This is a genomic window from Aeromonas sp. 30P, from assembly GCF_051919805.1.
GTDB classification, from domain to species: Bacteria; Pseudomonadota; Gammaproteobacteria; order Enterobacterales; family Aeromonadaceae; genus Aeromonas; species Aeromonas veronii.
Genome location: NZ_JBQBEA010000001.1, coordinates 922,843 through 980,513, shown reverse-complemented (window position 1 = coordinate 980,513; position 57,671 = coordinate 922,843). Strand labels below are relative to the sequence as shown.

Below are 57,671 nucleotides of genomic sequence, written 5' to 3'. Positions count from 1 at the left end.
GGGGGAAGGTGAGATCGCGCAGGGCACTTTCGGTGAGGGTTCGTGGCATGCCGTAGGTGTAGAGCAAGGGGCGGCTAGCCTTGAGGCGAGCGGCATGGAGCAGTGCCAACGCCCCCCCTAGCGAGTGACCGCAGATAAACAGCTTTTTACCTTTAGCTAAGCGCTCAATAGTCTTGTATACCTCGGCAATATTAGGGTCTGGATGCTTCGTCACCGCGGCAAACTGGTTGTAAAAGCCCTGATGGGCCTTGCCCTGATCGGCAATCTTCATCCCCTGGCACGCAACCGGAGTAAAGTTACCATCGGTGAGGCCATCGGAGAGTGACGCAGTGCCGCGCCAACTGACGATCAGCTCTTCGGGGCGCTGCACATAAAAAAACTGGGTATCGTACGAGCCACCAACCATGTCGCTCGGGGGGGCTTCCCCCTGCTCACCCTGTTCAGTGCAATCGATAAAAATAGGGGTTTCATAGCGTTCCCGATAAGGCACATCTTTAACCAAGGCCGCCTTGCTAAGGGCATTAATCCCATAAGGCAGGCGAGAGAGATCCTGCATCTGCTCAACAAAGAAGTGGGTGATAGAGCGGGCCCGTTCACTGGCTGAAGGGATGTACTTGGGGTTTGTTTTTCGCTTTTCCTTCACACGCTTGGTATTTGCCTCATTGACATCACCCCCGGCATAGGCCAAATGGGCCATCAATGCCAGGTTATGAGCGTTGCCCAGATTGTATTCCGGGCTGTGCTCCAACATCAGCACCCAGGCGCGCAGCGGAGTGATCTCAAGGGTGATCTTGATAGAGCGAGCGCCTGCTTTACTGAAGGCATAGAGTGGCCGCCGAGCTGCGCTCGCCTTGGCAGGATCTCCATGTGGAAAGTGGTAAGGAGGGAGCGGATGGCGCTTATCCTCCTCTTTTTGTTGTTCCTCTTCGAACAACGCTGGCAGCCTGTCCACCAACTGACCAAAACGGGCATAGCGAGGCAGGCGCCCTTGCTGTTCTGCCTCACGCTGGACAGGTGTGCCGTAGTCACTACGAGAAAGACGCAAGTGACGATGGGTCTCTTGCAGCACATCGGCTAATGCATCCGCCTCCAGCATCAGATAGAGAGGGCCGGGAGGCAACTCTTTCTCAACAATCACACCATCCCCGCTGGACTGCTTTCCTTGCCGTATTATCTTTTTGGGCCCATGGCCAACCCAAAGCACATACGGAAGATTGGGGAGCGGCTGACCGAGTTCGTCTACCAACTTTATTTCAGCTTCGTACTTGAGCATTTTACAGTCAACGCACCCCTCAAGGGTGCGAGGTGTGGCTGCAGTCATATCGTGAGGGTTCCTTGTTGAGTTAACCATGCCAGAGCGTCATCAAGCGTCAGGGTCTGGATAACATCGCCGCGTTGGGCGCACGCCGTCAGCCAGGGGCGAATACGCTCAGAGAAGGGGGAATCCTCGGTATCCCATTGAGATGCGTCATCAGCTCGCTCTTCCCATAACTGCAAAGAGAAGTTCATGACAGCTGAATTGATACCGGGTTCACTGCGATGCCAGGCATCTATCAGTGATGGGGGTACGGTCCATGGATAATCATTGTTCAGCGCTACATTACCGCTGTTTTTCAGCCATACCTGCCCCGATGGCAGCCGGAGCACCTCTACAGGAGAGAGCAGACCTGCCCATAAGGCGGGCTCATTGGCTGCCAACCAGATAGACAACAGTCTGGGATCATGAAACCGAAGAGCTTTAAGCTGACCATCAAGCATTCCCCGCAAATAGCGCTGCCAGTGTTCTTTTTGAGCAAGCCACGCCCCACTGCTGGCATAAAGCCAACCCCAGGACGGATCTGGTTGTTGCTCAGCCCAGCTCAACACAGCACTGGCTGTTGCCCACGGCAATTCAACCAGCCATGGGCTGGCATGAAGGATGGAACGCATAGGTGTTTGCACATACAAGGGGATCGCATTCATCACCCAGCCTTCTTGATGCCAATTACTCACGGGACTGGGCTGTGCAAGTGGATTGAGCACAGCATACAGGATCATCGATTCAGCACTGACAATGTGCTCTGCCTGCGCAAAAAGGGCGATAGGTTTGTCTGTCATTCGTCACACTCATTGATATTCATTGCGGTCTCCTGCTGGGCAAGCAGCGGACAAGCTTTCCCCCCTTTAAATGGAAGTGGCGGGGTATAGGCAGGTAACTCAACCCCGCCGGGTAAACCCGGCATTTGCCCCGCCCAACCTGAGCCTGAGCCGGGACTGCCACCAGAGTTCATCTTGATGGTGGGGCCGACCAAGGTGACGCCGCTTGGATCGACCTTCACAAAACTGCCACCGACTTTCAGGGTGATCTCCGACCCGGCTTCCAACACAATTTTTTGGCCCGAGTCGAGATGAATCTCCTGTACAGCATCAACCAGCAACGACTGGCCTAGCTTGATGCAGGGAGGTATCCACCGTCAGCGAATAGTCAGCCTTGATCTGGTCGCGCTTCTCGCCTTCTACCGTCAGGTGGTCATTGGCCTTGATGCGGGTCACCCGCTCGTTGTCGATGTCGGTGTGTTGGTCATGCTTGATATGCCAAGCCGCATCGTTCTCTATCAGCACGTTCAGGTCTTTCTGACCGTGGATATAAATCTCTTCCTGTCCCGCCTGGTCTTCAAAACGCAGCTCGTTGAAACCCTCGCCCTTGTGGGTTTCGGTGCGCAGCACGGTGCGAGTCTTGTTGGCTGGCAGCTCATACGGCGGCCGGTTGGTGGCGTGGTAGGTGCGACCCGTCACGATAGGCTGGTCGGGGTCACCTTCGAGGAATGAGACGATAACCTCATGGCCGATGCGCGGGATGGCCATCATGCCGTACTGGCCACCGGCCCAGCCCTGACTCACCCGCACCCAGCAGGAGCTCTGGTCGTTGGAGCTGCCGTAGCGGTCCCACGGGAACTGCAGCTTCACCCTGCCATGCTCGTCGCAGTAAATCTCCTCCCCCTCGGGGCCGACCACTATCGCGATTTGCGGGCCGTCCACCATCGGCTTGTAAGGTGCCTCGGGGCTGCCGATGCGGGCACGCCAGGTAGTGCTCGCTTTCACTACGCCAAATTCGTTGTGGTAGACAGTCGGGCCGCTGCCACCCTCTTCCTCCAGCGCCTGCGGCTGTTCACCTGTATGGCGGATACGCACAATTTGCCAGTCGGTGTTGAGGACGCTGTTGGGGTGTTCGGTGAGCGAGAAGAACTGTCCCGGCAGCAACGCCGAACTATTGGACTTGCCACTGCCCGCCACCGCGTCGTTGCGCAGCGCATCGAGCCGGTGTTGGGCAAACGCCTTGCCGCTCGGGTCCTGCTTGTAGCGGCCCGGGTAGTCAAAGTGCTGATAGGTATCGCGCTGATGCTCGAGTTCTGCACCCTGCTTTTTATGGGAGAGACCATAGGCCGGCGTCTTGAAGCTGTAGTCTTTCAGCTCCACATCCGAGGGGCGCACCGCCTCGCGGTAGTGGAACTGGCGCACGTAAGGGCCCTGTTCCAGCGAACGGTTGCCGAGGTTGAAGAAGAGCTCGGGGCCCGCGGTCAGGGCTGCCGCATCGTCAGCAAAGACGATGCGGTGCTTGCCTGCTTCAAACTCGTGGAAGTAGAACAGCCCCTCTTCGGCTGCGAGGCGATTGAGGAAGTCGAGGTCGGTCTCGCGGTACTGCACGCAGTATTCGCGCTGGGCGTGCTCATTCTTGAGCGCAAAGGCGTAATCGGTGATGCCATGCTCTTGCAGCAAAATAGAGAGGATTTCATCGGGCTTTTGCGCCTGAAAAATGCGGGAGTTCTGGCGCAATCCCAATCGCCACAAGGCCGGTTTCACCTCCAGACTGTAACGGGTGCGGCGAAAGCCACTGTCCCCTTGAGCAAACTCGCTCACTACGCCGCATACCCGGCGTTGCAGCTCACCGTTGTACCACACCAGCAGCTCACAGGGCTGGTCCAGCACGGCGCCAAAGTCGACATCGGGCTGGCTACTCGCCAACTCCAGCTGCAAGTTGAACAGCCGGTTCAGCCCCTCATCCAGCTGGAAACTGGCCACCACGAAGGTGCTCTCGGGCAACGCCCCCACCTTGACGGTAAATTGCAATCCGGTTTGATTAGCCATGGCTTTCCCCTCTTGTCACGGCCAAGCAGTGCCTGAGCCCTTCCCTACTCTCGCGCCCACTCACGCCCTCACCGCGCAGCCACGCTACCGCCCTCTCCGGTGCCGCAAGGGCCACCAAAGATAAGGGGGTTAACAGGTTACGAGCGGGTCGGGTCTGCATCACAGGACACCCTTTAGTGCTTTGCCATCCCTCCGCACTCACCAGCAGGGCATCAAACCCCGGCAGGGGGATGGCAAAACAGAAAAGCTCCAGCCAACCCGTTGGCCAGGCTGGAGAAAATGCACAGTACAAGAAGCCGGTTGAACAACCGGCTCAAAGACACATTACTACTTACAAGGAATACCAAAGTACCGAAGCAAGGCTTACGCCTCGATGGGCGCGCGCCAGTCGTCCGCACCGGAAGTACCGGCAACGGTGTGCTCCCAGTCAATCTTGCGATAAGCCATGGAGACCTGGATAAGCTGGGTAAAGTCAGACTTCGCCGGGTCCTGGCAGTGGGGCATCTGGCAGTCGATGTCAACGATGGTGGCATCGGTCAGCACGGTAGAGAAGAAGTGCTCCTGCTTGCCTTCAACGGAGGTGCGGTACCACTTCAGGGTCACTTTCGGCAGCATCTCGCCGGACGCCAGTGCGTTATACATCAGCGGTACGGCTTTGTTCAGCGCCACGGTGAACTTGAACGGCTTGTGGACACGCTGACCGGCAGGCTGACCGGATTGCGGGTCGGTCGGGACGGTGACGACGTGCTGGAACTCTTGTACCAGCATCTCGTCTTCGTGGCCTTGTACGAAGATGTTGCCGACGGAATCGGAGGTGAAGGCACCTGCGGTGATATTGCCCTGGGTTTTACCTTCGATGCTGATATAACATGGAGTTGGCATGTGTATGCTCCTAAATAGATTGGTTAAACGAGATAGCACTCGACCAACCTTTAGCAGCGACCATGCCACTTTTTTATTCCTTATTTATCAAACAATTACATTCCGCCAGTTCTCGCTCAACGCACAAGCACGCAATAAGTTGCCGAGAGTAGTGAATTTAATCGTGATTACTTGCCTAATCCGTATAAATCACCAGTTGGCGAGCAAGAAGTTGCTCTAAATAGATCATTTCTTCTTTTCAGGGCAAACTTCCAATCCTTTGCCAGTGCTAACTTTCCACTGGCTAAGCATTCTCGGACAGAACAACCAACTTGCAAGTCATCGCCCGCCTCGAAACTGTTTGTCGGTTGTCACTCTGTTAGACTGCACACTTTTCTGTTGCTCATTCATCTTGCAAAGGAGTGTTGGATGTCCGGATGTTCTTGGTGGGATAGATCCACCGGTTTTGCCTTGCTGACCATTGTGCTGTGGGCCTCACTGGCGGCGCTGACGTCACGGGTCACCAGCGTGTCACCACTGGTGCTGGTCGGGCTGGTGCTGTTTTTCTGCGGGGTCGGGGCCTTGCCGTTTTGGCGCCAATGGCGCGCTCGTCCTATTACCTGGCTGGTGACGGTTACGGCATTGCTGCTCTACCATCTGCTGCTCTTTATGAGCTTTCGCCATGCCCCGGTGCTGGAGGCCAACCTCATCAACTACCTCTGGCCGCTCTGCATCATTCTGTTCACCCCGCTGTTGTTGCCCGGCCATCCACTCCATGCCCGTCACCTGCTGGCTGGCGCCTTTGGTCTGGTGGGTTCCATGCTGGTGATGGTCAATGGCGAGCTGCAACTGCAGCAGGCCTATCTGCCGGGATACCTGCTGGCGCTGGGTGCAGCTGTTGTCTGGGGGGCCTACTCGGTATTATCACGCCGTCTGCCGCCAGCCCCCGCCGTGGTCACTGCGGCAGCCTGTCTGCCCGCGGGTTTGCTGGCGCTGCTGCTTGCCCGTCTGCTGGAGGGGCCCCTGCCGCTCGCGCAGATCCCCACTAGTGACTGGTGGCTGATCATCGGGCTAGCGCTGGGCCCGATGGGGGCGGCCTTTGTGACCTGGTATCTGGCACTGCGAGACGGCGATCCACTCCGGATCGGTGCCCTTGCCTACCTGACACCGCTGCTGAGCACCTTGCTGCTGGTGTGGCTTAGTGGAGAAACGCTGACCTCGCGCCATCTGCTGGCCGGTGCACTTATCATGGGAGGCGCCCTGCTCGGTATGCTTGGCCAACGCAACAGCGCTCAGGTATCCCCAGCCAGTTAAGCCAGCAAGATAGGGCTACCTGACCATACTGTCATAAAAACGCCATCATCCCTGTTTAGGCTCGGGCCACGCTCCCCCATGGTCTGTGCTGACAGGAATTACCCCGTGAAAATCGCCCATTACGCCACCCTATCCTCCCTTGTTTTGTTACTGGTTGCGGGAGGACAGGCGCTGGCCCTCTACCACGGCTGGCAACAGCTTGCCCATACCAATCAGGCCCAGCATCAGCACGAGACGCTGCAACAACTAGTGACAGTGACCCTGCAAAACAGCCTGCGTGACTACCTCAACAGCGGCGATCCGCAACAACTGACCGCTGCGGAGAAGATCCGTCAGCAAGCGCTCTCCTCGCTGGCCGCTCAGGATGATGCCGTGGCGGCCCCGCTCAGGCAGCAACTCGAGCAGATGGCGCAGCGCATCGCGCACGACTATCAGGCCGCAGGCAAGCTCTCGGGCAACAGTCAGCTGCTGCTGCAAAATGCGGAGAGTGAGCTGGGCAGCCAGGCCATGGCGCTGACCCGCTATGGGGAGCAAGGCGCCAGCACGGAACAATCTGCCGCAGCACAGCAATATCGCCGCGGTGCAACCGAGATCCTGGCGAGCCTGCCGCGCCTCGCCCATTTGCGCCAAAGCTATATGGAACAGGGCAATGAGCAGCTGCTCGAAGGGATCCGCTTCGAGCTGGAGGCACTGCAAAAACAGGCGCAAGCGCTGCAAGCCTTGCCGCTGCTCGGCCTGTATGAAGAGGCGCCCGCCGATGAATTCACGCTGGGGGAGCCGGTACGCAAGGAGCTGGGAGATCAACCGCGCAGCGAATTACGCTCGCTGCTGGGTCGCTATCCGCAGGAATTGGCCAACAGCCGCACGGCGCTTCAGCAACAACAGGCTGGCCGCCAGACCGTGCAGCAAGACATCATGGCGATGTTGCAAGCGACCAGACAGATGGGGGAACAACTTGCCCACGAACGGCAAGCCGTCAATCAGGAGCTGGCCACCATCCTCGGCACGCTGGCGCTCTGTCTGGTGATAGTCGCCCTGCTGTTTGCGCTGGTGCAACGACGCTGGCTGCTCACCCCCTTGTTGCGACTGCGCGGAGCCTTTATGCAGCTTGATCAGACGGGGCAGGCCGAGCCGTTGCCTGCCGGGCGCGATCGCAACGAGCTGGCCGATATTGTTGCCAGCTACAATCGGCTGATCGGTCGCCTGCAACTGGACCAACAACAAAAAGAGGGGCAGCTGTCAGCGGTATCCCTCAGCCTGCAAGGGATGGTCAGTCAGGTTGACGAGATCCACCACAGCACCCGCACCACCGAACAGGTGGTCGACGAGAGCGGCCAGATGATGGATGAGCTGAACCAGCTGGCCGGAGAGGTCCATCAGGTCGCCGCCGACATCGCCCTGCATGCCCACCATAACGAACAGGCAATGAGCCAGAGCGAAGATCTGGTGGGGAGCATGCTGCATGCCACTCATCAGACAGGACTGGCGATTGACGAGAGCGATGAGGCGCTGCAAGCCCTCACCCGCTCGGTTGCCGATGTGACGGCCATTGTCGATGTGATCGGTCATATCGCTCAGCAGACCAACTTGCTGGCCCTCAACGCCGCCATCGAAGCGGCCCGCGCAGGGGAACAGGGACGGGGCTTTGCGGTGGTCGCCGATGAAGTACGCCACCTCTCGGCCAATACCCAGCAATCCCTCAACCAGATCACCGATATTCTGGGGCGCCTGACCCAATCCGGCGAACAACTTGGCACTGTACTGAACCGAATAACCAGCGAATCAAGCCGCCAGCGGGCACAGGCGGAACAACTGCGCCAGACCACCCAGGCAGTGCGGGAGATCGCCCGCAACACCGCAGTGATCGCCCTGCAGGGGGCCGACAACGCCAAAAGTCAGGAACACAAGCTGGCCAGTTTTGCCGATCTGATCGCCCGTATCCATCAGCATGCCCGTCAGGTGAGTCAGCTCTCGGTGCAGGTCTCCTCCCATATCCACCATCAGGCGCAGCAGATCCCCCGCATCCTCGGCCAGCAAGGCTGACCCCTATTCGCCCCACATCTTTGCCAGATCACTTTCCCTCGACCAGAGGGAAAGTTTTTTTGTAGCACAAAATTATCTGTTATCGGCAGGTTAACTGACACCTCTTCCCCCGTACCGGATGAAAACCTGCACTGGCGCTGGCTGCGGCGCCAAGAAAACGCTCTCATCACCGTGATACCTGCCATGAGGCTGTTTACGACCTTGCCCATGATTATTTGCACTCGGTCATACTTTTGAAACGTTGAGGGAACTTTTCATTGATATTTCGCACCGCGAACGTACTCTTGGGGTTGTCCGATAGCCAAGAATCGGAACATAAAAAAACAACATGTGATGATCAGGACTGCCAACTAAAGATGTGCCAAGACATCCGGGTTTGCAGGTAGCCAAGACAAGATTTTTTGCCCTTCGGGGTTTTGATTGCAATGCCAATACCGAGCGGTAGGCCCGATGCCAACTGCCGGAAAAAAAGCTAAGTCCATAAAATCAGGAGCAATAAAAATGGAAAAAGTGATCTTCAAGCGCGCCGCTTTGAGTGCCGCTGTGGTAGCCGCTCTGGTCGCCCCCGGTATGGCGTTGGCAGCTCAGGATATGATGAGCCCGGAATACGGCCAGTCCTATGAAACCTTCGTTAAAGACTCCAAACTGACCGGCGGTCTGTTCTACTTCCAGCGTGATCGCGACCGCAAAGATACTGGCGGCACAGGTGAGTACGCATCCAATCTGAGTCACGCAACGACTCAAGCCGCACTGAACTTTAACTCCGGTTACGCTTGGAATGTCGTTGGATTGGACTTGGGTGGCTATGGTGCCTATGACCTCACCGATGATCGCTCTCCTGCCAACCAAGAGAATGAATTTTCTTTCGCCGGTAGAAACTGGGATAACAACTTTAAAGATGGAAATGCCGGCAACGGTTTTAGCGTCACTAACGCAGCTCTGAAGTTCAAATTTGGTGACAGTATTACAGCCAAAGGCGGCTATACCCAGCTCTATGTTCCAGGCGTTATCGGTGTTAACTGGTCTTATCAGCCGGGTACCTATCGTGGTGGTCAAGTCGAAGGCAACTTTGGCGGTCTCTACCTGACCTACGCCATCGCAGATGAATACAAAGCACCATGGTTCAAAGAAACCCAAATTTTCTCACGAGCTAAATCCAAGCCGTGGGTTTCTGGCTACAGCCCGCAAGAAGAGCAATACAAGATCGATTACATCCATGGTATCGCTGCGCGCTATACCTTCGAAAATGGCACTGCTGTAACCGGTTCTTTCGGTCAATCCAAAGACTATATGGATAGCTACCACTTCAAACTGGCTCATAAGTTTGATGTGATCGGCGGTCTCTCCACCAGCTACCAATTCTACGGTTCCGAAACATCTGACTTTGATGCAAGTGCCGTTGCTGGCGGCGATTCAGGCAAGACCTACGATGGGCTGGCATGGCAACAAGCGCTGACCGCAGCTTGGAACTACGCCCAATACGGCTTCCGCCTGGAAGGTCTGTGGACCAAGGCTGAGGGTGATGAAGGCAACTACCTGCCCCGTCTGACCCGTGGCTACGCCAACTCTCAGGGTGCCAACGAAATTTGGTGGGACTCCCGCTCTGACTGGAACGCCAACAACGAGAAAGCGCTGTTCTTCGGCGTGACCCGTTCTCTGGATGATCTGGTTGGTGCTCCTGGCTGGTCCGTCGGTGTATCCGGTGCTTATGGCTGGGATATTGAGGATGGCTATGGCAAGAAGCATGCTTCCGGTGAAGATACTGAATGGGCAGCCAACTTCGATGTCAGCTATACCGTGCAGGATGGCAAGCTGAAAGGCACCCTGTTCAAGCTGCACTACACCGACTACAACAACGATCTGCCTAGCTGGGCATACCCGAACGTATTTGCGTCAGAGAAAGACGTCAAGTTCCACATCATCATGCCGCTTACCTTCATGTAATCAGGCAATACGATGTCAGCAAACCGGGCCACTTGGCCCGGTTTTCTTTTTGCCGGTTGGCAAGCTAACATGCGAGCCGGATAAGAATTTTACCCGCTCACCTACCCACACGCTTTTGTCAGCAGTCACAAGGACGCCATCATGCCCCGTTTTGTTCTGATCACCGGTTGTTCCAGCGGTATTGGCCTCGCCGCCGCACAGGCGCTGGGGCAGCACGGTTTTACCGTGATCGCCTCGGCACGCAAGGCGGAAGATGTGGCCCGTTTGCAGCAACAGGGATTGCTGGCGGTACAGCTGGATCTGGCGGACCCTGCTTCCATCGAGCTGGGTGCCAGTGCGGCGCTCCATCTGGCGGGCGGGCGCCTCTATGGCCTGTTCAACAATGGCGCTTATGGCCAACCCGGGGCGCTGGAAGATCTGCCCACCGAGGCGCTCAGGGAACAATTCAATACCAACCTGTTTGGCTGGCACCATCTGATCCGTCAGGTGCTGCCGCCGATGCTGGAGGCCAAAGAGGGGAGGATAGTGCAGAACAGCTCGGTTCTGGGGCTGGTTGCCATGAAGTATCGCGGCGCCTACAACGCCAGCAAGTTTGCGCTGGAAGGTTATAGCGACACTCTGCGCCTTGAACTGGCGGGTAGCGGGGTACATATCAGCCTGATTGAACCGGGCCCCATCGATACCCGTTTTCGTGCCAATGCCCGCAGCGCCTTCTTGCGGCACATCGATCCGGCCCAGAGCCGTCATCAGTCGGCCTACCGCCAGACCCTGACGCGGCTGGAAAAAGAGGGGGCCACCAGCGGCTTTACCCTCCCGAGCGAAGCCTGCCTACCGCCGCTGCTCCATGCGCTGACCCACGCCCATCCCAAGGCACGCTATCCGGTGACCACTCCAACCCGGCTGTTTGCCTTCCTGCGACGGGTATTGCCCACTCGCTGGCTCGATAAACTGCTGGCCAAATCGGCCTGACCCCTTGATTGGCGCTAAGCATCCGGCCACCCGGGTGGAGTAGCCGGGTAACGACGTCACCCGACCCGCCAACCTTGTTTATCCCCCTCTTCAATAGTGCTCACCATTGCTGTAGTAGGCACTCTTGACCAAGGGAATCACCTGCACCACCACATAGGTCTGCTCCCCCAGCACCTGCTTCAAATGGCGCGTGATAAGGCGCGCGGCAGCGTCCTGCATCTCCTGCGGCCGTTCGAACCAGTGCAACTCGACAAACGGAAATCCCGCCTCTGGCTCGCCGTTGCGGATCCAGCGGCTCTCCACCCGCTCCATGGTGACAAACTCCGGCTTGCCGCCGGTCAGCTCGCAAAGCTCGGCCAGCAGCGGACCGCTCACCTGTTGCAGGGTCTCGAGCGCCACGGCGCGAAAACGAAGATGGGGCATGGCAAACCTCTTGGTTATCTGAAATGAGGACTTATCATAGGGGTTATTGTCAGCAAGAGAAGTCACCCGGCGCATATTAAGGATCCCCATGAGATTTCATCGCCCCCTCTTTACCTTCCTGCTCTGCCTGCTGCTACCGCTGCACGCCTTTGCCGATCCCGCCTTCTATCGGGTGAGCAAGGGCAACCAGCAACACTGGCTGCTGGGCTCCATCCATGCGGGCAAGCCTTCCCTCTATCCTCTGCCCGAGCCGGTGGAGCGTGCCTGGCTGCAGAGTCGCGCACTGGTGATGGAGGTGGACATGAACAGCATCACGCCGGATCAGTGGCAACAAACCGGCTCCCTCACCCGACTGGTGGATGGCAAGCCGCTCAAGGATCATCTGCCTGCCGAGCTCTATCAACGCACCCTGATGGCAGGTGCCCGCTATGGCATCGACGAGGCTACCCTCGCCACCCTGCGCCCCTGGTTTGCCGCCATTACCCTGACCCAGGCCGCCATGGCCCGCTCCGACTTCAAAAGTGAACTCGGGATAGACCAGCACTTTGCCACCCGGGCCGCCAAAGAGGGCAAACCGGTAGTGGGTTTTGAAACCCTGCTGGAGCAGCTCGGTTATCTGGCCAGCGTGGGTGACAACCAGACCCTGATGCTCGCCAGCACCCTGGATGAGCTACCGATGCTGGAGAGTGGTTTCGCCGCCGTGATGAAGGCGTGGCAGCAGGGAGATGAGGCGACGCTTATCAATCTGCTCAAGGAGGAGATGGCTCCCCCCCCGCTGCAAAGCTGGATGGAGCAGACCCTGCTGGCCGAGCGCAATCACAACTGGCTGAAGAAATGGTCCACCCTGCCCAATGAGAGCTTTATCGTGGTAGGCGCCCTGCATCTTTATGGCGAGCAGGGGTTGCTGGCGTTGCTGGAGCAGCAAGGGTGGCGCATTACCCCGCTCACCACACCGGGCCCTGTGCAGGCTCGGTAGCAAGGAGTCCAGTGAGAACGATCACAGATTGCACTGGTTATTAAACAACCTGCAAGGGAGTTGATCGGGATCATCCCGGACAGGGCAAAGAGGTATTTATCATGCCTGTCATTAACCGGGTGACAGGAGCAATAAAATGGACTTTTGGCTGGACCTGATGTTTGGCAACAGCGTGGGATTGATGTCGATGCTGGTGATTATCGGCACCTTCTTGCTCATCAGCTCTTACGCGGCCTACTTCATCTACAAGGTGATGCACTCGCAACCGCCTCATTCACAGCAACCCCATTCTCAACAGCCCAAAGAGGGAAAATAATCCTCTGACCACAGGCGGCAGTTCACACTGACCGCCTGTGCTGTTTTATGGTTCGCGACTGTGCTTCCCGGGCCAGGCAGCACCAGTGTCCATGCCGGGCGCCCCTTATCCCCTCCCCCTTTCCCCGTTTTCTGTGCCGGTTGCGGCCGTTATAATGGCCCCCACTTTTTTTTATGGGGAGCCTGCCGTGTCTCATAACGACGAACTCTCGCTATTCATGAATGAAGTGGCCGACGTGCGGCCCATTCGCAGCGACAATATCCATCCCCATGCGGCCAAATCCGCCCCGACCGAGGCGCAGCTCGCTCGCCGTCAGGCTGCCACCGCCGAGCAACTCGCCCTCGACCACCTCACCATGGAGGCCATCGAGATGCGCGATCCGCACGAAATCGTCGGCTTCAAGCGTGATGGGGTGCAGGAGGGGGTCTACAAGAAGCTGCGGCTCGGCAAATACGAGCTGCAGGCCAGCCTGGACTTGCACCAGAAAACCCTCAATGAGGCACGTCAGACGCTGGTGCAGTTCATTGCGGATTGTGAAGTCCGGGATATCCGCTGCCTGCTGATCCTGCACGGCAAGGGGGAGCGCAGCACCCCGCGTGCCCTGCTGAAAAGCTATGTGAGCGCCTGGTTGCCGCAACTGCCCGCCGTCATGGCGATCCACAGCGCCGAGCGTCGCCACGGCGGCAGCGGTGCCCTCTATGTGCTGCTGCGCAAAAGCGAACGCAAAAAAGCGGAAAACCGCGAGCGGCACCAGAAGCGGCTCGGCTAACCCGCCTCTCGCCACTACGCCTTTGGCCCACCTGCATGATGGTGGTCAACGATGCGGTGGCGGTGTTAGCATCGAACGGCCCCGATCATGCCAGGTACGGGGCGGCATACCATCAGGGACGATAACAAGGACAATCCCATGTCATATCAAAAGCTTGAACAACATCAGCAACAGATCCACCGCTTTAGCCACCTCACCGCCATCTGTGGCTGGGATCAGGCGGCCATGATGCCGGAAGGGGGCAACGATGCCCGCGCCGAAGCGATGGCCGAACTCGGTCTGCTGATCCACCAAAAGCGCACCGCTCCCGAGCTGGGCGACTGGATTGCCAAGGCCGAGAGCGAACCGCTCGATGAAGTGCAACGTGCCAACCTCGGCGAGATCAAGCGCCAATGGCAAGATGCCAGCCTGCTGCCCGGTGAGCTGGTCGAAGCGCTGTCGCTCGCTGGCAGCAAGTGCGAGCACGCCTGGCGCAGCCAGCGCAAGAACAACGACTGGGCCGGCTTTGCCCCCAATCTCGAGGAGGTGGTGAAACTCTCCCGTGAAGTAGCGCAACTGCGGGCCGATGCGCTTGGCGTGCGCCCCTACGACGCCATGCTGGCCCTCTATGAGCCGGGCATGACCAGCGCACGGCTCGATCAGATCTTCGGCGATCTCGCCAGCTGGCTGCCGGCTCTTATCCAGACCGTGAGTGAACAGCAGAAGGGCGATGCCCTGTTGCTGCCGCAAGGCCCCTTCCCCATACCGACCCAGCAGGCGCTCGGTCAGGAGGTGATGGGACTGCTCGGCTTTGATTTCGCCCATGGCCGGCTCGATGTGAGCAGCCACCCCTTCTGCGGCGGCGTGCCGACCGACGTGCGGATCACCACCCGCTATAACGAGCAGGAGTTTGTCTCCAGCCTGATGGGCATAGTGCACGAAACCGGTCACGCCCGTTACGAGCAGGGGCTGCCGCGTCATCTACAGGGTCAGCCGGTGGCCGAGGCCCGCTCCATGGCGATCCACGAGAGCCAGAGCCTGTTTTGCGAGATGCAGCTGGGGCATCATCCGGCCTTCCTCGCGCTGCTGGCGCCACGCATTCGTCACCACTTCGGCGAGCAGGCGGCGTTTGCGCCGGACAATCTGGCCAGGCTCTACAGCCGGGTCGAGCCGGGCTTTATCCGGGTCGATGCGGACGAGGTGACCTATCCGGCCCACGTTATCCTGCGCTACGAGCTGGAGCGCGATCTGGTGGAAGGGAAGATCGAGGTGGCCGACATCCCCGAGCTGTGGGACGCCAAGATGCAGCAGTGGCTGGGGCTCTCCACCAAGGGCAACTACCGCAATGGCTGCATGCAGGATATTCACTGGACCGACGGCTCGTTCGGCTACTTCCCGAGCTACACCCTGGGCGCCATGTATGCCGCCCAGCTGCGCTTTGCCCTCGAGAAAGAGCTGGGCAGCATGGGTGAGGTGATCGCGGCGGGCCGCCTGCCGGAGATCTTCGGCTGGCTCGGACGCAACATCTGGTCACAGGGGAGTCTGCACAGTACCGACGAGCTGGTGCGCCGCGCCACCGGTGAAGCGCTCAACCCACACTGGCTGCGCCAGCATCTGGAACAGCGCTACCTGAAGTAATGAGCGCAGTAAGCTAACAGCAGAACGGGACCCTTTTTAGTTGACCACTACAGGGCCCCGTTTTTATGGCGGTTCATTTTTATGGCGATGCATGGCACAGCACGCCGTCACGGCAATGCTGTAAAAAGAGAGGGTTCAGAGGGGGTCCGGGGAACCCAGCAACTCGCGCAGTTGCAGGATATTGCCCTCCGGGTCGAAGGCGTTGCGCACCACAAAGCCGGGCCCTGTCCACTGCTGTGGCAGCAAACCGCCGCCGAGATCCGCCGCCTTCGCTTCCGCCCAGGCGAGGCTGGATACGGTGAAGAACAGCTTGATGGCCCCCTCTTCCCGCAGTGCTGGCGGCCGCTTGATAACGACTTGCCCGGCATAAGGCTCAGGAATGGCATGGATCAGCAGCTGGATATCGCTGTTTTCCAGCACCACCAACTGCTCATCCTGACTGCAGACCACCATCTGCAGCAAGGTACGGTAAAAGTGGGTCAGCAGGCCCGGATCCTTGGCATAGATCAGGGCACCGGCGCGAGCGGGGCCTGGCATGGAGCACTCCTCAACAGTGAACGGCTGGGTGGACAGATCTCCACCTTCTCACAGTTGCGTGCCCCATTCGATCCTTTTTAGCGGCTCACCAGCCTCACTGAACAAAGTGCCACTGCCGCAGTGCCAGTGTCGGAGGTAGCCCCTGATCATTCCCCAAATCTGCCATGCCCAGCGCCTCGTCATAGTGCACCCCGCCCGCACCGCTCTCGGTCAAGTGTTTTGCACGCACCGCCCCGTACAAACCGCCACTTCCGCTGATCTTCATCTCGGTCAGCGGGGCATAGAGGGCGGCATAGAGCGGGGTATTGCCCGACAGCTTGATCCCATCCTTGCCGCTATACGCGGAATAGATGGAGATAGCGGGCGTACCGCCAGCGGTCAGCCCCTGTTTGGCTGCCGTCACCTCGGCACCGGCCCCGAGATCGACCTTGCCGCTGACGATCAGGGTCAGGCTGCTCCCCTCGCTCACCGTCAACTTGTTGCTGCCAGTCATGGTGAAATCCTTGTCGATCAGCAGCACCACATCCCCCTTGATGGTGAGACTGGCATCGGCCCCCATATTGAGGCTGTCGAGCTGATAAATGGTCTGCTCCTTGCCAAACAACTCCCCCTTGCCGGGTAGCGGTAGCCCGGGCTTGTGCTGGTTGCTGCTGGTGACCGAGCCGGTGGCGGGATCTGTGGTCAGCACCATCTGCTGGGTGGCGCCCAGCGTCAGGGGGCCATTGATGGGCAGCGTTGCAGGGGGGAACGATTTGGGCAACGCGGCCACATTGAGCGGGTCACACACCTGCCCGGCCACAGGTGGCAGCTTGGGATCATTGCGATACTCGGGATCCAGATACTTCTGGTTCGCCTGATCTTTAAAAAAGCCAGCACCACCATAACTGAGTTTGCCGCTGTCGATACTGGTACCCCAGTCCATGGAGACATTGCCATTGACCGCCACCTGACCACCGATGCGCCCCCCTTTCAGGGTCAAACTGCCGCCCCCTTTCACATTGCCGGAGACCCGGACAATCTTGTCCGAAGAGGGGGAGATAATGACGTCGCTCCCGGCATTCACGTTGCCGGAGATGGGAGAAGATCCGTTCAGGGTCACGGAGCCGGTCGCCCGTACATCGCCCCAAATTGGCGAATTGCCGTCGAGCACCACATTGGCCTTGTCACTGACGGTCGCCACCTTGGCATTCTGGTTAATGTTGGTGCCGCCATATTTGCCCTTGCGCGAGTCATAGCTGTCGATAAAACCGCTACCGGAGAGGCTCAGCCCTTCACACGCCACCACCGAATCCTGAAAGATGAGATTGCCGGGCTCACGCTTGAGGGCAAACAGCGCGTTGAGGCTGGCATTTCCCTCCAGATAGCGGCCATGGCTCTGCAACGCCAGCTTGCTGCCGGTGGCGGCATCCAACTGCTCGATGCTGAAGCGGCTGCCCGCCATGGCCCCTTCGCCCTTGCTTGGCACCTTCTGCACCAGTTGAGCCCACTCTATCCGTGGTTCAACGCCAAGCGCCTGATGCAGGGCGCGATAACTCTTTCATCCCCTGCTCGGCACTGAGCTGCGCATTGATCTTCTTGTGAAAATTGCCGCTCAGGCGAGTCTGCAACTGGTTCTCCTGAATGCTGCTAAACACCAGCAGACTCGACAGCAGGCTCACCACCAGCACCACCAGCAGTACGGCTCCCCGCTGCCCCTGCAATCCCTTGTTCATCCCGCTCCTCCTGCTGTAGCGTTGGCACCGGATGTGGCCAGTGCTGCTGCCCAGACCGCCTTGCGGCGGGCCACCTGCACCTCTACTCCCGGTGCCAGATAGCTCGGCAGCCCTTCGGGCAAGATGCGGATATTGACCAGTGCACCCTGCTGGCCGAATTCAAGACCCTGAAGATGGGCCAGCAACAGGCGCGGACCATCTCCGTCATCGCAACTGAGCACCGGCGGTGTGAAGCGGTACTGCTCGGTAAAATCGGCGGTTTTCTGGTTGCCAAGGCAGGAGAGCACCTGACTGCCCCCCTCTACCTTGAAGGCCAGCGTCAGGCGATCAGGGGTCACGGCTATCAGCTGATCCGCCTGCTTGATGCTGTTGGTAAAGGTGAGAGTGGCAAAGCGCAATACTTCGTTCGCCTGCTCCAGCGCCTTGCTCTGCTCGACCGTGCTCTTGATCGGGGCGTAACCGGCAAAAATCGCCAGCATCAGCATCAGACCGAGCACCATGGAGATCATCAGCTCGACAAGACTGACACCTCGTTGCCGGGAGGGGACGCTCAGCATAAAGGCGGAAATCCTGCGTTCAGCTCCACCCGCTTGGCGCCGGAGACCCGCTCATCCTGCCACTCGATAGCGACCACAAAGTTGTCGCTATAACGGTTCGGTAGCACCAGCCGATGACCCTCGTGCAGGGTGAAGCGGGCAAGAAAATCGGCTTGGGTGAACCGCTCGGGCTTGCGCTGCACTTCACACAGCGAGCTCCAGATCTGCTCCACGCTGTTGCTCGCCTCGATCGTGGCCAGCGTGCTCTGCAAACTGTAATGCGCCTGCTGCAACGAGACCACCTGCCCCTTGGCGAGACTGAGAAACACCATCACCGCCAACACCATGGAAACCATGATCTCCACCAGATTGAAACCCTGCTGGCGGGCAAGTGCGGCGTATCTCATGAGCAGCTCCCTTGCAGCAGCTGGCCGCTCGGGGCCACGCAGAGCACCCGCTGCTCACCGAGGCGATTGGCCAGAATGATCTCGGCGTGGCTGCTGCTGCCAGTTGGCGCGATCTGGATGGGGTCAAACGGCTTGATCACCACGCCGCCACCGGGAGCTGATGCCTGACGCAACCGCTGGCTGTCGGCCATCACCTCCCAGCCACCGTTCTCGGTGCCCTGCAGCACCACCGGCAGGGTCAGCTTGACCGCTTCACTGCGGGCAAAACGGTAGGCAGACGCGAGTTCGGTCGCGCTGCGATCGAGCCGTTCGGCCGCGAGGCGCTGACTCATGGAGGGCAACCCGACCAATAGCAAGATGGCGGCTATACCGACCGTGATCATCAACTCAATCAGAGTAAATCCGCGCACATTCATCTTATGATCCCCAGCAGTCATGGCGATTGGCCGCGCGATAACCGGTCTGATCGAGGGTCAGAGTGCCGCACTCATCCTGTTGTCGCGTCGTTGGAATGGCTTTAAGCAGGTAGTCGCCAGCATCTTGCTGGCTGTAGCTGAACTGGTAGAAATCCGTGTTGGAAGGGGTAGCAAACGTGTCTGGATAACGGCCCTGTTGGGTATAGATACGTTCGAGGGCGAGCGCCTGCTCCAGCAATTGCTGCTGCGCTTCGTAACGACGTCCCTGTTGCAGATAACCCTGATACGCTGGCAACGCGATGGCCGCGAGAATGCTGACAACCGTCATGGCGATCAACAACTCGATCAGACTAAACCCCCGGCAATGGGGCCATGCCTTACAGTCGTTCACTTATCATCCTTGGCAAGTGTTGTTGTTATTGGTCGGCCCTGGGCCGCAAATGCGATGACTTAATAATCATCAAAAATTAACTGACTCGATTGAACAACACAAAATCGCCACACTCAATGTAAAAAAGATAGTTATGTGATCTGTTATTAATTTTTAAGCAGTTTTCGCCGCCACTAATCTCGCTAAGCAAATAAAGCTAAGCCAATCGTGCCTACGAACCGTCCGTTATGATCCCTTCTGTCGAGCCGAGACATATGAATAACAGCGTGACGAAGAGTGAAACCCGGCCGTGCAACGAAAGAGCAAAAAACCTTTCGCCAACTTTTGTTATTCCTGTCCGTTTCTGGCTAGTCACGGCCTCCGAACCCCCTTACTCTCTTGCCATCTATTCCAGCAAAGCCGCCCACACCATGAATGCAAAGCCCAGCCCAGAGTCGTCACAAAATGAGGTGATCAACACCCTCAGCCGTGAGCAGTGTCACGCCGCACGGCTCGCTCGCGACGCTCGCTTTGATGGCCGCTTCTTTACCGGCGTACTCTCGACCGGTATCTACTGCCGGCCTGTCTGCCCGGCACGGCCACCCCACGAGCACAACGTGCGCTACTTCCAAAGCGCCGCTGCCGCCGAGCAGTATGGGCTGCGACCCTGCCTGCGCTGCCGCCCTGAGCTGGCCCCCGCCGCCCGTGGCGATCTGCCGGTTGAACTGGCTCGCCTGCTGGCGCGTATCGATCGCGGCGAGCTGGCTGAGGGCACGCTCGCCAAACTGGCCACTGAGGCAGGGATCAGCGAACGCACCCTGCGCCGCCAGTTCGAGCAATATCTCGGCGCCTCACCAAAACAGGTGGAGCAGACGCGCCGCCTGCTGCTCGCGAAACGGCTGCTGACTGAAACCGGGCTGCCCATTACCGACATCGCGTTTGCCGCCGGTTTTGCCAGTATCCGCCGCTTCAATGACGCCTGGCTCAACGCCTACGGACTGGCCCCACGCTCCCTGCGCCAGCAGGAGCAGCACGCTGACGCGCCAGAGCACATGAGCGCGCAGCCCCGCGGCGCAACCCTGACACAGCAACTGCCCTACCGCCCCCCATATGACGTGGCAGCCATGCTGGCGTTCTACCGGCTGCGGGCGATCCCCGGGCTGGAGCGGGTGGATGGTGAGGTGTATGAGCGGCGCTACCGGGTCGGCGATCAGGTCGCGCTGGTACGCATCGCGCAGGGCAAGGGACATAGCCTGCAGCTCACCGTCCATGATCTGCCGCTCGCAGCGCTACCCGATTTGCTCTATCGGGTGCGCAGGATGTGGGATCTCGATGCAGATATGCAGCGGATCGGTGATCTGCTCGGTCAGGATCCGCTGCTCGCCCGCTTGCAGGCGCGCTGGCCCGGCGTGCGACTGCCGGGTGGCTGGGACGAATACGAGGTGATGCTGCGCGCCATCGTCGGCCAGCAGGTGTCGGTCAAGGGAGCCATCACCATACTCGGGCGACTGGTAGCCCGTACCGAGGCGCAATTCGGGGTGGCGCAACTACCGACCCCCGCCCAGTTGTGCGAACTCGATCTCGACGGTATCGGCATGCCCGGCAGCCGTATTCGCACCCTGCGCGGAGTGGCGCAGGCGCTGGCCAGTGGCGAGCTGACCCTCACGACAGCCAGTGACGAGCAGTTGCTGGCGCTGCCGGGTATAGGCCCCTGGACGGTCTCTTACTGGCGGCTGCGTTGCGGGCTGGATACCGATGCCTTCCCCGCCTCCGATCTGGTGCTGCAAAAGGCACTCGGCGGCGGCACCAAGCTGCCGGTAAAAGAGGTGTTGGCGCAAAGCGCAGCATGGCAGCCGTGGCGCAGCTATGCGGCCAGCTGGCTGTGGCATGCCATGAGTGCAGCGCCCGATTTTCTGATCCATGCCACTAGCAACGAAAACCAGCCGGATAACCAACAACAGGAGATAACCCCATGATCCGCTACGATATCCTGCCGACCCGCTGCGGCGAGCTGCTGGTCGCCATCAATGAATCTGGTCTGGTGCACGTAGACTTTGTGGCGGGCCTGCGGGCACTGCCCGATATGAGTGGCTGGCAGCAAGATCACGGAGCACTGGCCCCCTTCCTCGCCGAATTTGACGCCTATTTTGCCGGTCGCTTGCAGCGCTTCTCCCTGCCCCTTGCCGCCCGTGGCACCGCCTTTCAGCAGGCGGTGTGGCAAGCGCTGTGCGACATCCCCTACGGCGAGACCCGCAGCTACAGCGATATTGCCCGCGCCATCGGCAAACCCGATGCGGTACGGGCAGTGGGCGCGGCGAATGGCCGCAATCCGCTCTCGATAATCGTTCCCTGCCATCGGGTGATCGGCCAAAACGGCAGCCTGACCGGCTATGCGGGGGGATTGGAGATTAAAAAAGCACTGCTGGCGCTGGAGAGGGGCAATTAAAGGAGTCTGAGTAGAGCGCCTGCGATAAAAAATTGCCCCTTTCCGGACTGAGAAAGGGGCTCATTGATCAGCGTTTCAGGCTGCCCATAACATGCATTTCGCAGCGATTGCAGTCAAAACGCAGGCGGAAGGTGTCTTTACCCATCTTGAGCTCCAGCGGCTCTGCCTTGAGACCTGGCACCTCGTTCGGGCAGAGGTTCTGGCTATAGCGGATGCAATGCTTGGTGATCATCAGCACCACTTCCCGCTCCTCCTTGTTCGCCTCATAGGCGGGAGCAATCCGCTCCACCCCATGTTCGCGGAAGAACTGCTCGGCGGCGCTGTTAAGCACATTGCCAAGGTAGGAGAGACGGTGCTGGGGATAGCTGATATCCCGCAGGGCGATGCGTCGCTCGGGGCGCTGGTAGCTGGCCACCCGCGCGGCCTCCAGCGCAGCGATACCATCCCGGCGCAAACCGTTGAGCTGTGATGCGGCGATAAATAGCGGGTGAGTGAATGCCAACTCAATCTTGCGCGCCACAAACAGGGTATTGCCGAGTTTGCCAAGCTGATCCCGCGCCTGTTGCAGCGCCCGCTCCGGGTTGTCGGCAGGCTGTTTGTCGCAAGGCAGGGTCACCGCGGCACTGATGCCCTGCTCGTCGGTGAGCGTGAGAATCACGCCCTCATCGCACTCAGCCAGCACCATATCGACCCGGATGCGGCGATCCGCGCTCGCCTTCTCCAGCATCTTGCTGAACGCCTGATCGTGGTTGCGGTAGATTTCAGTCCCCACCTTTAGCCCAGGCATGCGTTCTGACAGGAGTAACTGCTTACCTTCGACCTTGTTGAGGCGCATCCCCACCAGCTCGTTGTTCGGCTTGAAGAAGCCCAGACCGTCGCCGTTGTTGAGGGTGACCTGTCTGCCATCAATCTCGATACCGTCACGGGTCACCTTGGTGACACGCCCCAGCGGTTCACCCACATATTTCGGGCTTTTGGTGGAATCGATCCCCTGCTGGCGGCCATGGAGGAAGTAGTCTGTGCTGCCGCGGTTGAAGCTCTTCTTGGGGTCAGGCGTGAAGCTGTAGTTGCAACGGCCAGCAGAGGCAGCCACCAAATCGGAGCGACTATCCAGAATGGCGTCCAGCTTCTGCCGATACCAGGCGGTGACGTTCTTGACGTAGTCGAGCCCCTTGAGGCGCCCTTCAATCTTGAAGGAGCGGATCCCCGCCTCGATCAAGGCCTCCAGGTTGTCTGTCTGATCCATATCCTTGAGTGACAGCAGGTGGCTGTCGGCCACCAGCACTTCACCGTCCGGCTTTTGCAGCGAGCAGGGCAAGCGACAGAGCTGGGCACACTCGCCACGGTTGGCACTGCGGCCGGTACGGGCATGGCTGATATTGCACTGGCCGCTGTAGGAGACACAGAGCGCGCCGTGGATAAAGAACTCCAGCTGCACATTGGTCGCCGCGCTGATCTCGCGGATCTGCGCAAGAGACAGTTCGCGCGCCAGCACCACCTGAGAGAAACCCACATCCTGCAGAAACTTCACCTTCTCCGGCGTGCGGTTGTCGGTCTGGGTACTGGCATGGAGCGCGATGGGAGGCAAATCCAGCGCCAGCAGTCCCATATCCTGCACGATGAGCGCATCGGCACCGGCTTCGTAGATCTGGTGGGTCAGGCGCCGGGCCTGCTCCAGCTCATGATCGTGCAGCAGGGTGTTGAAGGCGACAAAGACCTGGGCGCCGAAACGGTGGGCGTGACGTGCCAGCGCTTCGATATCCTCGATGGAGTTGCCCGCAGCGCTGCGGGCGCCAAAGGCAGGGCCGCCCATGTAGACGGCATCGGCGCCATGGTTGATGGCTTCGATGCCGTAGGCGAGGTTCTTGGCCGGAGCCAGCAGCTCCAACCGGTTGTTATGGCTTAACGGGTGCTTGTTCTGGTGCATGGTCTCGGGATCAGGGCGGACAGCAAATGGGCGCTACTCTAGCCCATTCACCACCCGCATGCCTTGATCCCGCTTAAGGTATCCGCAAAATGCAGGATTAGATAACCACCTTGAGTGCCAGTCCCAGCAGCACCAAGCCACTCACTTTATCGATCACAAAGGATTTGGCTTTAAGCCACGCCAGTACAGGCCCGCGCGAGAGTACCAGCGCCACCAGCACGTACCAGACGGCATCGATCCCGCCAGCGGTGAGCATCATGATGCCCCCTTCGCTCCAGCCGGTATCGGCCCGCACAAACTGGCTGAACAGTGCGATGAAGAAAACCGCCAGCTGGGGGTTAAGGAAGGCCACCATAAAACCTTCAAAGGCCCCTTGCCGACCACGCAGTTGATGCACCTCTTCCCTCGCTTCGCCGCTGGCTGGTTTTGCCAGCAGGGCTTTCACCCCGAGCCAGGCAAGAAATGCGGCGCCGCCGTAGCGGATCAGATCAAACAGGATCGGGGTCTGGGTGATCAAAATGGAGAGGCCGAGCGCCGTGACCAGCGCATAGATACCAACCCCGAAGCCGTGGCCGAGCGCAGTGGCGACACCATGCCCCTGTCCGCCCTGCACAGTGTTGCGGATGATCAGTGCCAGACTCGGCCCCGGGCTGATGGCGCCCATCACGCAGATTGCGGCCAGTGCCAACCAACTCGTCAGTTCCATGCTTTTCCTCTTTTGTGCTCGATATGATGACCTGCACTCAGGGTACGGGCTGACTCATTATGCCAGTAGTGAAAGTTATGAATAGATTCCATAGCTAATGGCTATAGTGCCACACAACTGACTGGGCTAACCGCCGAGATCGAGCAGCTTGCGACTCTCGCCGACGGTACGTTGCAGGTGATCCCGCAGGAAGGGGTAGGCCAGTTCGCGAAACCAGCGGTGAGCCGGATCCTGATGGTGGCGCTGATGCCACAGCAGATGATACTGCTGGTCGCGGGTAGCAAATGGCAGATCGACAAAGGTGAGCTCATGGCCACAGGATAGCTGCCAGGCGATATGGGCCGGGGTGGTCATCAGGCAATCGGTGCGCAGCAACACCTCCACTGCCGCCTGAAAGAAGGGGACTCTGGCAAACCAGCGCCGACTCAGTCCCTGCGGCGCCAACACCTGCTCAACCGGACTGTCCTTGTCCCCTCCCCCGCTCACCTGCAGGTGAGGCCAGGCGAGATAGTCATCGAGACTCAGCGCCTTGCCTGCCAGCGGGTGATGACGTCCCATCAACACCGCCAGCCGATCCTCCCCCTGATGCAGACCGCGGATCTGCTCCGGTACCTGCTCGGTGATGGTAGAGACCAGATCCAGTTCGGACTGCCACAACTGCGGCAGCTGACGTTTGTCCCACAGGCTGTACTCCAGCGCCGCCAACGGCGCCTCTTTGGCGAGCGCGGCACAGATATCGGGCAGGATATGCTGGGCCACATAATCGGAGGAGGCGAGCCGAAATACCCGCTCGCAGCGGCTCGGGTCAAATCCGGGCGCCTCGTAGAGCCGCTCCAGCACACCGAGAGAATCCGCCAGCTGGGCGGCCAACAGTTCGGCCCGTGGCGTCAGCAGCCAGCGTTGCCCCTCCCGCACCAGCAACTCGTCGTCAAACTCGCTGCGCAACTGGGCAAGCTGCTTGCTGATGGAGGGCTGGCTCAGGTGCAGCAGCTCGGCGGCGCGGCTGATATTGCGGGTCTCCAGCAGCACCTTGAGGGTCGGCAACAAGTTGAGATTGGCTCTGAGCAAGGAGATACCCTCATCGGTGGTAAAACGCCTATCTTAGGGCAGAGGAGTCCCGCGTTTTAAGCAAAATTTCCAGCCATGCTCAGCACGTTGCAGCCCTTTGCGACCAGATGGCACCGCGGATCCCCCCGCACATAACCATGACCACAAGATGACAGTGGTTGTCTCGTACGGCATAATTGCACGATTTTCCGCCCGCGGGCGATCCACTTTGAGAAGCGGTAACAAGATGAAATACGCCAATATCACCGGCTGGGGCAAATGCCTGCCTCCCTCCGTGCTGACCAACGACGACCTCAGCACCATCATGGATACGTCAGACGAGTGGATCTATCCGCGCACCGGCATCAAGGCCCGCCGGATCTCCCATGTCAGCACCTCGGATCTCGCCACCCTGGCCGGTCGCCGCGCGCTGGCTTGTGCCGGTCTGGAAGCGAGCGACCTCGATGGCATCATCCTGGCGACCGCCACCCCGGACAACCTGCTGCCAAGTGCCGCCTCTGCCGTGCAGAAGAAACTGGGCGCCGTCAATGCCGCCGTGTTCGACCTCAACGCGGCCTGCACCGGTTTCGTCTACTCCCTCTCCGTCGCAACCTCGCTGGTGCAGACTGGCATGATGAAGAAGGTGCTGGTGATCGGCGCCGAGCGCCTCACCTACCTGCTGGACTGGGCACGCCGCGATACCGCCGTGCTGTTTGGCGATGGTGCTGGTGCCGTAGTAATCGAGGCGAGCGAGCAGGAGTGTGGCCTGATCGCCAACAAGCTGGGCTGTGACAGCGAAGCGCGTGAGATCCTGCACGTACCAAACTTCGGTACCGATCGGGTGCGTTTTGCCGATATCGATGGGCTGTTCACCTTCAACTTCGAAGGGCCGGAGATCTTCAAACGCGCCGTTCGCGGCATGGGGGAAGCCACCAGCACTGTGCTGGCGCAGGCCGGTATTGCACCGGAGCAGGTCGACCTGATCGTGCCGCACCAGGCCAATATCCGCATCATCGAGACCCTCGCCAAACGGATGAATGCGCCGATGGAGAAGGTGATGGTCAACATCGAAAACTACGGCAACACCTCCGCAGCCACTGTGCCCATCGCCCTTTGCGAAGCGCTGGAGCAGGGCCGCGTCAAGCCGAACTCCTATCTGCTGACCGCCGCTTTCGGTGCCGGCCTGACTTGGGGTGCCGCCATCATCAAGTGGGGCGATCGCGTCACCCCCATCAAGGCGTGCGATGCCGAACTGCCCCCGTGCGACCAGAGCGCACTGGAACTGATTGCTCACGCCGTGGAAGGTTGCCAGAAGGCTCACGCCAACGAGGCGTGATCCTCATCAGGAGCCTGAATCCTCAGGCTCCTTCTCTCCTTTTCATCCCCACCTAGCTCTGCCCCCCCACCTCGCAAGCCGCTTGATACGGCAATCGCTGATACAAACAACTCCGATTTGCAGCCAATTAATTTTTTTCCGCTAACCTTATTGTGCCAACTATAAATAAAGAAAAGAGCGTCAAGGGGCACCATGACTGTTTCGGTCCTGCGCCTTTACCTCTTACCAAATAATTGCACAGGGATAAGCTACGTATGGCACAACACAAAAGTGGCGTGAACACACCGCTTTGGGAACCGGTTTGCTGGATTTGCTGCATCGGGCTTGCTCTGCTGAGCTGCCTGTTGCTGCAGCTCGCCGATGCGCTGTCACCTCTCTACCTGCTGCTCAATGTGCTGGTTGGTATTGCCGCCGCGCTCTGGACATCGAGTCACTTCCACCAGCACACACTCCGACATCGTGCCGGAGAGGAACAAACCGTCGCTACCGATCCTCTCACCCACTCCATCATCGGGCTCGAACAGGTGTGTGAGAAGGCTCTACCTATCTGGTCCCAGCAAATTGAAAGCTCTCGTCAACAAACCGAAGCCGCGATGATTGACCTGACTCAACGCTTCAGCGGCTTGGCCAACAAGCTGGAAGAAGCTGTCAATGCTTCTCATCTGGCAGCGGGAGAACTGGGTGATGCCAATTCCCGTGGCATGGCTGGAGTCTTGAGCGAGAGCCAGCAGCAGCTCAATGAAGTGGTTGCCATCCTGCACTCCGCCCAGGCCAATCGGGACGCCATGCTGGGTGAGATAAAAAGCCTGACCACCTACACCATAGAGCTCAACACCATGGCCATGGATGTGGCCAAAATCGCCTCCCAGACCAACCTGCTGGCCCTCAACGCCGCCATTGAAGCGGCTCGTGCAGGGGAAGCAGGCCGTGGCTTTGCTGTGGTCGCTGATGAAGTGCGTAACCTCTCCCGCCTCTCCAGCGAAACCGCCCAGAAGATGACCGACAAGGTGGATACCATCAATACTGCTATCGGTCGCGCCTTCCAGATTGCCGAAAATGCTGCCGCACGGGATCACGCCTCGGCGCTCAATTCGGAGCAGACAATCGAACAGGTGCTGGCCCGTTTTCGCCATGCCACTGACAGCCTGGCGGAATCCGCATCCCTGCTGCAAAACGAGAGCACCGATATCCATCGCGAAATCTCCAGCGTCATTGTCTCGCTGCAATTTCAAGACAGGGTCAGCCAGATCCTCAGCCACGTCAGACAAAACATGGAGAGCCTCTCCAGCCATCTGGTTGCTTCGGAGCAGAGCAGCAATCCGACAGGGCCAATCCAGATCGATGCCAATCGCTGGCTAGCAGAGATGGAGCTCTCATACGCCACCGACGAACAGCGCAATATTCACCATGGTCGCACCACCCGTTCTGTCAACGCGCAACCAAGCAGCGCCGACATCACATTTTTCTAGGAGAGAGATATGGGCAAAACGATCCTGATCGTGGATGACTCGGCAACGATTCGCCAAGTCGTGGGCATGACCCTCAAGGGAGCCGGTTATGAGGTCATGGAAGCCTCTGACGGCAAAGATGCGCTCAACAAACTAGATGGCAAGAAGATCAACCTGATCATCAGTGACGTCAACATGCCGAACATGGATGGCATCACCTTCGTCAAAGAGGCCAAAAAGCTGGCCAACTACAAATTTACCCCTGTCATCATGCTGACCACCGAGTCTCAGGACAGCAAGAAGCAGGAGGGACAAGCCGCGGGAGCCAAAGCCTGGGTGGTCAAACCCTTCCAGCCCGAACAGATGCTGGCCGCAGTCGCCAAGCTCATCATGCCGTGATCCGGAGCGCATCATGCAACTACAGAGTGAGCTACTCGACAACAAGGTAGTGGTGACCATGCCGGACGAGATCACCATTTATACAGTCAGCGAGCTGAAAGATGCCCTCTCACCCTTATTGCATCAGGGGAACGAACTGGAGCTGAATCTGGCAGCGGTATCCGAGATAGACAGCGCAGGGCTGCAATTGCTGCTGGCAGCGAAGAAAACCGCTCTGCAGCAGGGCTCCTCCCTCGCGCTGGTCTGGCACAGCCATGTTGTGCTTGAACTGCTGGAGCTCTGCCAACTCTCGGCCTTTTTTGGCGACCCCACCCTCATCACCCATGGCGAACGGCCCTGAGCCACCATGACAAGGAGTCACCGTGAGCATCGATCTTGATCAGGCTTTACAAACCTATATCGCCGAGGCACGCGAGTTGCTTGAAGAGATGGAGTCAGCCCTTCTATCACTGGAATCTGACCCTGACAATAGCGAGCTGATTGGTGCAATCTTCCGTGCAGCTCATACCATCAAGGGGTCGGCTGGCCTGTTTGGTCTGCAACCCATCGTCGGGTTTACCCATATCGTCGAGGATCTGCTAGACCAGATCCGCAATCAGCAGCTCACCGTCACCTCTCCTCTGATCAAGGATCTGCTGGAGAGCTGTGACCACATCCAGACGCTCATCAGTGTCGTTGCAGAACAGGGCAGCACGTTAAGCGATGGCGATGCCAACCAGGATGAACGGCTAAGGCTCGCTCTCACCCGTCATCAGTGCGTCCCCCATGCCACGCTGCCAGATACTGTGCATATGCCGGAACCCAAGATCGAAAAAGAGGGAGGAATTACCAGCTCCGCCTCCCTGTGGCATATCTCCCTGCGTTTTGGCCCCGATGTGCTGCGTAATGGCATGGATCCGGCCGCATTTCTGCGCTATCTCGGCACCCTCGGAACCATATGCTCGGTGGAGACCATCCATCAGGCGTTACCGGATTGGGAACAGTTCGATCCGGAGAATTGCTACCTCGGCTACGAGATAGACTTCGACTCGCAGGCAGATAAGGCTGCCATCAGCGATGTTTTTGAATTTGTCAGAGATGACTGCCAGATCACCATCTTGCCGCCCCACAGCAAGATCGCCGAGTTCATCAACCTGATCGAGTCGCTACCGGAAGATAGCGCCATGCTGGGCCAGTTGCTGGTCAACACTGGCGCCCTGACTGCAGAGGAGTTAGCAAGCGGTCTGCAGGCACAACAAGCGACCCCGGCAGAGCAAGCGCCCAGACTCGGAGAAATCCTGATTGCGCAGGGTGCCGTCAACGAAGCCGTCGTCGATGCCGCCCTGAAAAAACAGAATCAGACCAAAGAGAGCAAGAGCAAAGAGGGCCGTTACGTCAGGGTGCATGCCGACAAGCTGGACGATCTAATCAATCTGGTCGGGGAGCTGGTCGTCGCCAGTTCAGGAGCCAATCTGCTGGCCCAACGCACCCGCGAAAGCCAACTGCAGGAAGCCACCTCAGTCATTGCCATGCTGGTGGAAGAGATCCGCGACAGTGCACTGCGCCTGCGCATGGTGCCTATCGGCGATACCTTCAACCGCTTCCAGCGGGTAGTGCGCGATGTCAGTCAGGAACTGAACAAGGATATCACTCTGGTGATCTCCGGTGCCGAGACTGAACTGGACAAGTCGGTGGTAGAGAAGATCGGCGATCCGCTGATGCATCTGGTCAGAAACTCGATGGATCATGGCATCGAATCGGCAGAGCAACGGCTGCTGGCAGGCAAATCCCCCCGTGGCACCCTGAATCTCAATGCCTATCACGACTCCAACAGTATCGTCATCGAAATTCGGGATGACGGCGCAGGTCTCAACAAAGCTAGGATCCAGCAAAAAGCCATCGAGCGCGGCCTGATCAGCCCAACCACCACGCTGACGGATCAGGAGATATACAACCTGATCTTCGAGCCGGGGTTCTCTACCGCCGAGGCGATAACCAACCTCTCCGGTCGCGGGGTGGGCATGGATGTCGTCAAACGCAACATCACTGCCCTGCGCGGCACGGTCGATCTGGACAGCATCCCGGGAAAAGGAACCCGTGTGCAGATCCGTCTGCCACTTACCCTTGCCATCATCGACGGCTTCCTGGTGCGAGTCTGCGATACCCACTACGTCATTCCCCTCGATATGGTGATCGAGTGCGTTGAATTGACCCAGAGTGCACTGGCCGATACCCAGGGTCGTAATTACATCAATTTGCGTGGCGAGGTGCTGCCCTTTATCCGCCTGCAACACTACTTCGATACCAATGGCAGCAAGGGGCGGCGCGAGAACATTGTCGTGGTCAGCCACGCAGGCAAAAAATCCGGACTGGTGGTGGATGAACTGCTGGGAGAATTCCAGACCGTCATCAAACCGTTGGGAAAATTGTTCCAGCGCCTGCAGGGCATCAGTGGCTCAACCATTCTGGGGGGGGGAGAGGTCGCCCTGATCCTCGACATTCCTTCGCTGATCCAGCACGCAATAACTCAGGAATCCTGTCAGCTCAACAGGTTGACAGTGTCGCGCAACCTGCCTCAATCCAGCATCAACTGAGGGGACCATCATGTTAAAAAATTCCACCATCAAATTGCGTCTTATCGTACTGCTCTGCATGCTCTGCCTGCTGCTGCTGGCCGTTGGCAGCCTCGGGTTATACAACATGCAGAGCAGCAATACCGGGTTGCAGCGCGTTTACAACGACAGGGTGGTTCCCCTCAAGCAGCTGAAGACCATCTCCGACAGCTATGCCGTCTCGATCATCGACAACCTCAACAAGGCCAATGCGGGGCTGATCCCGGCAGAAGGGGCTTTGAAACAGATACAACAGGCACAGCAGACAATCAAAAACGAGTGGCATCACTACCAGTCCACCACTCTCACACCAGATGAACAGCGTTTGTCAGCCGAGGCGACAACCCTGTTCAACGCGGCCGATACCGATATTGGCAAGCTGGAGAAATACCTCGCCACCCAGCACGGCATGATTACTGGCATGCTGAACACTTTTGACGGTGCCCTCTATGGCTCCATCGACCCGATAGGCAACAAAATCACCGAGCTGGTCAACCTGCAGCTCAATGTGGCCAAGTCGGAATATACCGCAGCGCAATCCTGGTATGACGTGATGCTGCTAACCATGGCGGTGGTTATCGCGGTCGGCATTGCACTCGCAGCCTGGTTTGGCACCCTGCTGATCAAAAGCATCATCACCCCCATCGAACAGGCTCTGCGCGTGGCCAATAGTCTGGCCGATGGCAATCTGGATGTATCGATCCAGATAGAGTCCAACGATGAAGCGGGTCAGCTCTTGATGGCGATGGATAACATGGTCAAGAAACTGGGAGCCTTGATCACGGATATCGAAACGCTGGTCACTGCCGCTGTCGAACAGGGCGACTTCAGCCACAAGATTGCGCTGGAGGATCGTCAAGGATATATCAAGCGGGTATCCGAGCTGCTGAATCGCCTCTCCCATGTGACAGATACCAGCCTGGAAGATGTGATGCGCATCGCCACCGCGCTCTCCAAGGGGGATCTGACCCAACGGATCGATGAGCCCTACCCAGGTATTTTCGGCCAGACCAAAGACGGCCTCAACCGGACCATCACTGCGCTGACCAATATCATCGAAGAGGTACGCAACGCTGCCGACAACCTGACCAATGCCTCCAATCAGGTGAGCAACACGGCGCAGGCATTGAGCCAAGCCACCAGCGAGCAAGCGGCCAGCGTTGAAGAGACCAGCGCCTCTATCGAGCAGATGAGCGCCAGCATCAATCAGAACACCGAGAACGCCAAGATCACCGACAGCATGGCCAGCAACTCGGTACTGGAGGCCACCGAAGGGGGCCAATCCGTTCAACAGACGGTGACCGCCATGCAGCAAATCGCTAAGAAAGTCAGCATCATCGACGACATTGCCTACCAGACCAACCTGCTTGCCCTCAACGCCGCCATCGAGGCGGCTCGCGCCGGAGAGCATGGCAAAGGCTTCGCAGTGGTTGCTGCCGAGGTGAGAAAACTGGCAGAGCGCAGCCAGATCGCTGCGCAGGAGATTGGTGAGCTCTCCTCCGACAGCGTCAGCAAGGCAGAGCGGGCTGGCAACCTGCTGGAGAGGATCGTCCCCTCCATTCGCAAGACCTCTGACCTGGTACAAGAGATCAATGCCGCCTCAGGCGAACAGGCCAGTGCAGCCAACCAGATCAGTCTGGCCATGAACCAGCTTAATCAGGTGACACAGCAGAATGCAGCCAGCAGCGAGGAGCTGGCTGCCACGGCCGAAGAGATGAGTTCACAAGCCAGCGAACTGCAGCAAACCATGGCCTTTTTTGCTCTGGAGAAAAGTGCGCAGCTCAACACCAGGCCCCATGAAACCGGCCACAAGGGCATGCCTCCCAGAGGCAGTTTCATCGCCCCTCCACAACGGGCCAGCCAGCCCAATCAACCATCATCCCATTCCATTGATGACGCGGATTTTGTCCGCTTTTAACCGGAGGCGACCATGCATACATCCACCGACATCACGGTGCCATCAGCGGCCGCTGACGAGAGCAGTGGCGATGCCCAGTACCTGACATTTCTGATCAACAACGAGATGTTCGCCATCAATATTCTGGGGGTCAAAGAGATCATCGAATACGGCAATATCACTCCGGTTCCGATGATGCCGGGTTTTATTCGCGGCGTAATCAACCTCAGAGGAGCGGTAGTGTCGGTCGTAGACTTGAATGCCCGCTTTGGCAATGCACCTTCGGTCATCACTCGCCGCAGTTGCATCGTCATTATTGAGGGGGTGGCCCCACAGGGCGATGAACCTGTAGGTCAGGATATTGGCGTTGTGGTGGATTCCGTATCGGAAGTACTGGGTATCCCACAAGCAGATATCGAACCCCCACCCAGTTTTGGTGCCCGCATCCGGGCCGATTTCATCAGCGGCATGGGCAAGGTCAACGGCAAATTCGTCATCCTCATCGATACCGGGAAAGTGTTGTCACTCGATGAGATGGCTCAACTCAACGAACTGGCCCAGCCACAGGCAAGGTTGCCACAAGGCAGCCTGCAACCCTCCTGAACAGGCCTCCATACTCCACGACATGCAGCATAAGGAAACGCTCATGACCCAATCACTCTTAGGAAAACTCTTCGGAGACAATGCCACCGAAGTGAGGCAGCGGACCCAGTTACTCGACGCAATTGGCCAGCTGCAACACGCAGTCCTGGCAGAGCAGGTTCCAGCACCACTCGATCTTTCCGGTATGGACAGTCCCTTTCGTGAAGTAGGACATGCCATCAACGAGGTGGTCACCTTGCTCAGCGACAAGCTGGAACAGAGCCGCAACGACATTAAAAAGAACCAGGTGCTGCTCCATGAGAACCAGCTGGTTCGCAAAGCACTCGACTGCGCCAGCACCAACGTGATGATTGCCGATACCAACCTCGACATTATCTATATGAACGAGGCAGTGACCGGCATGCTCAATCAGGCTGAGACCGACATCAAGAAAGAGCTCTACAGCTTCAACGCCAATCAGCTGATGGGCGCCAACATCGACAGCTTTCATAAAAATCCCGGCCATCAGCGCGCCATGCTGGCCAAACTCAACAGCACCTACCGCACCCAGATACAGCTGGGGGGGCGCACCTTCTCCCTGATCGCCAATCCGGTCTTCAACGATACCGGAGAACGGTTGGGATCCGTGGTCGAATGGGCCGACAGAACCAAGGAGGTAATGATAGAGAAAGAGATGTCCGACATTGTGCAGGCCGTGATCAATGGCGAGCTGCACCGCAGGATGGAACTTGCTGGCAAGAGCGGCTTCTTTCAGGCGATGGGAGAAGGGATCAACCAGATTGCCGAAGTGATCGACAGCACCCTCAACGACGTCATCCGGGTCGTGCAATGTCTGGCAAAAGGTGACCTGACCCAACAGATTGAGGCGGACTACCCCGGCGTGTTTGGCACCACCAAGGATGCGCTCAACAAGACCATCGCTTCGCTCACCAACATCGTCACCGAAGTGCGCGGCGCCTCTGACAACCTCTCCAGTGCCGCCGAGCAGGTAAGCGCGACCGCCCAGTCGATCAGCCAATCCAGCAGTGAACAGGCCTCCAGCATGGAGGAGACCAGCGCCTCCATCGAACAGATGAGCGCCAGCATCAACCAGAATACCGACAATGCCCAGGTCACCGATGGCATGGCCAGCAAGGCAGCCAAAGAGGCCGTAGAGGGAGGAGAAGCTGTCAAACTGACTGTGGATGCCATGAAGCAGATCGCCAGACGGATTGGCATCATCGATGACATCGCCTACCAGACCAATCTGCTGGCTCTCAACGCGGCTATCGAAGCGGCGCGGGCAGGCGATCACGGCAAAGGCTTTGCCGTAGTGGCCGCGGAGGTGCGCAAACTGGCCGAACGCAGCCAGGTGGCAGCACAGGAGATTGGCGAGCTGGCCTCCAGCAGTGTCGAGATGGCGGAAAAAGCAGGTCGCCTGCTCGATCAAATGGTGCCCTCCATCAACAAGACCTCGGATCTGGTGCAGGAGATCAGTGCCGCTTCGGTTGAGCAATCCACCGGTGTCAGCCAGATCAATCAGGCCATGAACCAGCTGAGTCAGGTTACCCAGCAGAACGCTTCTTGCAGCGAAGAGCTGGCTGCCACAGCAGAAGAGATGAGCAGCCAGGCTGAACAGCTGCAGCTGGCCATGGAGTTCTTTACCCTGGAGGCCCACGCAAAAGAAGGTAAAGCAGCCACCTCGCATCTTCACCCCAATACCCGAGGTCGCTTTATGAACGAGAGCAATGCCAACAGTCGGGAACGAGCCGCCACAGTCCAACGCCCCACGGGCGATGGCGATTTTGTCCGGTTCTAGTCACGGGAGAGGCGTTGCCTCTCCCATCTCCGACACCACAGGTAGAGGGACTGTTTTTTGTATCAAACCCAGCTGCATGATGATGAGTTCTCCCGTTTCCAGCGCTGGCTTCATCAAACGGCGGGGATAGAGCTGTCTCCTGCCAAGAAGGCGCTGGTGGCCAGCCGCCTGGCGAAACGCCTCTGCCACTATGAGCTGGATAGTTATGACGACTATTTCCAGCTCATCATGAACGATCGCAGCAGCGAACTGCAGCTGGCGCTTGATCTCCTTACCACCAACGAAACCTACTTTTTCAGGGAGCCCAAACACTTCGAGTTTCTGACGCGGGAGATAGTCTCAGCGCTCCCGCCCGAGCAACCATTGCGGGTCTGGAGCGCAGCCAGCTCATCCGGCGAGGAGCCCTACAGTCTGGCCATGACCCTCGCGGAAAAACGCAGCACCTTCAACTGGGAGATCCTGGCCTCCGATATCTCGTCCCGGGTGCTGGAACAGGCGATGAGCGGTCGCTACCCCATCGAGCGGGCGCAAAATATTCCACTGCCCTTTTTGATGAAATATTGCCTCAAGGGTGTGGGCCTGCAGGAGGGCATCTTCATCATCGATCGCAAGTTGCGGGACAAGGTGCAGTTCATGCAGATCAACCTCAATCAGGACCTGCCGGACATAGGCATGTTTGACGTCATCTTCATCAGAAACGTGATGATCTACTTCAACAAGGAGACCAAAGGGCAAGTATTGCAGCGGCTGGTACCCAGACTCAAACCCGGTGGCTACCTGCTGGTGAGCCACGCCGAGAGCCTGCATGGCCTGCACCACGGCCTGCAGCTTGTCTCGCCTTCCATCTATCAGAAGAGATAAGTCATGACTCGGGAGGTGATCCTGCAACCGGGAGAGCTTTTTTGGCAAGGAGGATGTGGTGGTCAGAACCGTACTGGGCTCCTGTATTGCCATCACCTTGTGGCATCCGGAGCAGAAACAGGGAGGAATGTGTCACTACATGCTGCCAAGTCGGCGCAATCCCTCAACCAAGCTGGATGGGCGCTATGCCGATGAGGCCCTCGCCTTGCTGCTGCAAGCGGCCAGTCACTATCCCGCCCCCATCCATGAATATGAGGCCAAGTTGTTCGGGGGTGGCAACATGTTTACCGAGCCTCAATACGCACAGAGCGACAACAATGTCGCCGCCAAAAATATTCAGGCAGCCTGGCAGCTGACCCGACACCTTGGCCTTGATATCAAGGCTCATCATCTTGGCCATAGCGGCCACCGAAGCTTGCTCTTTGAGCTCAGCAACGGCAGTGTCTGGCTCCGCCATCATCGTCTGCCACATCAACGGGAGTCGCGAGAATGAAGCAGATCCGGGTCATGCTGGTGGATGATTCCGCCGTGGTCAGACAGGTATTGCAAGCGGTGCTGGAGCAGGAGCCTGATATCCGGGTGATCGCCACAGCATCGGATCCCCTGTTTGCGCAGGAAAAACTGAAGAAAGAGTGGCCTGACGTTATCGTGCTCGATGTGGAGATGCCCCGTATGGATGGCATCACTTTTCTCACCAAGATCATGGCAGAGCATCCCACCCCGGTGGTGATCTGCTCCTCCCTCACCGAAAAGGGGGCCGAGACCACCTTGCAGGCAATGGCTGCCGGCGCGGTGGACATCATCACCAAACCGACCATGGGGATAAAAAGCTTTCTGCAAGAATCTGCCCACGACCTGGCCATGGCGGTACGTGCCGCGGCCCAGGCCAACCTCAAGCGCGTGGGCAAGCCCTCCTCTGTACCAGTCAGCACCAAACTCAACGCGGATGCTATGCTGGCGCCCAACCAGCACGCCATGGCACAAACCACCGAGCGGCTCATCGCCATCGGCACCTCGACCGGCGGCACCCAGGCACTGGAAGCCGTGCTGACTGCCTTGCCCCGGGTCAGCCCCGGCATCGTCATCGTACAGCACATGCCAGAGAAATTTACCGCCATGTTTGCCGAACGCCTGAACGGGGTCTGCCAGATAGAAGTGCGGGAGGCGAGAAACAATGACCGGGTGATCCCGGGGCTGGCGCTGATTGCCCCCGGAGGCAAGCATATGCTGCTCAAGCGCAGCGGTGCCTACTATCACGTCGAGGTGGTCGACGGGCCGCTTATCAACCGCCATCGCCCCTCGGTGGATGTGCTGTTTCGCTCGGTCGCCAAATATGCCGGCAAGAATGCCACCGGCATCATCATGACCGGCATGGGGGATGATGGTGCCCGAGGATTGCGCGAAATGCTGGATGCGGGTGCCAACACCTATGCCCAGGATGAGGCATCCTGCGTAGTCTTCGGCATGCCCAAGGAGGCGATCAAGCTGGGAGCTGCCCGCCATGTGCTCCCCTTGCAAGAGATGCAATACGCCATCCTCGGCAAATAATCCCTTATCGCGCGTTTTGACCATAAAAAAGTCCGGCTCCCCAAGGGGAGCCGGACTTTTTACATCAACCGGAACCAATCCGGTATCAGGCGAGCAGATTACTCTGCAGCAGGCGCTTCTTCAGCGGCCGGAGCGGAGTCAGCAGCAGGTGCAGCCGCTTCGGTCGGGGCGTTCGCTTCCTTGATGGAGAGACGTACGCGGCCCTGACGGTCCACTTCCAGTACCTTCACCTTGACCACGTCACCGATGGTCAGGTGGTCAGCCACGTTCTGCACGCGAGCGTCGGTGATCTGGGAGATGTGTACCAGACCATCTTTGCCCGGCAGAATGTTGACGAATGCACCGAAATCGGCCAGACGAACAACTTTACCTTCATAGATGCGGTTCACTTCGATCTCGGCGGTGATAGCCTCGATGCGACGGATCGCTTCCATGGCGGCTTCGTTGGCCACGGCGGAGATACGTACAGTACCGTCATCATCCAGCTCGATGTTGGTGCCGGTCTCTTCGGTCAGCGCACGGATCACTGAACCACCCTTACCGATCACGTCCTTGATCTTCTCAGGATTGATCTTGATGGTGTGGATACGCGGTGCGAAATCGGAGATCTGGGCACGGGGAGCCTGGATTGCTTCATCCATCACTTTCAGGATGTGCAGACGAGCGCCACGAGCTTGCTTCAGCGCAATCTCCATGATCTCTTTGGTGATGCCTTCGATCTTGATGTCCATCTGCAGCGCGGTCACACCTTCGGTGGTACCGGCTACTTTGAAGTCCATGTCACCCAGGTGATCTTCGTCACCCAGAATGTCGGACAGCACGACGAAACCTTCTTCTTCCTTCACCAGACCCATGGCGATACCGGCAACGGAGGCCTTGATCGGCACACCGGCATCCATCAGCGCCAGAGAGGAACCACAGACAGACGCCATGGAGGAGGAACCGTTGGATTCGGTAATTTCAGAGACCACGCGCACCACGTACGGGAACTCGGCGGCGCTCGGCATCACGGCAGCAACGCCGCGCTTGGCCAGACGGCCGTGACCGATTTCACGACGCTTCGGGCTACCCATCATGCCGGTCTCACCGACACAGTATGGCGGGAAGTTGTAGTGCAGCATGAAGCGATCGGCACGGTTGCCGGTCAGCTCGTCGATGTTCTGGGCATCACGCTCGGTACCCAGAGTGGCGACCACGATGGCCTGAGTTTCACCACGGGTGAACAGGGCTGAGCCGTGAGCACGGGGCAGAATACCGGTACCGACGCTCAGGGCGCGGATCATTTCCGGATCGCGACCATCGATACGCGGCTCACCACGTACTACGCGACCACGAACGATGCGGCTTTCCAGGCTGTGGAACTCTTCGCCGATCTTCTTGGCATCTTCTTCCACACCGGAAGCGATAACTTGCTCAACCACACGACCCTTGATGGCTGCGATGGTTTCGTAACGAACTGCCTTCTCGGTGATGCGGTAGGCTTCACCCAGCTCGGCGCTCGCCAGCTCGGCAACCTTGGCTTTCAGTGCTTCGTTGACGGCAGGCGGAGTCCAGTCCCACGGCTTGGTGCCGACGGCAGCGGCAAACTCGTTGATCGCATTGATCACGGTCTGCATCTGCTCGTGACCGTATACCACGGCGCCCAGCATCACTTCTTCGGAAAGGATGGCCGCTTCGGACTCAACCATCAGCACGGCATTGGCAGTACCGGCAACCACCAGATCCAGATCGCTCTGCGGCAGTTCGGTGGTGGTCGGGTTCAGCACATACTGACTGCTCATGTAACCCACGCGAGCAGCACCGATCGGGCCGCCAAACGGGATACCGGAGATGGCCAGTGCAGCAGAGGCACCGATCATGGCAACGATGTCGGGGGATACGGCCGGATTCACGGACATGACGGTCGCAACGACCTGAACCTCATTGAGGAAGCCTTCCGGGAACAGCGGACGAATAGGACGGTCGATCAGACGGGAGATGAGGGTCTCGCCTTCGCTCGGACGGCCTTCACGACGGAAGAAACCACCCGGGATACGACCAGCAGCATAGGTACGCTCCTGGTAGTTGACGGTCAGCGGGAAGAAATCACGGCCGTGATCGGCCTCTTTCTTGCCGACGACGGTCACAAATACGCAGGTATCGTCCATGCTGACCATAACGGCCGCAGTGGCTTGACGGGCCATCACACCGGTTTCCAGAGTGACGGTGTGTTGACCGTACTGGAATGACTTTACAATAGGATTCACGTGAATTTCCTTTTTACAATTTGGCTCTTTAAATTCGCGCACAAGTATACTTGATTCGATGCAAAAGGTAAGCGGCGACGCAAATTCTGTGAGGCAGGCAACGGCTTGAAGAGCAATAAAAAAGGGGAACCTGACGGTTCCCCTTTTTCGCGAAATCTGATGGTCGATTAACGACGCAGACCCAGCTTGGCGATCAGAGCAGCATAACGCTCGGAATCTTTACGCTTCAGGTAGTCCAGCAGCTTACGACGCTGGGAAACCATGCGCAGCAGACCGCGACGACCGTGGTGGTCCTTGGAGTGCTCTTTGAAGTGACCTTGCAGATGGTTGATCTGGGCAGTCAGCAGGGCAACTTGCACTTCGGGGGAACCGGTGTCGTTGGCGCAACGGGCGTTGTCAGCAACGATTTGAGCTTTGATCTCAGCATTTAGAGACATGGTAATACTCCAGTAGAGTGTTTAAAGGTTCACAGCCAATCTCTAATTCAGCCGTGAAATGAGGGCGGTATCATAATCGTCCCCGCCCCTTTTCGCAACGATAAAGAGGCGAAACGGGAAAGACGCGCTGATACCGCCTGAGGATCACTCCTCGTCGTGATAACGCACCAGTCGCTTGGGAGCGACGCGGCCATCATCATCAATCTCGCCAACCCCGATGAACTCGCGCTCCGGGCCGACCGTCATGCGAACCTGACCGCTTTGCGGCGCACCTGCCACCTGCACGGCCTGGCCCTGATTCACATAGGCAGCCACAACCGCCAGCATGTTCACCTCGGGCAAGCTTGCTACGGCGGTGTCCATCGGCAGCAACAGCGGATCCAGCTGCTCGCGCGGCGGGATGCTCTCGGCCTTGGCCTGCTCGAAGATGCACTCGAGTTGCTCCAGGGTCAGCATCCGCTCGTACGGATAACTGGCCACCTGGGTACGACGCAACTGGGTCACGTGGGCACCACAGCCCAGCACTTCACCCAGATCATCCACCAGAGAGCGGATGTAGGTGCCTTTGCTGCAGTGCACTTCAAGGCGCACTTCATCACCTTCGAAGCTCAGCAGTTTGAGCTCGAATACGGTGATGGGACGGGCTTCTCGCTCGATCTCGATGCCTTCGCGGGCATATTCGTAGAGCGGACGGCCGTTGTGCTTGAGCGCGGAGTACATGGAGGGCACCTGCATGATGGGGCCACGGAACTGGTCCAGCGCCTCGATCAGGGTACCGACAGCCACGTTCACCGGACGAGTAGAGACAACCTCACCATCGGAGTCGCTGGTGTTGGTGCGCTCGCCCAGTTTAGCGGTCACCTCATAGCGTTTGTCCGCTTCCAGCAAATACTGGGAGAACTTGGTGGCCTCGCCGAGGCAGATCGGCAGCATGCCGGTCGCCAGCGGATCCAGTGCGCCGGTGTGACCGGCCTTGGCGGCGTTGTAGATGCGCTTGACCTTCTGCAACACATCGTTGGAGGTCAGGCCGGTCGGCTTGTCCAGCAGCAGAATGCCGTGCACATCACGGCCCTTGAAACGACGTCTTCGGGTCATCTCAGGCTTTATCCTCAGTCGTGTCATCCGGTGCGGATTCAGCTTCTTCGTCACGGCCGGATTCGGCCATGCGACGCTTGTCTTCACGCACAGTGTTGGTCACCAGGTTGGAGAGACGCATCCCCTCGACCAGGGTCTGGTCGTAGTAGAAACGCAGCTCGGGCACCACGCGCAGACGCATGGCACTGCCCAGCAGACTACGGATATATCCGGCTGCTTCGGTCAGACCCTGCAAGCCTTCCTTGATGCGCTCGGCATCATTTTCCAGCTGCAAGAAGGTGACGTAAATCTTGGCATAGTTGAGGTCACGGGACACTTCCACATCGGAAACAGTCACCATGCCGATGCGCGGGTCTTTCACCTCGCGCTGCAGGATCAGCGCAATTTCACGCTGGATCTGCTGTCCGACCCGACGGGTCCGGCTGAATTCTCTGGCCATATTCTATCCTGCGATAAAAGGGGGCCGCGGCCCCCTATTTTGTCTAACTCTCGGCTTACAGAGTCCGTTGGATTTCAACAGTCTCGTAAACTTCGATCTGATCGCCTTCGCGCACGTCGTTGTAGTTCTTGACCGCGATACCACACTCGTAGCCGTTGCGAACTTCGTTGACGTCATCCTTGAAGCGGCGCAGGGATTCCAGCTCGCCTTCATAGATAACCACGTTGTCACGCAGAACGCGGATACGGTTGGAACGCTTGACCACACCTTCGGTAACCATACAGCCGGCAACGGCGCCGAACTTCGGAGACTTGAAGACGCTACGCACTTCAGCCAGACCGATGATCTCCTGACGATACTCAGGGGCCAGCTTGCCGCTCATGGCCTGCTTCACTTCGTCGATCAGGTCATAGATGACGGAGTAGTAACGCAGATCCAGGCTCTCGGATTCGATGACCTTGCGCGCAGATGCGTCGGCACGGACGTTGAAACCAACCAGGATGGCGCTGGAAGCAGCAGCCAGGGTCGCGTCGGTTTCGGTGATACCACCTACGCCGGAACCCACGATCTTCACCTTCACTTCGTCGGTGGAGAGTTTGACCAGCGCATCGCAGATCGCTTCCACAGAACCTTGTACGTCGGCCTTGATCACCACGTTCACTTCGGACACTTCGCCCTCGGTCATGTTGGCGAACATGTTTTCCAGCTTGGCCTTCTGCTGGCGAGCCAGCTTGACTTCGCGGAACTTGCCCTGACGATAGAGCGCCACTTCACGGGCTTTCTTCTCGTCACGGACAACGGTGGCTTCGTCACCGGCAGAGGGAACGCCGGACAGACCCAGAATTTCCACCGGCAGGGACGGACCCGCTTCCTTGATCTCGCGACCCAGTTCGTCACGCATGGCGCGAACACGGCCGTACTCGAGACCACACAGAACGATGTCGCCCTGACGCAGAGTACCTTCTTGTACCAGTACGGTAGCAACCGGACCACGACCTTTATCCAGGAAGGATTCGATCACGACGCCGTTGGCCATGCCATCAACCACCGCTTTCAGCTCCAGTACTTCGGCCTGGATCAGGATGGCTTCCAGCAGGTCGTCGATGCCTTCGCCAGACTTGGCGGACACGTGCACGAACTGGCAGTCTCCACCCCAATCTTCGGACATGACGTTGTAACGGGCCAGTTCGGTCTTGACGCGATCCGGATCCGCTTCCGGCTTGTCGATCTTGTTGACCGCAACAACCAGCGGCACACCGGCCGCCTTGGCGTGCTGGATAGCTTCGATGGTTTGCGGCATCACGCCGTCGTCAGCTGCAACAACCAGAACAACGATATCGGTCGCCTTGGCACCACGAGCACGCATGGAGGTAAACGCCGCGTGACCCGGAGTATCCAGGAAGGTGATCATGCCACTGTCAGTCTGGACGTGGTAAGCACCGATATGCTGGGTAATACCACCGGCTTCGCCAGCAGCAACCTTGGCTTTACGAATGTAGTCGAGCAGCGAGGTCTTACCATGGTCAACGTGACCCATGATGGTAACGACCGGTGCGCGCGGCTTGGCTTCGGAGGTCTCGTCACGATCGGACAGTACCGCCTCTTCCAGCTCGTTCTCACGACGCAACACAACCTTGTGACCCATCTCCTCGGCGACCAGCTGAGCGGTCTCCTGGTCGATCACCTGGTTGATGGTGGCCATGGCACCCATCTTCATCATCACCTTGATGACTTCAACGCCCTTGACGGCCATCTTGTTGGCCAGCTCGGCCACAGTGATGGTCTCGCCGATGACGACGTCGCGGTTCACCACGGCAGCCGGCTTGTTGAAGCCGTGCTTCATGGCGTTCGGCATGGCAACCTTGCCGCGCTTGCCTTTACGGGCACGCGGGTTGCGAGAATCGCGATCATCTTCACGACGACCGGCTTTCTTCGGTGCCTTGGCAGCTGCGGCAGTGCGGCGGCTGGTCTCTTCTTTCCGATCCAACTCGTCTTCTGCGGCTTGCGCATGCTTGTTGGTGGTCAGATGGTAGTCGCTGCTCTCTTTGGCGCGAGCGGCCTCTTCTTCAGCCCAGCGGGCTGCGTTCTGTTCCGCCATGAGACGAGCCTCTTCGGCTTTCTTCGCGGCGAGTTCTTCAGCTTTTTTCAAAGCTGTTTGTTCCTGTTGGCGCTTCAGTTCTTCTGCTTCGCGCTTGGCCATCTTTTCTGCCTCTTGCTGAGCTGTGCTACTGGCTGCTTTGGCGGGCTGTGAAGCCTGTCGAGCCTTTGATTGTGCCTCGATCCGCGCCTTTTCCTCAGCTTCACGACGAGCTTGCTCAGCCTCACGGCGAGCCTTCTCTTCAGCTTCGAGGCGAGCCTTCTCTTCGGCCTCGCGACGAGCTTTTTCTTCTGCTTCCAAACGCGCTGTTTCCTCGGCTTCCGCCTGACGCTGTTCATCTTCCAGCGCCGAGCGTCTTACATAGGTGCGAGACTTGCGCACTTCTACCTGCACTTCCTTATTCTTGCCGCCAGTCCCCTGAACACTGATGGTGCTCTTGGTCTTGCGCTGCAAGGTCATGCGGGCAGGAGCGGCGACCTCGTCACCTCCATGCTGTTTCTTCAGGTGTGCCAGCAGAGCCTGTTTCTCAGACTCGCTGACCATGTCGTCGGCCTTGCTCTTGCTGATACCGGCATCGACAAACTGCTGGAGAAGACGATCAACCGGTGTGTCGATGTCAGTGGCAAGTTGTTTGACTGATACTTCTGCCATTCATTTTCCTCCGTTTGATCTTACTCGGACTGCTCTTCTCCGAACCAACAGATATTGCGAGCAGCCATAATGAGCTCACCTGCCTTCTCGGCAGTCAGCCCTTCAATATCAGCAAGGTCATCGATACCTTGCTCAGCCAAATCTTCCAGGGTGCCCACGCCACGGCCCGCCAGAGCGTAAGCCAGTTCGCGGCTCAGACCGTTCAGATTGAGCAGCTCTTCGGACGGCTCAACGCCATCGAAAGACTCTTCTTTTGCCAGTGCCTTGGTAGTCAGGGCATCTTTGGCGCGCTTGCGCAGCTCTTCGACCATGTCTTCATCCAGACCGTCGATAGCCAGCAGCTCGTTAACCGGTACAAAGGCGATCTCTTCCAGGGTAGAGAAGCCCTCTTCCATCAGCAGACCGGCGAAATCGTCGTCGATATCCAGAGTGCTGGTGAACAGGTTCATGATGCGGTCGTTTTCGGCCTGGTGCTTGGCACGCATGTCCTCAACGGTCATCACGTTCAGCTCCCAACCGGTCAGCTGGGAGGCCAGACGCACGTTCTGACCATTGCGACCGATGGCCTGAGCCAGGTTGGCAGCTTCCACGGCGATATCCATGGTGTGGTTGTCTTCATCAACGATGATGGAGGCCACATCGGCAGGTGCCATGGCATTGATCACGTACTGGGCCGGGTTGTCATCGTACAGCACGATGTCGGCACGCTCACCGCTCAGCTCGGCGGAGACAGCTTGCACACGGGCGCCACGCATACCGATACAGGCACCGATCGGGTCGATACGACGATCGTTGGTCTTCACCGCGATCTTGGCGCGGGAACCCGGATCACGGGCTGCGCCCATGATTTCGATCATCTCTTCACCGATCTCCGGTACTTCGATACGGAACAGCTCTTTCAGGAAGTCCGGGCTGGAACGGCTGACAAACAGCTGGGAACCACGGGCTTCCGGGCGTACTGCATAGAGCAGGCCACGGACACGGTCGCCCGGGCGGAAGGTTTCACGCGGCAGCATGTCATCACGGAAGATCACGGCTTCAGCATTGCTGCCCAGATCCAGGATGACGTTGTCGCGGTTGCTCTTCTTGACCACACCACTGATGATGGTGCCTTCTTTATCTTTAAATTGATCAACTACTTGTGAACGCTCGGCTTCGCGCACTTTTTGCACGATAACCTGCTTGGCGGTCTGAGTAGTGATACGGTCGAAGGTTACAGAGTCGATCTGGTCTTCAACATACTCACCGATCTGGATTTCCGGCTGATCAATTTGTGCCGCTTCCAGGGTGATTTCAGCATAGGGGTTCTCCATCGCGGCTTGATCCGCAATGACTACCCAGCGGCGATAAGTGTCGTAGTCACCGGTCTTGCGATCGATTTCGACCCGAACTTCAATCTCGCCTTCATATTTTTTCTTGGTCGCAGTCGCCAGCGCGGTTTCCAGAGCCTGGAAGATCTTCTCGCGGGGTACCGCTTTCTCGTTGGATACTGCGTCAACGACCAGCAAAATCTCTTTATTCATATCCGATAGCCTCGTTAACCAAAGTTCGGCACTATGTTCGCTTTTTGGATATTGGTGAAAGCCAACACGTCGTCCTTACCATCTACTGTCAGGGTGATCATGTCGCCTTGCACAGCTTTGATTACGCCTTTGAACTTGCGGCGGTTGTTTGTTGCCATCCGAAGCGTTACCGCCGCCTCTTGGCCAACGTATTTTTCGAAATGGGCAACCTTGAACAGGGGACGATCCAGGCCTGGGGAGGACACCTCGAGGTAGTACTCCTCGGTGATGGGATCTTCGACGTCCATGATGGCGCCAACCTGATGGCTGACCTCAGCACAGTTCTCGACAGTCACACCCTGCTCGCCGTCGATATAGACACGCAAGGTGGAGTGTTTACCCGCACGGATAAACTCAATACCCCAAAGTTCAAAACCCAAGGCAACGACCGGAGCCTCGAGCAGATCGGTCAAACGTTGTTCCAACGTAGCCAAAGTCACCCTCCGAAAAACAAAAAAAGGGCATAAAGCCCAGATAGATATCGATTCAGAGTAAATTGCACATAACAAAAAGCCCCGATGTCAAATCGGGGCTTGGCGCTTTACCCTGATTGTCGCCTCGCAGCGACCGCCTTCCTGAGCGTAGGAAATGCGTGAAATTTGGTTGCGGGGGCCGGATTTGAACCGACGACCTTCGGGTTATGAGCCCGACGAGCTACCATGCTGCTCCACCCCGCGTCCGAAATCGTGCGAGATTATAGCCACTTCACTCTCTCGATACAAGACTGAATGGCTATAATACACTCGGTTTCCCGAGCTCACTGCTTAATTGGTGCCGTGGGCGGGACTCGAACCCGCACACCCTAGAGCACTACCCCCTCAAGATAGCGTGTCTACCAATTCCACCACCACGGCAAAACTCTTACTCGGGAACGTCAGTATCTTTCTTCACTGGCGCTTTAGTCTGCTCAACCTGTTGGGTTTGTTGCAGATTTTCCCATTCACTACCCTGCTTTACCTTGTTGCTGGACATAGATCCGAGCACCAGGCTGATAACGAAAAACAGAGTAGCCAAAATTGCTGTTGTTCGGGTCAGGAAACTGCCTGAACCACCGGAGCCGAATACTGTGTTCGATGCCCCTGCGCCGAAGGAGGCGCCCATATCAGCCCCTTTACCTTGCTGAATCATCACCAGACCAATCAGAGCCAGTGAAACCAGCAGATAAACGACTAAAAGAATCTCGTACATTTAACTTGCACCCTTTGCCGCTTCAACAATCCCTAAAAACGCATCGCTATCGAGGCTTGCTCCGCCAATCAGTCCGCCATCAATGTCGGGCTGTGCAAACAAATCTCTCGCGTTGCTCGGCGTTACGCTCCCACCATAGATGATTCTAACTTTCTCACCTATTACCGGAGTATCCTCCGCCAAGCGACCACGTATAAAGGAATGAACCTCTTGTGCCTGCTCGGGTGTGGCGCATTTACCTGTACCTACAGCCCAAATCGGCTCGTAGGCGATGATAGCATTATCGAAAGCCATCGCGCCATTTTTCTCTATGACGATATCCAGCTCTTCAGCGATCACCTCGAAGGCTCTTCTCGCCTGCCTCGCCGCACCTGATTCACCTAAACAGAGGATGGGAATCAAGCCTGCCGCTCTGGCTGCCGCAAACTTCTCTGCGACGATAAAACTGGTCTCACCAAAGAGACGCCTGCGCTCGGAGTGCCCTACCAATACGTAACGACACCCTGCCTCAACCAGCATCTGACACGAGATTTCTCCAGTGTAAGCGCCAGTAGCGTGCTGACTCACATTCTGAGCCCCCAACTTTATTACCTTCTGCTCATTGAGCAGTAAAGCGCTAAAATCGAGATGCACATGGGAAGGACATAGAACCACATCTACTTTTCCGTCAACGCCATTTAGGCACTGACTCGTAAACTGCTCTAACTGCGACCTACTACCGTGCAACTTCCAGTTGGCTGCTACAAACGGCTTGCGATGTCCCATCGGCAACTCCCTTGCGAAAGCGGGGCTGATAATATCCAGAGGATGCTCAGCTGACAAGTGCTATTTTTAAATTTTTGAATCGTTTGAACAAGATACAACCAGGGCGGCTAAAAAGCCGCCCTGGTTGTTCATTAAAACGCCGATTCGACCTGCTTGGCTATGCGCTGAGCCATGTCACGCACCTGCTGTTCATGCTCCCCTTCGACCATGACCCGGATCAGCGGTTCGGTACCTGATTTACGCAACAGTACGCGACCACGACCAGCCAGCTCCTGTTCCACCTTGGCAACCTCAGCCATGACCGCATCAGCGGCCAGCGGATCCTTGCCTTCGGCAAAACGAACATTCACCAGCACCTGCGGGAACTTGCTCATGCCGGAGCGCAGCTTGGCCAGCGGCATCTCGGCGCTGCGCATGGCGGTAAGCACCTGCAAGGCGGCTACGATGCCATCACCCGTAGTGGTCTGATCCAGGCAGATTATGTGGCCGGAGTTCTCGCCACCGATACGCCAGCCCTTCTCTTCCATCATCTCCAGCACATAGCGGTCACCCACCTTGGCACGGGCAAACGGAATGCCCAGGGTTTGCAGCGCCAGCTCCAGACCCATGTTGGCCATCAGGGTGCCGACGACACCGCCTTTGAGGCGACCATTGCGCAGAGCATCGCGCGCGATGATATAGAGCACTTCATCACCGTCGATGAGATAGCCGGTATGGTCAACCATGATCAGACGATCACCATCGCCATCAAAGGCAACCCCCAGATCGGCCTTGCACTCCAGTACCTTGGCCACCAACGCGTCAGGCGCAGTCGAACCGACACCATCGTTGATGTTGAGACCATCCGGGGCACAGCCCATGGTGATCACTTCGGCACCCAGTTCGCGGAAAACCGACGGCGCAATGTGGTAAGTGGCGCCGTGGCCACAGTCGACCACCATTTTCACCCCATCCAGATTCATGTGAGAGGGGAAGGTGCTCTTGCAGAATTCGATATAGCGACCGGCGGCATCATCAATGCGCACCGCTTTGCCAAGTTCGGCCGACTCGACACACTTGAGCTCGTGATCCAGCTCGGCTTCGATAGCCAGCTCGACATCATCGGGCAGCTTGGTGCCATCGGCGGAGAAGAACTTGATGCCGTTGTCGTAGAAGGGGTTGTGGGAAGCGCTGATGACGATGCCAGCTTCGGCACGGAAGGTGCGAGTCAGGTAGGCAACCGCCGGCGTGGGCATGGGCCCCATCAGAATGGCTTTAAGGCCTGCCGCGGAGAGCCCCGCTTCCAGCGCGGATTCCAGCATGTAACCGGAGATGCGGGTATCTTTGCCAATCAGCACCTTTTTGGTGCCCTTCTTGGAGAGCACTTTGCCAGCAGCCCAACCCAATTTCATTACAAAATCAGGGGTAATCGGGTATTCGCCAACCTTGCCACGCACACCATCGGTACCGAAATACTTTCTTGCCATTGTCTGTTCTCTTTATTATCTGGAAATAAAATCTTGTCCCGTCATTGCCAGCCAACCGACGCGCAATGCGTCCATGGTCTCCCGTACATCGTGTACCCTGATGATGCGGGCCCCATGCTGCATACCGATAAGGGCGCATGCCAGACTGCCCGCCAGACGCTCATCCACCGGACGGCCCAGCAAGTTGCCTATCATAGACTTTCGCGACATCCCCACCAATAGCGGCAAGCCATAATCAAGCAGTTCCTTTTGAGCCGCCAACAGCTGATAGTTGTGTGCAAGGGTTTTGCCAAAGCCATATCCCGGATCCAGCAACAGCTCTTCACGACGGATCCCGACCGCCAGACAAGCCGCAATACGCTCATCGAAGAAGGCGCGTACCTCCCCGATCAGGTCGTCATAGTGCGGCTCGACTTGCATGGTTCTCGGCTGCCCCTGCATATGCATCAGACAGACCGGAACCCGAGCTTCGGCCGCGGCTTGCAGTGCTCCAGGTTCTTGCAGTGCCCGCACATCGTTAATCAGATGGGCACCCACCTTGCACCCCTCCCGCATCACAGCCGCTTTGGAAGTATCGAGGGAGATCATCACATCAAGCTCACGGACCATCTGTTCCACGACAGGAATGACCCTGTCCAGCTCCTCCTGCTCGCTCACATCGGGCGCACCAGGGCGGGTTGACTCGCCACCGATGTCGATGAGGGTCGCACCGTCAGAGACCATCTGGCGCGCATGGGCCATTGCCCGTTCAAACTGGTTGAAATTACCGCCATCAGAGAAGGAGTCGGGCGTCACATTGAGGATCCCCATAACATGGGGACGATCGAGGGAGAGGCTGAGCCCCTTGCTGGTTAACTGCATTTTCACGTCCATCTGATAAAGAAAAACCCCGGGCAAGCCCGGGGTTTGGAGAGTCACAATTATTTGGCCGGAGCGTCGTTGGCTTTGTCGATAGTGACATCCGCCACCGGTGCAGCCTCATCGGCAGGCTTGGCCTCGGCAGCCACGGTGGAACCGCCTTGCGGGGTATCACCGTGCTCGTCATGCCAGTTGCTCGGAGCTCGAACCTCGCGACGGGCCATCAGATCATCGATCTGCTTGGCGTCGATGGTCTCGTACTTCATCAGCGCATCTTTCATGCTGTGCAACACGTCCATATTATCCAGCAGGATCTGCTTGGAACGGGCGTAGTTGCGGTCGATGACCTGCTTGACTTCGGCATCGATAACGCGAGCGGTATCGTCGGACATGTGCTTGGCCTTGGCCATGCTGCGACCGAGGAACACCTCGCCATCTTCTTCCGCATAGAGCATTGGGCCGAGACGCTCGGACATACCCCACTGGGTCACCATCTTGCGTGCAATGTCGGTCGCTCGCTCGATGTCGTTGGAAGCGCCAGTAGAAACCTTCTCGGCACCATAGATCAGCTCTTCTGCCAGGCGACCGCCATACAGGCTGGAGATCATTGACTCCAGATGCTGCTTGGAGTGGCTCCAGCGATCCTGCTCCGGCAGATACATGGTCACACCCAGCGCACGACCGCGCGGAATGATAGAGACCTTGTAAACCGGGTCATGGTCAGGCACGAGACGACCAATGATGGCGTGACCGGCTTCATGATACGCAGTCATCTCTTTTTCGGACTCTTTCATCACCATGGAGCGGCGTTCCGCACCCATCATGATCTTGTCCTTGGCCTTCTCGAACTCAGCCATGGAGACCACTCGGCGGCTCTCACGAGCAGAGAAGAGGGCTGCTTCGTTGACCAGGTTGGCCAAGTCCGCACCGGAGAAACCGGGGGTACCACGGGCAATCAGCGCCGGATTCACGTCATCCGCCAGCGGAACTTTGCGCATGTGCACTTTCAGGATCTGCTCGCGACCACGGACATCCGGCAGACCGACCACAACCTGACGGTCGAAACGGCCCGGACGCAGCAGTGCCGGATCCAGTACGTCAGGACGGTTGGTGGCAGCGATGACGATGATGCCTTCATTGCCTTCAAAGCCATCCATCTCGACCAGCATCTGGTTAAGGGTCTGCTCACGTTCATCATGACCACCACCCAGACCGGCGCCACGCTGGCGACCGACCGCATCAATTTCATCGATGAAGATGATGCAGGGGGAGGATTTCTTGGCCTGTTCGAACATGTCACGCACCCGGGAGGCACCGACACCGACGAACATCTCCACGAAATCGGAACCTGAGATGGTGAAGAACGGCACCTTGGCCTCGCCCGCAATGGCCTTGGCCAGCAGGGTCTTACCGGTACCGGGAGGACCAACCAGCAGCACACCGGTCGGGATCTTGCCACCCAGTTTCTGGAATTTGCTCGGGTCGCGTAGATAGTCGACCAGCTCCTTCACCTCTTCCTTGGCTTCATCACAACCTGCAACGTCAGCAAAGGTAGTCTTGATCTGATCTTCGCTCATCAGGCGAGCCTTGCTCTTGCCGAACGACATGGCACCTTTGCCACCGCCGCCCTGCATCTGACGCATGAAGAAGACCCAGACACCGATCAGCAGCAGCATCGGGAACCAGGAGATGAAGATAGAGGTCAACAGAGACGGCTCTTCCGGCTTCTCGCCCATCACTTTGACATTGTGATTGAGCATGTCGTTGAGCAGCTGGGGATCCGGCGCCGGGATGATGGTGGTGAATCGTTCACCAGTACGCTTGACGCCATTAATGACCTTACCGTCCATCCGCACTTCACGGATCTGCTCTTGGGTCACCTCTTTAACGAAGCTGGAATAGTCCAGCTGGCGACTGGTGGTATCGCTGGGGCTGAAGCTATTGAACACCGACATCAAAACGACGGCGATGACCAGCCACAGGATTAAGTTTTTCGCCATGTCACTCAAATCAGTAACCTCGCAGACTGACAGTTAACGATGAAGGTTAGGGTACTACAGTTTAAAACCGGTAGCCACAATGTAGACTTCCCGTGATCTGGCGCGGGATGAGTCTGGTTTACGAATTTTGACAGCGGAGAAAAGTTTACGAATTTCATTGAGATAGGCATCAAAGCCCTCTCCCTGAAACACCTTCACTACGAAACTGCCGTCACTACGCAATACCTGATTGCACATGTCCAGCGCCAGCTCCACCAGATACATGGCGCGAGCCTGATCCACCTGCTGGGTACCGCTCATGTTGGGCGCCATATCAGACATCACGACATCGACCTTGTCGGGACCCACTCGCTCCAGCAAAGCGCCGAGTACAGTTTCCTCCCGAAAGTCCCCTTGCAGGAAATCGACACCAGCAATGGGATCCATCGGCAAAATGTCACATGCGATAACGCGACCCGAATCACCAACCTGTTCAACCGCAAACTGGGACCAACCACCGGGGGCTGCCCCCAAATCCACTACGGTCATGCCATGTTTCAGCAAGCGATCCTTGCCCTGGATCTCGTCAATCTTGAAAACAGCACGAGAACGAAGGCCCATTTTCTGGGCTTTTTTGACGTATTGATCGTCGAAATGTTCTTTTAACCAGCGAGTTGAACTGGGGGAACGTTTTTTCTGGGTCATGATAATCGACTTTAAAAAACCACAAGGGTTATTAGTATTAAGGGCTAAGTGGGGGTAGAATACGCCCCTTTCAACCCTGACTTATGAAGAAATTGCGATGATTCTCAACAATAAACAGAAACAGTACCTCAAGGGCCTTGCCCATAGCCTCAAGCCTGTCGTCCTGCTGGGTCAGCATGGTCTGACCGAAGGTGTACTGGCCGAGATCGATCTGGCACTGAACCATCACGAGCTGATCAAGGTTAAGGTTGCCTCTGAAGATCGCGAAATGAAACAACTGGTTATGGATGCTATCGTCCGTGAAACCGGTTCAATCAAGGTGCAAAGCATGGGTCATGTGCTGACCATTTATCGTCAAGCCAACGAACCCAAAATCCAGCTGCCCCGCAAGTAAAAGGAAAGAGCATCGCTCTTTCCTTATTCCACTTCTTCCCGAGTCGCTTGCCAAAGTAGTCGCAAAGCCCTTAACCTGCGATGAATACTTCCGGACACGCATTATGGCTCACCATCCTATTCTGACCGACGATGAGCTGGCCATGCTGCGGGACTTGGGGAGCAATCAGGACACCCATGTTCTGAGTGGTCACCTCGATGCCCCCATGCTTGGCTTGCTGCAAAAAGCCGAACACCTTGTACTCGAAGCCCGCTTCGCAGGCCATCAGCTGCGTTTTCCCCTGAGCTTTACCCAAGGGGAAGATGGCTTCGTCGAGCCCCGCTTATCTGCACCGGTCATCAGGGAACTGGGATTTGCGCAACCGCGTGCCTGGCGTCTCACCCAAAAAGCCAAGCTTTGCAGCGAATTGGGCCTATTTCAGGTACTCAGCCTCTCCCTCAACGGCCTCATCGTGGAAAATTTGCCAACCGACATGGTGGCCGATACCCCCATCAACGGCGAGCTCTGCATCGAGCAAGAGGCCCCTCTTCCACTGCAGGGACGACTGGTAAGGCGCATCAAAGCCAATGCCGACCATGCCACCTGGGCACTGAGCTTTCAAATGAGCGAGAGCAACATCGAACGGCTGCGCCACTGGTTGTTTCAGCGTCATCAGGACGCCTTTACCGAGGCGTATCTGTCCTGATTTTTTCAATCATCATATAGATAAAGACAAACAGGGGAGCGCCAGCCCCCCTGTTTCATCGTCTATAGCATTCGCTTAGATATAAGCGACTTCCAGTACTTCGTATTCCACATCACCGCCCGGCGTCTTGACGATTGCAACATCGTCCACTTCCTTGCCAATCAGGGCGCGGGCAATGGGGGAGTTGACAGAGATGAGGTTCTGTTTGATATCAGCCTCATCATCACCCACGATGCGGTAAACCACCTCTTCCTCTGTCTCGCTCTTGAGCAGAGTCACAGTCGCGCCAAAAATCACGCGGCCGTTGTTGGTCATCTTGGTGACATCGATCACCTGCGCATTGGAGAGCTTGGCTTCAATCTCCTGAATGCGGCCTTCACAGAACCCCTGCTGCTCGCGAGCGGCATGGTATTCGGCGTTTTCCTTCAGATCGCCGTGCTCACGGGCATCGGCAATCGCTTCGATAATCTGGGGACGAAGCTCGGTCTTGAGATAATCGAGCTCTTCGCGCAGCTTCTCAGCGCCGCGAACAGTCATCGGAGTATGATTCATAGTCGAAACCTGGGTTGCTTGAAAATAGAAACTGCGGCCATCTGCAAGGAGGCCGCAGCAATCGGTTCGGATGAGGCATCTTAATATGAAGCCAACACAAAATCCACGTCAGCCCCCTGATGCAGATCCCACTTGCGTCATCGACATTCCCCTCGCTTACTTTCCTTCCGGTACGGAAATGGGGGCCGAAACAGTCGGTTTGCCCTGCATGATGGCGATCTCCACCCGCCGGTTCATCCGACGATTTTCCGGGGTGGTATTGGGCACCAATGGTTGGGAGTCCGCCATCCCCTGCACCACCAGTCGCCCCTGATCAAAACCGGGGACCTTCAGCATCTGGTGCGCCACCGCCACCGCCCGTTGCGACGACAACTCCCAATTGGACTGGAACAGCTCATCTTCGGTCGCCACGTTGTCGGTGTGACCGGAGATGGTGATTTCACCCGGCACATCCTTGAGCAGGGTCGCTACCTTGCGAATGACCGGCCAGAACTGTGGCTGCAGAAACGCCGAACCGGCCGGGAAAGACGCTTTTTCCCTGATCCGGATGATGATCTGCTGGCCCAGCGCCTCAATTTCGATGGCGCCATCCTGGATCTGATCTTTCATCTGCTCGGCGAGGGCTTTGGCCAGGGTATTGGACTGTTCTTGCGCCTTCTTCGCATCCTGCGCGGTATCGCCCCCCGTCTGTTTGCCATCACTCTTGTCCTGACCACCTGCCTGATCCGCCTCGCCGGGCAGAAACTCCAGTTCGGTCTGGGTCAGATCGATGGTCTGCTGCATCACGGTATCAATTGGCGTGGGCTCAGGGCGACCGGGCCTGAACTCCTGGGCAATCACCGAGGTCCCCTTGGGAATATCTTTCACCTCAAGGATGTTCTGTACCCCGAATGCCTTGTCCATGGAACCGGCTATCTGCTTGAACTTCTGTACATCCATCTCGGCAAAGGAGAGCAACAGCACGAAGAAGCACATCAGCAGCGACATCAGGTCGGCAAAGGTTCCCATGTAACCAGGGAGACCTGGTGGTGGGCACTTGCAATCAGACATAGCGCCCCCCCTATTCGGTGCCAGTATTACGTTTGGACTGGTTCAGATAGTTTTGCAGCATGGACTGGATCACCCGCGGGTTCTGACCATCCTGAATCCCCATAATGGCATCAAGGATCAGGGTACGACTGAGCTTCTCCTCTCCGCTGCGCAGTTCCAGCTTGTCGGCAATCGGGATCGCCAACATATTGGCCTCTATCGCACCGTACAGGGTGGTAAGCAAGGCCACCGCCATCGCCGGCCCGATCGACTTGGGGTCACTCATGTTGGCCAACATGGCCACCAGACCCACCAACGTACCTATCATCCCCATAGCAGGGCCCAGATCCCCAAGGGTACGGAAGACCTTGATGGCAATGACATGGCGCTCGGCTGTCAGGTCGATATCCTTTTCCATCACGGCGCGCACCACTTCGGCATCGTGACCATCCACCAGCATGTCGATCCCTTTTTTCATAAATGCATTGGGGATCTCTGCAGCCTCCAGCGCCAGAAAGCCACCTTTGCGAGCCGCGTCAGCCAGTTCAACGGCTTTGGTAATCAGGTCTTCAAGCTTGTCGCCCTTGTACATAAAGGCTTTGCCCGCCACCTTGAATGCCATCAGGAACTGGCCAAGGTTGAACTTCATCATGGCGATGAAGATTGAGCCCAATACAGTGATGTAGACCGATGGCATATCAACATACATGCTCATGGGGCCACCCAGCAGCATGCCGTACACCACCACCCCGAAACCCAGCACTATCCCTATCAGACTGCCTAGATCCACGTCCCTACTCCTGTCACCGGTTCTTATGCCTAATTATAGTTTGTTGAATTTTCTGCTATTGCGACCCTAGCGGCAAGCATGCATCCACTGAGAATGATGGCTCATTATCGGCCAGTTTAGCGAGAGTTTGAGGGGGCAATGCTTTTCTGCCTCCCCCCTGTGGACGGTCGATGTTAATATAAGCCGTTTTTTTCAATCCCCGAGGATGGACATGGCCAGTAAAAAAATCGACCGTCTGAGTTTTGATGCCACTCTGGAAGAGCTGGAAACCATCGTTCATCAGCTGGAACAAGGTTCCCTACCCCTGGAAGAGGCACTCAAGCAGTTCGAGCAGGGCGTTCATCTGGTTCGGGCCGGTCAGCAGAAGCTGGAACTGGCCGAACAGAAGATCCAGATCCTGCTCAGTCAAGCCGATGGCAGTGACCAGCTCGCCCCCTTCCAGCCAGAACAAGGAGAGGAGTGAGTGGCGCTGGACCATTTTTCCCGTCTGCATCGTCAGCGTATTGACGACTGTCTGTCAGCACAACTTGAATCCTTGCCCGCCATGGCGCCACGCCTGCGCGATGCCATGAGTTATGGCCTGCTGCTTGGCGGCAAGCGGGTTCGCCCGTTTCTGGTCTACGCGGTCGGCGAGATGCTGGGCGTCAAGAGCGAACTGCTGGATGGCCCTGCGGCTGCCGTGGAGTGCATCCACGCCTACTCCCTGCTGCACGATGACCTGCCCGCCATGGATAACGACGACCTGCGTCGTGGTCAGCCAACCGTTCACAAAGCGTTTGACGAAGGAACC

Annotated in this window: 54 protein-coding genes, 2 tRNA genes and 2 pseudogenes (2 of these 58 only partly in view); 25 read left to right on the top strand and 33 right to left on the bottom strand. The window is 57.7% G+C overall.

The features are described from left to right. From ACTG2B_RS04710 to hcp1, 4 genes and pseudogenes are all read right to left on the bottom strand, one after another. Positions 1-1,273 carry the 5' portion of a lipase family protein gene (locus tag ACTG2B_RS04710; RefSeq protein ID WP_181884285.1) on the bottom strand. The gene continues 641 nt to the left of window position 1, outside the view, so the window shows 1,273 of its 1,914 coding nt (coding positions 1-1,273); it begins with the start codon at positions 1,271-1,273; its stop codon lies off the left edge, out of view. A 44-nt stretch (positions 1,274-1,317) separates the two neighbouring features. Continuing rightward, positions 1,318-2,097, bottom strand: coding sequence for a DUF4123 domain-containing protein (locus ACTG2B_RS04705; protein WP_115521413.1), 780 nt, complete (start codon positions 2,095-2,097; stop codon positions 1,318-1,320). Continuing rightward, positions 2,094-4,125 (bottom strand): annotated as a pseudogene (gene tssI, locus ACTG2B_RS04700) (type VI secretion system tip protein TssI/VgrG). The gene ACTG2B_RS04705 and the pseudogene tssI overlap by 4 nt, the downstream one beginning before the upstream one ends. A gap of 363 nt (positions 4,126-4,488) precedes the next feature. After that, positions 4,489-5,007, bottom strand: a complete 519-nt coding sequence (gene hcp1 / locus ACTG2B_RS04695) for a type VI secretion system effector Hcp1 (protein WP_010634242.1) — start codon at positions 5,005-5,007, stop codon at positions 4,489-4,491. Positions 5,008-5,415: 408 nt separating this feature from the next. Here hcp1 and ACTG2B_RS04690 point away from each other — a divergent pair, with 408 nt between their 5' ends. From ACTG2B_RS04690 to ACTG2B_RS04675, 4 genes are all read left to right on the top strand, one after another. Next, complete coding sequence (locus ACTG2B_RS04690; RefSeq protein WP_439995276.1) at positions 5,416-6,300, top strand: DMT family transporter; 885 nt, start codon at positions 5,416-5,418, stop codon at positions 6,298-6,300. 105 nt (positions 6,301-6,405) lie between these two features. Then, the gene (locus ACTG2B_RS04685; RefSeq protein WP_439995275.1) at positions 6,406-8,343 is read left to right on the top strand and encodes a methyl-accepting chemotaxis protein; all 1,938 of its coding nucleotides are present in this window, start codon (positions 6,406-6,408) and stop codon (positions 8,341-8,343) included. A 501-nt stretch (positions 8,344-8,844) separates the two neighbouring features. Continuing rightward, entirely contained in the window at positions 8,845-10,287 is a 1,443-nt protein-coding gene (locus ACTG2B_RS04680) for an OprD family outer membrane porin (RefSeq protein ID WP_042080675.1), read from the top strand. A gap of 141 nt (positions 10,288-10,428) precedes the next feature. Next, entirely contained in the window at positions 10,429-11,256 is an 828-nt protein-coding gene (locus ACTG2B_RS04675) for an SDR family oxidoreductase (protein WP_064338633.1), read from the top strand. Between the two features lie 90 nt (positions 11,257-11,346). Here the strand turns inward: ACTG2B_RS04675 and ACTG2B_RS04670 are convergent, their stop codons facing one another. After that, the gene (locus ACTG2B_RS04670; protein ID WP_439995274.1) at positions 11,347-11,679 is read right to left on the bottom strand and encodes a DUF1904 family protein; all 333 of its coding nucleotides are present in this window, start codon (positions 11,677-11,679) and stop codon (positions 11,347-11,349) included. Positions 11,680-11,767: 88 nt separating this feature from the next. Between ACTG2B_RS04670 and ACTG2B_RS04665 the strand changes: the two genes are divergently transcribed. From ACTG2B_RS04665 to ACTG2B_RS04650, 4 genes are all read left to right on the top strand, one after another. Then, entirely contained in the window at positions 11,768-12,655 is an 888-nt protein-coding gene (locus ACTG2B_RS04665) for a TraB/GumN family protein (protein WP_150390349.1), read from the top strand. Between the two features lie 136 nt (positions 12,656-12,791). After that, positions 12,792-12,971, top strand: a complete 180-nt coding sequence (locus tag ACTG2B_RS04660) for a DUF3149 domain-containing protein (protein WP_005338733.1) — start codon at positions 12,792-12,794, stop codon at positions 12,969-12,971. 187 nt (positions 12,972-13,158) lie between these two features. Next, entirely contained in the window at positions 13,159-13,740 is a 582-nt protein-coding gene (gene smrA, locus ACTG2B_RS04655) for a DNA endonuclease SmrA (RefSeq protein ID WP_005338734.1), read from the top strand. A 138-nt stretch (positions 13,741-13,878) separates the two neighbouring features. Beyond that, on the top strand, positions 13,879-15,357 hold the full coding sequence (locus ACTG2B_RS04650) for a carboxypeptidase M32 (RefSeq protein WP_429202678.1): 1,479 nt from the start codon (positions 13,879-13,881) through the stop codon (positions 15,355-15,357). A gap of 135 nt (positions 15,358-15,492) precedes the next feature. Here the strand turns inward: ACTG2B_RS04650 and ACTG2B_RS04645 are convergent, their stop codons facing one another. From ACTG2B_RS04645 to ACTG2B_RS04615, 7 genes are all read right to left on the bottom strand, one after another. After that, positions 15,493-15,894, bottom strand: coding sequence for a VOC family protein (locus ACTG2B_RS04645; protein ID WP_005338740.1), 402 nt, complete (start codon positions 15,892-15,894; stop codon positions 15,493-15,495). A gap of 94 nt (positions 15,895-15,988) precedes the next feature. Beyond that, complete coding sequence (locus ACTG2B_RS04640) at positions 15,989-17,359, bottom strand: DUF7305 domain-containing protein (protein ID WP_439995273.1); 1,371 nt, start codon at positions 17,357-17,359, stop codon at positions 15,989-15,991. Between the two features lie 34 nt (positions 17,360-17,393). Beyond that, positions 17,394-17,606, bottom strand: coding sequence for a PilX N-terminal domain-containing pilus assembly protein (locus ACTG2B_RS04635; RefSeq protein ID WP_439995272.1), 213 nt, complete (start codon positions 17,604-17,606; stop codon positions 17,394-17,396). Further along, a complete protein-coding gene (locus ACTG2B_RS04630; protein WP_047439330.1) occupies positions 17,603-18,163 on the bottom strand; it encodes a PilW family protein in 561 nt (186 codons plus the stop codon). Before ACTG2B_RS04630 ends, ACTG2B_RS04635 begins: the two co-directional genes overlap by 4 nt. Beyond that, positions 18,157-18,549, bottom strand: coding sequence for a type IV pilus modification PilV family protein (locus ACTG2B_RS04625; RefSeq protein WP_439995271.1), 393 nt, complete (start codon positions 18,547-18,549; stop codon positions 18,157-18,159). The genes ACTG2B_RS04630 and ACTG2B_RS04625 overlap by 7 nt, the downstream gene beginning before the upstream one ends. Further along, a complete protein-coding gene (locus tag ACTG2B_RS04620) occupies positions 18,546-18,965 on the bottom strand; it encodes a GspH/FimT family pseudopilin (RefSeq protein ID WP_005349592.1) in 420 nt (139 codons plus the stop codon). The genes ACTG2B_RS04625 and ACTG2B_RS04620 overlap by 4 nt, the downstream gene beginning before the upstream one ends. Position 18,966: 1 nt before the next feature. Beyond that, positions 18,967-19,356 (bottom strand): type IV pilin protein, encoded by a 390-nt coding sequence (locus ACTG2B_RS04615; RefSeq protein WP_005343572.1) that lies wholly within the window; start codon positions 19,354-19,356, stop codon positions 18,967-18,969. A gap of 410 nt (positions 19,357-19,766) precedes the next feature. Between ACTG2B_RS04615 and ACTG2B_RS04610 the strand changes: the two genes are divergently transcribed. Both ACTG2B_RS04610 and ACTG2B_RS04605 read left to right on the top strand, forming a co-directional pair. Further along, positions 19,767-21,311 carry an AlkA N-terminal domain-containing protein gene (locus ACTG2B_RS04610; RefSeq protein WP_439995270.1) on the top strand — a complete coding sequence of 515 codons (1,545 nt, stop codon included), beginning with the start codon at positions 19,767-19,769 and terminating at the stop codon, positions 21,309-21,311. Then, the gene (locus tag ACTG2B_RS04605) at positions 21,308-21,781 is read left to right on the top strand and encodes a methylated-DNA--[protein]-cysteine S-methyltransferase (RefSeq protein ID WP_021230358.1); all 474 of its coding nucleotides are present in this window, start codon (positions 21,308-21,310) and stop codon (positions 21,779-21,781) included. The genes ACTG2B_RS04610 and ACTG2B_RS04605 overlap by 4 nt, the downstream gene beginning before the upstream one ends. Positions 21,782-21,848: 67 nt before the next feature. On the opposite strand, the gene ACTG2B_RS04600 is transcribed toward ACTG2B_RS04605, so the two are convergent. The 3 genes from ACTG2B_RS04600 to ACTG2B_RS04590 all read right to left on the bottom strand — a co-directional run bounded on the left by ACTG2B_RS04600 (position 21,849) and on the right by ACTG2B_RS04590 (position 25,482). Beyond that, positions 21,849-23,708, bottom strand: a complete 1,860-nt coding sequence (locus tag ACTG2B_RS04600) for a peptidase U32 family protein (protein ID WP_429202689.1) — start codon at positions 23,706-23,708, stop codon at positions 21,849-21,851. A 97-nt stretch (positions 23,709-23,805) separates the two neighbouring features. Continuing rightward, positions 23,806-24,414, bottom strand: coding sequence for a LysE family translocator (locus tag ACTG2B_RS04595; RefSeq protein WP_258720840.1), 609 nt, complete (start codon positions 24,412-24,414; stop codon positions 23,806-23,808). Between the two features lie 126 nt (positions 24,415-24,540). After that, the gene (locus tag ACTG2B_RS04590) at positions 24,541-25,482 is read right to left on the bottom strand and encodes a LysR family transcriptional regulator (RefSeq protein WP_258720839.1); all 942 of its coding nucleotides are present in this window, start codon (positions 25,480-25,482) and stop codon (positions 24,541-24,543) included. Between the two features lie 226 nt (positions 25,483-25,708). On the opposite strand from ACTG2B_RS04590, the gene ACTG2B_RS04585 reads away from it, so the two are divergent. The 11 genes and pseudogenes from ACTG2B_RS04585 (at position 25,709) to ACTG2B_RS04535 (ending at position 37,942) form a co-directional block, all read left to right on the top strand. After that, complete coding sequence (locus tag ACTG2B_RS04585; RefSeq protein ID WP_042080660.1) at positions 25,709-26,797, top strand: ketoacyl-ACP synthase III; 1,089 nt, start codon at positions 25,709-25,711, stop codon at positions 26,795-26,797. 254 nt (positions 26,798-27,051) lie between these two features. After that, positions 27,052-28,266 carry a methyl-accepting chemotaxis protein gene (locus ACTG2B_RS04580; protein ID WP_439995269.1) on the top strand — a complete coding sequence of 405 codons (1,215 nt, stop codon included), beginning with the start codon at positions 27,052-27,054 and terminating at the stop codon, positions 28,264-28,266. Between the two features lie 9 nt (positions 28,267-28,275). Beyond that, positions 28,276-28,644 (top strand): response regulator, encoded by a 369-nt coding sequence (locus tag ACTG2B_RS04575; protein WP_005338778.1) that lies wholly within the window; start codon positions 28,276-28,278, stop codon positions 28,642-28,644. A gap of 13 nt (positions 28,645-28,657) precedes the next feature. Further along, positions 28,658-28,984, top strand: coding sequence for an STAS domain-containing protein (locus ACTG2B_RS04570; RefSeq protein WP_005358513.1), 327 nt, complete (start codon positions 28,658-28,660; stop codon positions 28,982-28,984). A gap of 22 nt (positions 28,985-29,006) precedes the next feature. Next, positions 29,007-31,217 (top strand): chemotaxis protein CheA, encoded by a 2,211-nt coding sequence (locus ACTG2B_RS04565; protein ID WP_439995268.1) that lies wholly within the window; start codon positions 29,007-29,009, stop codon positions 31,215-31,217. 10 nt (positions 31,218-31,227) lie between these two features. Next, positions 31,228-33,153 (top strand): HAMP domain-containing methyl-accepting chemotaxis protein, encoded by a 1,926-nt coding sequence (locus ACTG2B_RS04560; RefSeq protein WP_439995267.1) that lies wholly within the window; start codon positions 31,228-31,230, stop codon positions 33,151-33,153. A 12-nt stretch (positions 33,154-33,165) separates the two neighbouring features. Then, positions 33,166-33,735, top strand: a complete 570-nt coding sequence (locus tag ACTG2B_RS04555) for a chemotaxis protein CheW (RefSeq protein WP_005358506.1) — start codon at positions 33,166-33,168, stop codon at positions 33,733-33,735. A gap of 43 nt (positions 33,736-33,778) precedes the next feature. Continuing rightward, positions 33,779-35,533 carry a methyl-accepting chemotaxis protein gene (locus ACTG2B_RS04550; RefSeq protein ID WP_118854250.1) on the top strand — a complete coding sequence of 585 codons (1,755 nt, stop codon included), beginning with the start codon at positions 33,779-33,781 and terminating at the stop codon, positions 35,531-35,533. Positions 35,534-35,590: 57 nt separating this feature from the next. After that, the gene (locus tag ACTG2B_RS04545) at positions 35,591-36,394 is read left to right on the top strand and encodes a CheR family methyltransferase (protein WP_040068586.1); all 804 of its coding nucleotides are present in this window, start codon (positions 35,591-35,593) and stop codon (positions 36,392-36,394) included. A 3-nt stretch (positions 36,395-36,397) separates the two neighbouring features. Then, positions 36,398-36,887, top strand: a pseudogene (gene cheD / locus ACTG2B_RS04540) (chemoreceptor glutamine deamidase CheD). After that, positions 36,884-37,942, top strand: a complete 1,059-nt coding sequence (locus tag ACTG2B_RS04535) for a protein-glutamate methylesterase/protein-glutamine glutaminase (RefSeq protein WP_005338795.1) — start codon at positions 36,884-36,886, stop codon at positions 37,940-37,942. Before cheD ends, ACTG2B_RS04535 begins: the two are co-directional and overlap by 4 nt. 98 nt (positions 37,943-38,040) lie before the next feature. Here ACTG2B_RS04535 and pnp read toward each other — a convergent pair whose 3' ends face one another. The 15 genes from pnp to rlmE form a co-directional block, all read right to left on the bottom strand. Further along, positions 38,041-40,188, bottom strand: a complete 2,148-nt coding sequence (pnp, locus tag ACTG2B_RS04530) for a polyribonucleotide nucleotidyltransferase (RefSeq protein ID WP_439995266.1) — start codon at positions 40,186-40,188, stop codon at positions 38,041-38,043. Positions 40,189-40,355: 167 nt separating this feature from the next. After that, on the bottom strand, positions 40,356-40,625 hold the full coding sequence (gene rpsO, locus ACTG2B_RS04525) for a 30S ribosomal protein S15 (protein ID WP_005338797.1): 270 nt from the start codon (positions 40,623-40,625) through the stop codon (positions 40,356-40,358). 144 nt (positions 40,626-40,769) lie between these two features. Next, positions 40,770-41,720 carry a tRNA pseudouridine(55) synthase TruB gene (truB, locus tag ACTG2B_RS04520; RefSeq protein ID WP_005338798.1) on the bottom strand — a complete coding sequence of 317 codons (951 nt, stop codon included), beginning with the start codon at positions 41,718-41,720 and terminating at the stop codon, positions 40,770-40,772. 1 nt (position 41,721) lies between these two features. Further along, positions 41,722-42,159 (bottom strand): 30S ribosome-binding factor RbfA, encoded by a 438-nt coding sequence (gene rbfA / locus ACTG2B_RS04515; protein ID WP_005338799.1) that lies wholly within the window; start codon positions 42,157-42,159, stop codon positions 41,722-41,724. Between the two features lie 55 nt (positions 42,160-42,214). Then, positions 42,215-44,908 carry a translation initiation factor IF-2 gene (infB, locus tag ACTG2B_RS04510; protein WP_005338806.1) on the bottom strand — a complete coding sequence of 898 codons (2,694 nt, stop codon included), beginning with the start codon at positions 44,906-44,908 and terminating at the stop codon, positions 42,215-42,217. Between the two features lie 20 nt (positions 44,909-44,928). After that, entirely contained in the window at positions 44,929-46,431 is a 1,503-nt protein-coding gene (nusA, locus tag ACTG2B_RS04505) for a transcription termination factor NusA (RefSeq protein ID WP_005338808.1), read from the bottom strand. A gap of 14 nt (positions 46,432-46,445) precedes the next feature. Then, on the bottom strand, positions 46,446-46,904 hold the full coding sequence (rimP, locus tag ACTG2B_RS04500; RefSeq protein WP_005338809.1) for a ribosome maturation factor RimP: 459 nt from the start codon (positions 46,902-46,904) through the stop codon (positions 46,446-46,448). Positions 46,905-47,070: 166 nt separating this feature from the next. Further along, a tRNA-Met gene (locus ACTG2B_RS04495) sits at positions 47,071-47,147 on the bottom strand. A 92-nt stretch (positions 47,148-47,239) separates the two neighbouring features. Then, positions 47,240-47,324: transfer RNA gene (locus ACTG2B_RS04490), tRNA-Leu, on the bottom strand. A gap of 7 nt (positions 47,325-47,331) precedes the next feature. After that, the gene (gene secG, locus ACTG2B_RS04485) at positions 47,332-47,658 is read right to left on the bottom strand and encodes a preprotein translocase subunit SecG (RefSeq protein WP_005338811.1); all 327 of its coding nucleotides are present in this window, start codon (positions 47,656-47,658) and stop codon (positions 47,332-47,334) included. After that, positions 47,659-48,423 carry a triose-phosphate isomerase gene (gene tpiA / locus ACTG2B_RS04480; protein ID WP_139443145.1) on the bottom strand — a complete coding sequence of 255 codons (765 nt, stop codon included), beginning with the start codon at positions 48,421-48,423 and terminating at the stop codon, positions 47,659-47,661. It abuts the gene before it with no gap. 131 nt (positions 48,424-48,554) lie between these two features. Then, positions 48,555-49,889, bottom strand: coding sequence for a phosphoglucosamine mutase (glmM, locus tag ACTG2B_RS04475; RefSeq protein ID WP_005338823.1), 1,335 nt, complete (start codon positions 49,887-49,889; stop codon positions 48,555-48,557). Between the two features lie 15 nt (positions 49,890-49,904). Continuing rightward, positions 49,905-50,750 (bottom strand): dihydropteroate synthase, encoded by an 846-nt coding sequence (gene folP, locus ACTG2B_RS04470; RefSeq protein WP_439965257.1) that lies wholly within the window; start codon positions 50,748-50,750, stop codon positions 49,905-49,907. Between the two features lie 59 nt (positions 50,751-50,809). Then, positions 50,810-52,756, bottom strand: coding sequence for an ATP-dependent zinc metalloprotease FtsH (gene ftsH, locus ACTG2B_RS04465; protein WP_005343537.1), 1,947 nt, complete (start codon positions 52,754-52,756; stop codon positions 50,810-50,812). Positions 52,757-52,801: 45 nt separating this feature from the next. Beyond that, a complete protein-coding gene (rlmE, locus tag ACTG2B_RS04460; RefSeq protein ID WP_005338828.1) occupies positions 52,802-53,431 on the bottom strand; it encodes a 23S rRNA (uridine(2552)-2'-O)-methyltransferase RlmE in 630 nt (209 codons plus the stop codon). A gap of 97 nt (positions 53,432-53,528) precedes the next feature. On the opposite strand from rlmE, the gene yhbY reads away from it, so the two are divergent. Further along, positions 53,529-53,825, top strand: a complete 297-nt coding sequence (gene yhbY, locus ACTG2B_RS04455; RefSeq protein WP_005338829.1) for a ribosome assembly RNA-binding protein YhbY — start codon at positions 53,529-53,531, stop codon at positions 53,823-53,825. A gap of 103 nt (positions 53,826-53,928) precedes the next feature. After that, positions 53,929-54,510 (top strand): hypothetical protein, encoded by a 582-nt coding sequence (locus ACTG2B_RS04450; protein WP_043822834.1) that lies wholly within the window; start codon positions 53,929-53,931, stop codon positions 54,508-54,510. Between the two features lie 75 nt (positions 54,511-54,585). On the opposite strand, the gene greA is transcribed toward ACTG2B_RS04450, so the two are convergent. The 3 genes from greA to pomA all read right to left on the bottom strand — a co-directional run bounded on the left by greA (position 54,586) and on the right by pomA (position 56,881). Next, positions 54,586-55,062 carry a transcription elongation factor GreA gene (gene greA, locus ACTG2B_RS04445; RefSeq protein ID WP_005338833.1) on the bottom strand — a complete coding sequence of 159 codons (477 nt, stop codon included), beginning with the start codon at positions 55,060-55,062 and terminating at the stop codon, positions 54,586-54,588. A gap of 156 nt (positions 55,063-55,218) precedes the next feature. Then, positions 55,219-56,112 carry a flagellar motor protein MotB gene (locus ACTG2B_RS04440; RefSeq protein ID WP_139405724.1) on the bottom strand — a complete coding sequence of 298 codons (894 nt, stop codon included), beginning with the start codon at positions 56,110-56,112 and terminating at the stop codon, positions 55,219-55,221. Positions 56,113-56,122: 10 nt separating this feature from the next. Further along, positions 56,123-56,881, bottom strand: a complete 759-nt coding sequence (gene pomA, locus ACTG2B_RS04435) for a flagellar motor protein PomA (protein WP_005349525.1) — start codon at positions 56,879-56,881, stop codon at positions 56,123-56,125. 211 nt (positions 56,882-57,092) lie between these two features. On the opposite strand from pomA, the gene xseB reads away from it, so the two are divergent. Then, positions 57,093-57,344, top strand: coding sequence for an exodeoxyribonuclease VII small subunit (gene xseB, locus ACTG2B_RS04430; protein WP_005338838.1), 252 nt, complete (start codon positions 57,093-57,095; stop codon positions 57,342-57,344). Beyond that, positions 57,345-57,671, top strand: the 5' portion of a protein-coding gene (gene ispA, locus ACTG2B_RS04425; protein WP_064338656.1) for a (2E,6E)-farnesyl diphosphate synthase. The gene runs 564 nt beyond the window's last position; the window shows 327 of its 891 coding nt (coding positions 1-327); the start codon lies at positions 57,345-57,347; its stop codon lies off the right edge, out of view.

What these genes read in the sequence shown, in the direction of transcription:
- ACTG2B_RS04705 (WP_115521413.1), bottom strand. Translation starts at nt 2,097, where the DNA reads ATGACAGACAAACCTATCGCCCTTTTTGCGCAGGCAGAGCACATTGTC.
- hcp1 (WP_010634242.1), bottom strand. Translation starts at nt 5,007, where the DNA reads ATGCCAACTCCATGTTATATCAGCATCGAAGGTAAAACCCAGGGCAAT.
- ACTG2B_RS04690 (WP_439995276.1), top strand. Translation starts at nt 5,416, where the DNA reads ATGTCCGGATGTTCTTGGTGGGATAGATCCACCGGTTTTGCCTTGCTG.
- ACTG2B_RS04680 (WP_042080675.1), top strand. Translation starts at nt 8,845, where the DNA reads ATGGAAAAAGTGATCTTCAAGCGCGCCGCTTTGAGTGCCGCTGTGGTA.
- ACTG2B_RS04675 (WP_064338633.1), top strand. Translation starts at nt 10,429, where the DNA reads ATGCCCCGTTTTGTTCTGATCACCGGTTGTTCCAGCGGTATTGGCCTC.
- ACTG2B_RS04670 (WP_439995274.1), bottom strand. Translation starts at nt 11,679, where the DNA reads ATGCCCCATCTTCGTTTTCGCGCCGTGGCGCTCGAGACCCTGCAACAG.
- ACTG2B_RS04665 (WP_150390349.1), top strand. Translation starts at nt 11,768, where the DNA reads ATGAGATTTCATCGCCCCCTCTTTACCTTCCTGCTCTGCCTGCTGCTA.
- ACTG2B_RS04660 (WP_005338733.1), top strand. Translation starts at nt 12,792, where the DNA reads ATGGACTTTTGGCTGGACCTGATGTTTGGCAACAGCGTGGGATTGATG.
- ACTG2B_RS04650 (WP_429202678.1), top strand. Translation starts at nt 13,879, where the DNA reads ATGTCATATCAAAAGCTTGAACAACATCAGCAACAGATCCACCGCTTT.
- ACTG2B_RS04645 (WP_005338740.1), bottom strand. Translation starts at nt 15,894, where the DNA reads ATGCCAGGCCCCGCTCGCGCCGGTGCCCTGATCTATGCCAAGGATCCG.
- ACTG2B_RS04635 (WP_439995272.1), bottom strand. Translation starts at nt 17,606, where the DNA reads ATGAACAAGGGATTGCAGGGGCAGCGGGGAGCCGTACTGCTGGTGGTG.
- ACTG2B_RS04630 (WP_047439330.1), bottom strand. Translation starts at nt 18,163, where the DNA reads ATGCTGAGCGTCCCCTCCCGGCAACGAGGTGTCAGTCTTGTCGAGCTG.
- ACTG2B_RS04625 (WP_439995271.1), bottom strand. Translation starts at nt 18,549, where the DNA reads ATGAGATACGCCGCACTTGCCCGCCAGCAGGGTTTCAATCTGGTGGAG.
- ACTG2B_RS04620 (WP_005349592.1), bottom strand. Translation starts at nt 18,965, where the DNA reads ATGAATGTGCGCGGATTTACTCTGATTGAGTTGATGATCACGGTCGGT.
- ACTG2B_RS04610 (WP_439995270.1), top strand. Translation starts at nt 19,767, where the DNA reads ATGAATGCAAAGCCCAGCCCAGAGTCGTCACAAAATGAGGTGATCAAC.
- ACTG2B_RS04605 (WP_021230358.1), top strand. Translation starts at nt 21,308, where the DNA reads ATGATCCGCTACGATATCCTGCCGACCCGCTGCGGCGAGCTGCTGGTC.
- ACTG2B_RS04600 (WP_429202689.1), bottom strand. Translation starts at nt 23,708, where the DNA reads ATGCACCAGAACAAGCACCCGTTAAGCCATAACAACCGGTTGGAGCTG.
- ACTG2B_RS04595 (WP_258720840.1), bottom strand. Translation starts at nt 24,414, where the DNA reads ATGGAACTGACGAGTTGGTTGGCACTGGCCGCAATCTGCGTGATGGGC.
- ACTG2B_RS04585 (WP_042080660.1), top strand. Translation starts at nt 25,709, where the DNA reads ATGAAATACGCCAATATCACCGGCTGGGGCAAATGCCTGCCTCCCTCC.
- ACTG2B_RS04580 (WP_439995269.1), top strand. Translation starts at nt 27,052, where the DNA reads ATGGCACAACACAAAAGTGGCGTGAACACACCGCTTTGGGAACCGGTT.
- ACTG2B_RS04575 (WP_005338778.1), top strand. Translation starts at nt 28,276, where the DNA reads ATGGGCAAAACGATCCTGATCGTGGATGACTCGGCAACGATTCGCCAA.
- ACTG2B_RS04570 (WP_005358513.1), top strand. Translation starts at nt 28,658, where the DNA reads ATGCAACTACAGAGTGAGCTACTCGACAACAAGGTAGTGGTGACCATG.
- ACTG2B_RS04560 (WP_439995267.1), top strand. Translation starts at nt 31,228, where the DNA reads ATGTTAAAAAATTCCACCATCAAATTGCGTCTTATCGTACTGCTCTGC.
- ACTG2B_RS04555 (WP_005358506.1), top strand. Translation starts at nt 33,166, where the DNA reads ATGCATACATCCACCGACATCACGGTGCCATCAGCGGCCGCTGACGAG.
- ACTG2B_RS04550 (WP_118854250.1), top strand. Translation starts at nt 33,779, where the DNA reads ATGACCCAATCACTCTTAGGAAAACTCTTCGGAGACAATGCCACCGAA.
- ACTG2B_RS04535 (WP_005338795.1), top strand. Translation starts at nt 36,884, where the DNA reads ATGAAGCAGATCCGGGTCATGCTGGTGGATGATTCCGCCGTGGTCAGA.
- rpsO (WP_005338797.1), bottom strand. Translation starts at nt 40,625, where the DNA reads ATGTCTCTAAATGCTGAGATCAAAGCTCAAATCGTTGCTGACAACGCC.
- truB (WP_005338798.1), bottom strand. Translation starts at nt 41,720, where the DNA reads ATGACCCGAAGACGTCGTTTCAAGGGCCGTGATGTGCACGGCATTCTG.
- rbfA (WP_005338799.1), bottom strand. Translation starts at nt 42,159, where the DNA reads ATGGCCAGAGAATTCAGCCGGACCCGTCGGGTCGGACAGCAGATCCAG.
- infB (WP_005338806.1), bottom strand. Translation starts at nt 44,908, where the DNA reads ATGGCAGAAGTATCAGTCAAACAACTTGCCACTGACATCGACACACCG.
- nusA (WP_005338808.1), bottom strand. Translation starts at nt 46,431, where the DNA reads ATGAATAAAGAGATTTTGCTGGTCGTTGACGCAGTATCCAACGAGAAA.
- secG (WP_005338811.1), bottom strand. Translation starts at nt 47,658, where the DNA reads ATGTACGAGATTCTTTTAGTCGTTTATCTGCTGGTTTCACTGGCTCTG.
- tpiA (WP_139443145.1), bottom strand. Translation starts at nt 48,423, where the DNA reads ATGGGACATCGCAAGCCGTTTGTAGCAGCCAACTGGAAGTTGCACGGT.
- glmM (WP_005338823.1), bottom strand. Translation starts at nt 49,889, where the DNA reads ATGGCAAGAAAGTATTTCGGTACCGATGGTGTGCGTGGCAAGGTTGGC.
- folP (WP_439965257.1), bottom strand. Translation starts at nt 50,750, where the DNA reads ATGCAGTTAACCAGCAAGGGGCTCAGCCTCTCCCTCGATCGTCCCCAT.
- rlmE (WP_005338828.1), bottom strand. Translation starts at nt 53,431, where the DNA reads ATGACCCAGAAAAAACGTTCCCCCAGTTCAACTCGCTGGTTAAAAGAA.
- yhbY (WP_005338829.1), top strand. Translation starts at nt 53,529, where the DNA reads ATGATTCTCAACAATAAACAGAAACAGTACCTCAAGGGCCTTGCCCAT.
- ACTG2B_RS04450 (WP_043822834.1), top strand. Translation starts at nt 53,929, where the DNA reads ATGGCTCACCATCCTATTCTGACCGACGATGAGCTGGCCATGCTGCGG.
- greA (WP_005338833.1), bottom strand. Translation starts at nt 55,062, where the DNA reads ATGAATCATACTCCGATGACTGTTCGCGGCGCTGAGAAGCTGCGCGAA.
- ACTG2B_RS04440 (WP_139405724.1), bottom strand. Translation starts at nt 56,112, where the DNA reads ATGTCTGATTGCAAGTGCCCACCACCAGGTCTCCCTGGTTACATGGGA.
- xseB (WP_005338838.1), top strand. Translation starts at nt 57,093, where the DNA reads ATGGCCAGTAAAAAAATCGACCGTCTGAGTTTTGATGCCACTCTGGAA.